This is a genomic window from Streptomyces sp. DvalAA-43, from assembly GCF_900091725.1.
In the GTDB taxonomy this organism is placed as follows: Bacteria; Actinomycetota; Actinomycetes; order Streptomycetales; family Streptomycetaceae; genus Streptomyces; species Streptomyces pulveraceus.
In genome coordinates, this window is sequence record NZ_FMBW01000039.1 from 110,689 (window position 1) to 168,066 (window position 57,378).

General features: G+C 71.3%; 44 protein-coding genes, 4 pseudogenes and 1 riboswitch (1 of these 49 only partly in view). Of the genes and pseudogenes, 25 read left to right on the forward strand and 23 right to left on the reverse strand.

Features of this window, described 5'->3' with window-relative positions; genetic code table 11:
• From GA0115234_RS12005 to GA0115234_RS12050, 10 genes are all read left to right on the forward strand, one after another.
• On the forward strand, window positions 1–11 hold the 3' portion of the coding sequence (locus tag GA0115234_RS12005) for a DUF6807 domain-containing protein (protein WP_093540888.1). Its footprint begins 997 nt before the window's first position; only the last 11 of its 1,008 coding nucleotides appear in the window; its start codon lies beyond the left edge, outside the window; its stop codon occupies window positions 9–11.
• The gene (locus GA0115234_RS12010) at window positions 5–970 is read left to right on the forward strand and encodes a D-2-hydroxyacid dehydrogenase (protein WP_161275588.1); all 966 of its coding nucleotides are present in this window, start codon (window positions 5–7) and stop codon (window positions 968–970) included. Before GA0115234_RS12005 ends, GA0115234_RS12010 begins: the two co-directional genes overlap by 7 nt.
• Window positions 971–982: 12 nt before the next feature.
• On the forward strand, window positions 983–2,224 hold the full coding sequence (locus tag GA0115234_RS12015; protein WP_093540890.1) for a mandelate racemase/muconate lactonizing enzyme family protein: 1,242 nt from the start codon (window positions 983–985) through the stop codon (window positions 2,222–2,224).
• 87 nt (window positions 2,225–2,311) lie between these two features.
• On the forward strand, window positions 2,312–3,382 hold the full coding sequence (locus GA0115234_RS12020; RefSeq protein ID WP_093540891.1) for a LacI family DNA-binding transcriptional regulator: 1,071 nt from the start codon (window positions 2,312–2,314) through the stop codon (window positions 3,380–3,382).
• Window positions 3,383–3,575: 193 nt separating this feature from the next.
• Window positions 3,576–4,748 carry a GntR family transcriptional regulator gene (locus tag GA0115234_RS12025; RefSeq protein WP_093540892.1) on the forward strand — a complete coding sequence of 391 codons (1,173 nt, stop codon included), beginning with the start codon at window positions 3,576–3,578 and terminating at the stop codon, window positions 4,746–4,748.
• Window positions 4,749–4,762: 14 nt separating this feature from the next.
• On the forward strand, window positions 4,763–6,397 hold the full coding sequence (locus GA0115234_RS12030; RefSeq protein ID WP_093540893.1) for an FAD-dependent oxidoreductase: 1,635 nt from the start codon (window positions 4,763–4,765) through the stop codon (window positions 6,395–6,397).
• Window positions 6,398–6,503: 106 nt separating this feature from the next.
• Entirely contained in the window at window positions 6,504–7,607 is a 1,104-nt protein-coding gene (locus GA0115234_RS12035) for a Gfo/Idh/MocA family protein (protein ID WP_305123096.1), read from the forward strand.
• Entirely contained in the window at window positions 7,604–8,329 is a 726-nt protein-coding gene (locus tag GA0115234_RS12040; RefSeq protein WP_093540894.1) for a polysaccharide deacetylase family protein, read from the forward strand. Before GA0115234_RS12035 ends, GA0115234_RS12040 begins: the two co-directional genes overlap by 4 nt.
• A 46-nt stretch (window positions 8,330–8,375) precedes the next feature.
• Complete coding sequence (locus GA0115234_RS12045) at window positions 8,376–11,384, forward strand: alpha-mannosidase (protein WP_093540895.1); 3,009 nt, start codon at window positions 8,376–8,378, stop codon at window positions 11,382–11,384.
• Between the two features lie 52 nt (window positions 11,385–11,436).
• Window positions 11,437–13,167 carry a serine/threonine-protein kinase gene (locus tag GA0115234_RS12050; RefSeq protein ID WP_093540896.1) on the forward strand — a complete coding sequence of 577 codons (1,731 nt, stop codon included), beginning with the start codon at window positions 11,437–11,439 and terminating at the stop codon, window positions 13,165–13,167.
• Window positions 13,168–13,179: 12 nt separating this feature from the next.
• Here the strand turns inward: GA0115234_RS12050 and GA0115234_RS12055 are convergent, their stop codons facing one another.
• From GA0115234_RS12055 to GA0115234_RS12085, 7 genes are all read right to left on the reverse strand, one after another.
• Window positions 13,180–13,809 carry a hypothetical protein gene (locus GA0115234_RS12055; protein ID WP_093540897.1) on the reverse strand — a complete coding sequence of 210 codons (630 nt, stop codon included), beginning with the start codon at window positions 13,807–13,809 and terminating at the stop codon, window positions 13,180–13,182.
• A complete protein-coding gene (locus GA0115234_RS12060) occupies window positions 13,806–14,516 on the reverse strand; it encodes a hypothetical protein (RefSeq protein WP_093540898.1) in 711 nt (236 codons plus the stop codon). Before GA0115234_RS12060 ends, GA0115234_RS12055 begins: the two co-directional genes overlap by 4 nt.
• A gap of 114 nt (window positions 14,517–14,630) precedes the next feature.
• Window positions 14,631–15,605 carry an acetylxylan esterase gene (locus GA0115234_RS12065; protein ID WP_093540899.1) on the reverse strand — a complete coding sequence of 325 codons (975 nt, stop codon included), beginning with the start codon at window positions 15,603–15,605 and terminating at the stop codon, window positions 14,631–14,633.
• A gap of 113 nt (window positions 15,606–15,718) precedes the next feature.
• On the reverse strand, window positions 15,719–18,463 hold the full coding sequence (locus GA0115234_RS12070) for a hypothetical protein (protein WP_093540900.1): 2,745 nt from the start codon (window positions 18,461–18,463) through the stop codon (window positions 15,719–15,721).
• Window positions 18,464–18,683: 220 nt separating this feature from the next.
• Complete coding sequence (locus GA0115234_RS12075; protein WP_093540901.1) at window positions 18,684–19,610, reverse strand: carbohydrate ABC transporter permease; 927 nt, start codon at window positions 19,608–19,610, stop codon at window positions 18,684–18,686.
• The gene (locus GA0115234_RS12080) at window positions 19,610–20,641 is read right to left on the reverse strand and encodes a carbohydrate ABC transporter permease (RefSeq protein ID WP_093540902.1); all 1,032 of its coding nucleotides are present in this window, start codon (window positions 20,639–20,641) and stop codon (window positions 19,610–19,612) included. Before GA0115234_RS12080 ends, GA0115234_RS12075 begins: the two co-directional genes overlap by 1 nt.
• Window positions 20,642–20,718: 77 nt before the next feature.
• Window positions 20,719–22,101: an extracellular solute-binding protein gene (locus GA0115234_RS12085; RefSeq protein ID WP_161275589.1), complete on the reverse strand. Its 1,383-nt coding sequence runs from the start codon at window positions 22,099–22,101 to the stop codon at window positions 20,719–20,721.
• Window positions 22,102–22,331: 230 nt separating this feature from the next.
• On the opposite strand from GA0115234_RS12085, the gene GA0115234_RS12090 reads away from it, so the two are divergent.
• On the forward strand, window positions 22,332–24,143 hold the full coding sequence (locus GA0115234_RS12090; protein WP_093540904.1) for a hypothetical protein: 1,812 nt from the start codon (window positions 22,332–22,334) through the stop codon (window positions 24,141–24,143).
• Between the two features lie 156 nt (window positions 24,144–24,299).
• Here GA0115234_RS12090 and GA0115234_RS12095 read toward each other — a convergent pair whose 3' ends face one another.
• The gene (locus GA0115234_RS12095; RefSeq protein WP_093540905.1) at window positions 24,300–25,481 is read right to left on the reverse strand and encodes a glycoside hydrolase family 16 protein; all 1,182 of its coding nucleotides are present in this window, start codon (window positions 25,479–25,481) and stop codon (window positions 24,300–24,302) included.
• A gap of 325 nt (window positions 25,482–25,806) precedes the next feature.
• Between GA0115234_RS12095 and GA0115234_RS12100 the strand changes: the two genes are divergently transcribed.
• Entirely contained in the window at window positions 25,807–26,994 is a 1,188-nt protein-coding gene (locus GA0115234_RS12100; protein WP_093540906.1) for a PP2C family protein-serine/threonine phosphatase, read from the forward strand.
• Here GA0115234_RS12100 and GA0115234_RS12105 read toward each other — a convergent pair.
• The 5 genes and pseudogenes from GA0115234_RS12105 to GA0115234_RS12125 form a co-directional block, all read right to left on the reverse strand.
• Entirely contained in the window at window positions 26,965–28,170 is a 1,206-nt protein-coding gene (locus GA0115234_RS12105; protein WP_093540907.1) for an FUSC family protein, read from the reverse strand. The genes GA0115234_RS12100 and GA0115234_RS12105 overlap by 30 nt on opposite strands.
• 111 nt (window positions 28,171–28,281) lie before the next feature.
• Window positions 28,282–29,427 (reverse strand): glycosyltransferase, encoded by a 1,146-nt coding sequence (locus GA0115234_RS12110; protein ID WP_093540997.1) that lies wholly within the window; start codon window positions 29,425–29,427, stop codon window positions 28,282–28,284.
• Window positions 29,428–29,615: 188 nt separating this feature from the next.
• The gene (locus GA0115234_RS12115) at window positions 29,616–31,082 is read right to left on the reverse strand and encodes an MFS transporter (RefSeq protein ID WP_370804324.1); all 1,467 of its coding nucleotides are present in this window, start codon (window positions 31,080–31,082) and stop codon (window positions 29,616–29,618) included.
• Between the two features lie 61 nt (window positions 31,083–31,143).
• Window positions 31,144–32,247, reverse strand: a pseudogene (gene arsB / locus GA0115234_RS12120) (ACR3 family arsenite efflux transporter); the annotation flags it as partial.
• Window positions 32,244–32,552, reverse strand: coding sequence for an ArsR/SmtB family transcription factor (locus GA0115234_RS12125; protein ID WP_093540908.1), 309 nt, complete (start codon window positions 32,550–32,552; stop codon window positions 32,244–32,246). The gene GA0115234_RS12125 and the pseudogene arsB, both read right to left, overlap by 4 nt.
• A 90-nt stretch (window positions 32,553–32,642) precedes the next feature.
• On the opposite strand from GA0115234_RS12125, the gene GA0115234_RS12130 reads away from it, so the two are divergent.
• Entirely contained in the window at window positions 32,643–33,077 is a 435-nt protein-coding gene (locus tag GA0115234_RS12130; RefSeq protein WP_093540909.1) for an arsenate reductase ArsC, read from the forward strand.
• Window positions 33,078–33,363: 286 nt separating this feature from the next.
• Here the strand turns inward: GA0115234_RS12130 and htpG are convergent, their stop codons facing one another.
• The gene (gene htpG / locus GA0115234_RS12135) at window positions 33,364–35,313 is read right to left on the reverse strand and encodes a molecular chaperone HtpG (protein WP_093540910.1); all 1,950 of its coding nucleotides are present in this window, start codon (window positions 35,311–35,313) and stop codon (window positions 33,364–33,366) included.
• 99 nt (window positions 35,314–35,412) lie between these two features.
• Between htpG and GA0115234_RS12140 the strand changes: the two genes are divergently transcribed.
• On the forward strand, window positions 35,413–35,907 hold the full coding sequence (locus tag GA0115234_RS12140; RefSeq protein ID WP_093540911.1) for a hypothetical protein: 495 nt from the start codon (window positions 35,413–35,415) through the stop codon (window positions 35,905–35,907).
• A 33-nt stretch (window positions 35,908–35,940) separates the two neighbouring features.
• Here GA0115234_RS12140 and GA0115234_RS12145 read toward each other — a convergent pair whose 3' ends face one another.
• From GA0115234_RS12145 to GA0115234_RS12160, 4 genes are read right to left on the reverse strand one after another with little or no spacing between them, the layout of a single operon-like run.
• Window positions 35,941–36,744 (reverse strand): SDR family NAD(P)-dependent oxidoreductase, encoded by an 804-nt coding sequence (locus GA0115234_RS12145; RefSeq protein WP_093540912.1) that lies wholly within the window; start codon window positions 36,742–36,744, stop codon window positions 35,941–35,943.
• A 57-nt stretch (window positions 36,745–36,801) separates the two neighbouring features.
• Window positions 36,802–37,584: an SDR family NAD(P)-dependent oxidoreductase gene (locus GA0115234_RS12150; protein WP_093540913.1), complete on the reverse strand. Its 783-nt coding sequence runs from the start codon at window positions 37,582–37,584 to the stop codon at window positions 36,802–36,804.
• Window positions 37,541–38,284, reverse strand: coding sequence for a GntR family transcriptional regulator (locus GA0115234_RS12155; protein WP_093540914.1), 744 nt, complete (start codon window positions 38,282–38,284; stop codon window positions 37,541–37,543). Before GA0115234_RS12155 ends, GA0115234_RS12150 begins: the two co-directional genes overlap by 44 nt.
• 33 nt (window positions 38,285–38,317) lie before the next feature.
• Window positions 38,318–38,872 carry a VOC family protein gene (locus tag GA0115234_RS12160; protein ID WP_093540915.1) on the reverse strand — a complete coding sequence of 185 codons (555 nt, stop codon included), beginning with the start codon at window positions 38,870–38,872 and terminating at the stop codon, window positions 38,318–38,320.
• A 138-nt stretch (window positions 38,873–39,010) separates the two neighbouring features.
• Here GA0115234_RS12160 and GA0115234_RS12165 point away from each other — a divergent pair, with 138 nt between their 5' ends.
• From GA0115234_RS12165 to metE, 5 genes and pseudogenes are all read left to right on the forward strand, one after another.
• A complete protein-coding gene (locus tag GA0115234_RS12165; RefSeq protein ID WP_093540916.1) occupies window positions 39,011–41,221 on the forward strand; it encodes an alpha-ketoacid dehydrogenase subunit alpha/beta in 2,211 nt (736 codons plus the stop codon).
• 37 nt (window positions 41,222–41,258) lie between these two features.
• Window positions 41,259–42,542 (forward strand): 2-oxo acid dehydrogenase subunit E2, encoded by a 1,284-nt coding sequence (locus GA0115234_RS12170; protein ID WP_093540917.1) that lies wholly within the window; start codon window positions 41,259–41,261, stop codon window positions 42,540–42,542.
• Between the two features lie 117 nt (window positions 42,543–42,659).
• A complete protein-coding gene (locus GA0115234_RS12175; RefSeq protein ID WP_093540918.1) occupies window positions 42,660–43,997 on the forward strand; it encodes an MFS transporter in 1,338 nt (445 codons plus the stop codon).
• A 146-nt stretch (window positions 43,998–44,143) separates the two neighbouring features.
• A pseudogene (locus GA0115234_RS43385) lies at window positions 44,144–45,082 on the forward strand (phosphotransferase).
• A 134-nt stretch (window positions 45,083–45,216) separates the two neighbouring features.
• Window positions 45,217–45,434, forward strand: a riboswitch (cobalamin riboswitch).
• 162 nt (window positions 45,435–45,596) lie between these two features.
• Window positions 45,597–47,915: a 5-methyltetrahydropteroyltriglutamate--homocysteine S-methyltransferase gene (metE, locus tag GA0115234_RS12185; protein WP_093540919.1), complete on the forward strand. Its 2,319-nt coding sequence runs from the start codon at window positions 45,597–45,599 to the stop codon at window positions 47,913–47,915.
• A 118-nt stretch (window positions 47,916–48,033) separates the two neighbouring features.
• Here the strand turns inward: metE and GA0115234_RS12190 are convergent, their stop codons facing one another.
• Window positions 48,034–48,813: an HAD hydrolase family protein gene (locus GA0115234_RS12190; RefSeq protein ID WP_093540920.1), complete on the reverse strand. Its 780-nt coding sequence runs from the start codon at window positions 48,811–48,813 to the stop codon at window positions 48,034–48,036.
• A 141-nt stretch (window positions 48,814–48,954) separates the two neighbouring features.
• On the opposite strand from GA0115234_RS12190, the gene GA0115234_RS12195 reads away from it, so the two are divergent.
• Together GA0115234_RS12195 and GA0115234_RS12200 are read left to right on the forward strand one after the other, a co-directional pair.
• Complete coding sequence (locus GA0115234_RS12195) at window positions 48,955–49,350, forward strand: TOBE domain-containing protein (RefSeq protein WP_093540921.1); 396 nt, start codon at window positions 48,955–48,957, stop codon at window positions 49,348–49,350.
• 34 nt (window positions 49,351–49,384) lie between these two features.
• Window positions 49,385–50,299 (forward strand): annotated as a pseudogene (locus GA0115234_RS12200) (xanthine dehydrogenase family protein molybdopterin-binding subunit); the annotation flags it as partial.
• On the opposite strand, the gene GA0115234_RS12205 reads toward GA0115234_RS12200, so the two are convergent.
• Together GA0115234_RS12205 and GA0115234_RS12210 are read right to left on the reverse strand one after the other, a co-directional pair.
• Complete coding sequence (locus tag GA0115234_RS12205; RefSeq protein WP_093540999.1) at window positions 50,275–50,964, reverse strand: M24 family metallopeptidase; 690 nt, start codon at window positions 50,962–50,964, stop codon at window positions 50,275–50,277. The pseudogene GA0115234_RS12200 and the gene GA0115234_RS12205 overlap by 25 nt on opposite strands.
• A 123-nt stretch (window positions 50,965–51,087) precedes the next feature.
• Window positions 51,088–51,558 carry a molybdopterin-dependent oxidoreductase gene (locus tag GA0115234_RS12210; RefSeq protein ID WP_093540922.1) on the reverse strand — a complete coding sequence of 157 codons (471 nt, stop codon included), beginning with the start codon at window positions 51,556–51,558 and terminating at the stop codon, window positions 51,088–51,090.
• Between the two features lie 138 nt (window positions 51,559–51,696).
• Here GA0115234_RS12210 and GA0115234_RS12215 point away from each other — a divergent pair, with 138 nt between their 5' ends.
• The 4 genes from GA0115234_RS12215 to GA0115234_RS12230 all read left to right on the forward strand — a co-directional run bounded on the left by GA0115234_RS12215 (window position 51,697) and on the right by GA0115234_RS12230 (window position 54,870).
• Window positions 51,697–52,086 carry a TOBE domain-containing protein gene (locus GA0115234_RS12215; protein WP_176729142.1) on the forward strand — a complete coding sequence of 130 codons (390 nt, stop codon included), beginning with the start codon at window positions 51,697–51,699 and terminating at the stop codon, window positions 52,084–52,086.
• Between the two features lie 65 nt (window positions 52,087–52,151).
• Complete coding sequence (modA, locus tag GA0115234_RS12220; RefSeq protein ID WP_093540923.1) at window positions 52,152–52,940, forward strand: molybdate ABC transporter substrate-binding protein; 789 nt, start codon at window positions 52,152–52,154, stop codon at window positions 52,938–52,940.
• Window positions 52,937–53,797 (forward strand): molybdate ABC transporter permease subunit, encoded by an 861-nt coding sequence (modB, locus tag GA0115234_RS12225; protein WP_093540924.1) that lies wholly within the window; start codon window positions 52,937–52,939, stop codon window positions 53,795–53,797. The genes modA and modB overlap by 4 nt, the downstream gene beginning before the upstream one ends.
• Window positions 53,794–54,870, forward strand: coding sequence for an ABC transporter ATP-binding protein (locus tag GA0115234_RS12230; RefSeq protein WP_093540925.1), 1,077 nt, complete (start codon window positions 53,794–53,796; stop codon window positions 54,868–54,870). Before modB ends, GA0115234_RS12230 begins: the two co-directional genes overlap by 4 nt.
• Here GA0115234_RS12230 and GA0115234_RS44330 read toward each other — a convergent pair.
• Together GA0115234_RS44330 and GA0115234_RS44335 are read right to left on the reverse strand one after the other, a co-directional pair.
• On the reverse strand, window positions 54,776–55,657 hold the full coding sequence (locus tag GA0115234_RS44330; RefSeq protein WP_343335942.1) for an ATP-binding protein: 882 nt from the start codon (window positions 55,655–55,657) through the stop codon (window positions 54,776–54,778). The two genes, GA0115234_RS12230 and GA0115234_RS44330, sit on opposite strands and share 95 nt — an antisense overlap.
• Window positions 55,658–56,500: pseudogene (locus tag GA0115234_RS44335) on the reverse strand (polyphosphate polymerase domain-containing protein); the annotation flags it as partial. It lies immediately after the preceding gene.
• Window positions 56,501–57,378 lie beyond the last annotated feature (878 nt).

Below are 57,378 nucleotides of genomic sequence, written 5' to 3' on the forward strand. Positions count from 1 at the left end.
ACCCGTGGTGAACCGGGACACGGGCGGCGCCGGTCTGTACGTGGAACTGCCGCTCGCCGAGGCCGATCGCGCCCGCCTGCGTGAACTCGGTCCCGGGCCCGTGTGGTTCGCCGAGCCGGGGACCGCATCGGAGGCGGACGCCCGTGCCTTCGCCGATGCGGGCACGGCGCTCGGCAATCCCAGGGCGGCCTGGGTGGCGAACGCACCCCGGCTGAGGTGGCTGCAGCTCGCCTCGGTCGGGATCGACGGCTACCTCGGTCTCGACTGGCCCGCCCTCGGCCGCCGCCTTGCCGTCACCAACCTGGGTGATGTCTTCGCCGATCCCGTCGCGCAGTCGTGCCTGGCGGGCATCCTCGCGCTCCATCGCGGTATCGACCGGCTCTCCGGGCTGCGCGCCGACGGCAGGTGGGCGAAGTCCGCCGTGCGGCCCCGGCTGCGACTCCTGACCGGGGCCCGGGTCCTCGTGCTGGGCCGGGGGTCCATCGCCCGGCGGTTCGCCGAGCTGCTCGGCCCGTTCGACTGCCCCGTTTCGCACTTCGCCCGCGGCTCCGGCGATATCCGCACCCTGGCCGAGCTCGATGATCAACTGCCGTGCTTCGACGTGGTGGTGGGGCTGTTGCCCGGGACGCCCGAAACGACCGGACTGCTCGATGCGCGGCGACTGGCCCTGATGCGGCCGGGGGCCGTTCTGGTGAACGCCGGCCGGGGATCCCTGGTGGACGAGGAGGCCCTGGTGTCCGAGCTGTCCTCCGGGCGACTCGGCGGAGCGGTGCTGGATGTCACCGCGGAGGAGCCGCTGCCCGCCGGTCACCCCCTGTGGAGCTGCCCCGGGGTCGTCCTCACCCAGCACACCGCGGGTGGATCGACGGACGAGAGCACCCGGGTCGTCGACCTGTTCACCGATAACTGGCACCGTTTCCATACCGGTTCACCGCTGCGCAACCCTGTGCAGTGGTCCAGAGGATTCTGAGGACGCGACATCATGTCCGAACCCGCTCCCGCGCACATCGGCGCACAGACCGGCGACGGGGCACGCATCGCGGCGATCCGGCCGGTGCTGCTCAGCGCTCCCTACGCGGATCCGGAGAATCTGGAGGTGCGCCTTGCGCTGCCGACGGGGTGGCGCACGACCGGTCTGGTGGAGGTCACCCTGGACGACGGCACGACCGGGCTCGGCGAGGGCTATCTCGCCGTCTTCGCGCCGCGGGTCTTCGTCTCGACGGTCGAACTGATCGCTCCCTACCTGGTCGGCCGCCCGGCCGGGGACCTGGCGGGACGATACCGGGACATGGTGCTCGTGACGGGCTACTGGAGTCTCCAGGGGGCGGCCCGCCATGTCGTCTCCGCCGTGGAGGCGGCCCTGGTCGACGCCCTCGGAAAGCGGGCGGGCGTACCCGCGTACGAGTTGCTGGGCGGCCGTCGCACGGACAGGATCCGGCTCTACGCCAGCGGGGGCGACTCGGCCTCCCCCTCGGCGATGAGCGCCGAGATCACCGCCGTGGCGGCCCTCGGCATCGACACCTTCAAGATCAGGGCGCGGGGCCACGAAGCGGACAAGGCGGTGTGGACGCTGGAGCACGCGGCCTCGCACGGCATCGGCGTCGCCATCGACATGGCGCAGAATCTTGAGGACCCCGGCCAGTCGGTGACGGACACGCTGGCGTTCCTCGACGCGGTCAGGACCGGCACCCGGTGGCCGGTGCGCTTTCTGGAGGAGCCGCTCGGGCCTGCCCGGACCGCCGCGTACCCCGCCCTGCGGCGGACGGCCGGCTGCCCGGTGGCGGGCGGCGAGACCGTCACCACCGCACAGGAACTGCTGGCACGCATGGCCTCGGGGTACTACGACCTGGTGCAGCCGGACGCCACGGTCGTCGGCGGACTGCACCAGACGCTGGCCGTCTTCGCGGGCGCGGCGGAGCACGGCGTGGAAGCGGTCGTGCACTGCTGGGGCAGCGCCGTGTGCCAGGCGGCCAATTACCACGCCGCCTTCGCCGGTGGCGGGCGGCTGGCCGAATGGCCGATGCCCCGGTATCCGCTGCGGTCGGAACTGCTGGTCGAGCCGTTCCGTCTGGAGGACGGATGCCTGCTCGCTCCGCAGGCCCCGGGGCTCGGAGTCCGGCTCACACCGGAGACGGAACGGCGGTACGCCTTCCGGGACGATGCCGTCTACCGTTGTGCGACCGCGACGCCGTCGGCCGAACCGGGCCGGTGGCACACGGGCTGACCCTGCGGGCGGGAGGACGGTCCCGGTGGCGGGTTTCCTGTGGCGTGCACAATGGGAAAACGCTTTCAGTGCGGCTATCGTAGCCCTATGCAGAGCCAGGTCAATCGACGTTCCGCCCGTCCCCGCCCGTCGTCCGCCGTGACGCTCCAGCAGGTCGCGCAGGACGCCGGGGTCTCTCTCGCCACGGCTTCGCGCGTCCTCAGCGACAGCGACCGCAACGTCACCCAGGAGCTCCAGGAGCGCGTCCTGGAGGCGGCCGCCCGACTCCGCTACGTGTCCAACGCACCGGCCCGCGCACTCGTGCAGTCCACGACCTCCATCGTCGGCCTGCTCGTGCACGATGTGAACGACGCCTACTACTCCGCCATCGCGGCCGGTGTCATGGAGGTCGCCCGCGATCACAAGCTTCTGGTGATGCTGGCCGGGACCTTCCACGAGCCGGCGCTCCAGGCGGAGTACGTGGCCCGGCTGCGGGCGCAGCGGGCCCGTGCCGTGATCCTGGCCGGATCGGGCTTCACCGACGGGAGCCCCGCGCTCGCCCAGGAGCTGGAGGCCTTCGCGGCACAGGGCGGCCGGGTGACCGCGGTCGCGCACCAGAATCTTCCGGTGGACACCATCGTGCCGGGCAACCGCGAGGGCGGCCGGGCCGTCGCCGAGCACCTCGCCGGGCTGGGGCACACCGAGATCGGCGTCATCTGCGGTCCGCTGGCGCTGGTCTCCGTACAGGACCGGCTGCACGGCTTCCTGGAGCGGGCCGCCGAGCTGGGCGTCGTCGTACAGGAACACCACCGCGTCGAGGCCGACTTCACCCGGGACGGCGGGCGGGCCGCGGCGGTGCGGCTGTTCCGCAGGTCACCGGGGATCACCGCGCTGTTCGCACTCAACGACGCCATGGCGCTGGGCGCGCTCGCGGCGCTCCGTGACGACCTCGGCAGGAGCGTGCCCGCCGATGTCTCCGTCGTCGGCTTCGACGACCTGCCGGTGGCCTGTGATGTCACGCCCGCGCTGACCACCGTGCGACTGCCGCTGGAGGAGATCGGCCGCCGGGCGCTGCTGCTGGCCCTCGGCGACGCGACGCCCTCGCCGCGCACCCTCGCCGTGCCCTCGCGTCTGGTGGTGCGGGCCAGCACGGCACCGCCGCCCCGCACGACCGGCTGAGCGCCGGCGCCCCCGCGACCGGTTCCGGGGCGACCCGGAGCGCCGGAATGACGCATTAAGACGACACAACCTCGGTCTTGACGCGCTAAGTTACCGATCCTTTCGCTGCAACCCCCTTGAAATAATGCGTTAACCACCACCACACTGAGGTCAACGTCGATTGACGCGTCAAAGTCGAGAGGGTGGTGGCTGGATGGGTACGTCCGGGCCCAAGTACCAGCGCATCAAGGATGAGCTGCGGGCCGAGGTGGCGCGTGACGAGTACGAGGCCGGTGCCCCGTTCATCACTCAGAACCAGCTGCGCGAGCGCTTCGGCGTCAGCTCGACGACCGCCGTCCGGGCCCTCAACGACCTTGTCACGGAGGGGCTGTTGGTGCGCAGGCGCGGTCGGGGCACCTTCGTCGCCGACCCCGACGACCGGGCCGCGGAGGCCGCCCCTGCACACAGGTCCGGTGTGATCGCCTGCATCATCAGCGGCCAGGGGCCCTATCAGTCGGAGGTGCTGCGCGGCATCGAGTCCGGCTGCTCGGAACGCGGGATGCGACTGTTCTTCTCGGACTCCGCGGTCCATACGACCGAGACCGGGCACGCCGACCACGGCGCCTCGCTGGCCCGCCAGGACCAGGCGCTGCGCCAGGCGGTCGAGGACCGGGTCGACGGCATCATCCTGTACCCCGTCGAGGACGCGCCCGGTGCCGGCATCCTCGACGAGATCAGGCGGCTGCGCATCCCGATGGTCCTGGTCGACCGCTATTTCCCGGGCCACGCCATCGACGCGGTCACCGCCGACAACTACGACGTCGGCTACCGGCTCACCGAGCATCTGCTGGCCGACGGCCACGAGCGGATCGCGACCCTCTGGGGCGAGACGCAGTGCACCAGCGTCCACGACCGGATGACCGGGCACAAGCAGGCGCTGCGCGCCCATGACCAGCCGCTGCTCCCCCAGTTGACCGCGCTGCGCTCGTACACGGCGCTGCCGGAGGACGAGCGCAAGCAGCTGCTGACCGGCCTGCTCGGCTCGCCCGAGCCGCCGACCGCCCTGCTGTGCGCCCATGGTTTCGCGGTCGCCACCGCCGCCGCCGATCTGGCCGCGCTCGGCGTCGCCGTACCCGACGAGATCGTGCTGGCCGGAATGGACGACGCCGGCCCCTACGACCTGCTGCCGCTGACCAGCTTCGCCGCCCGGCTGCCCGCCAGGGAGATCGGCAGCCGGGCGGTCGAGCAGCTGGTCACCCGGATCGCGGAGCGCGCGGCGGGCGAGGACCCGTACCGCGGTGCCGAGCAGATCGTGCTTCCCGTCCGGATCAGGACGAGCGAGTCCGTGCCGGTCCGGCTCCGTACCGTCGCCGCCCGCCGGCCCTGAGGGAGGAGACTCCTGTGTTCGCCGCCCCCACCCCCCGTACCCGCGAACTCGGGACCGATGTCCTGGTGGTCGGTGCCGGTCTCGGCGGTCTCGCCGCCGCGCTGACCGCCGCCCGGTTCGGACACCGCGTCGTGCTCACCGAGGCGACCGACTGGCCCGGTGGCCTGTTCACCGCGCAGGCCGTGCCACTCGCCGACGGCCACCGCATCGAACTGGACCCCGTCTCCCCCGGCTACCGCGATCTGCGCGAGCGGATACGCGACTTCTACCGGCGCAACTACCCTCTGTGCCCGGAGCCGTTCGCCGATCCACTGCTCGACCCCGGCCTCAGTACCACCGGCCATCTCAGCCACGAGCCGCGCGCCGCGCTCGCGGTCGTCCAGGAGCTCCTCGCCCCGCACCTCGCCTCCGGCAGGCTCACCCTGCTGCTCGGCCACCGCCCGGTCGCGGCCCAGTCGGACGGGGACCGGGTGGCCGCGGTCACCCTCGCGGCGCCGGACGGCGAACCGCTGACGGTCAGCGCCCCCTACGTCGTCGACGCGACGGACCTCGGCGAGCTGCTCGCCCTCGCGGGCGTCGAGCACGTCACCGGCGCCGAGTCCCGCGAGGAGACCGGCGAACCGCACGCGCCCGCCGTGGCCGACCCGCTGGACCAGCTGCCGGTCTCCTGGGTCTTCGCCCTGGACCACCGCCCCGGTGAGGACCACACCGTCGACCGGCCGGCCGGCTACGACCGGTGGTCCGGCGCCTTCTCCTGGGACACCGCGGAACCCGGCGGCGGCCCGGCCCGCTCCGTCCCGCTGTTCCTGCACGAGCCGGACGACGTCCCGCACTGGGCCGCGCCGCCCAACGACCGCTGGCACCAGCTGCGGGCGCTCGCCCGGAGCCGCTATCTGCCCGGTACGTTCGACAGCGACATCACCCTGGTCGACTGGGAGCAGACCGCCTACACGGGGCTCCCGCTCGCCGGAGCCGGGGACGAGGTACGGGCGCGGGCCGAGCGGGAGGCGCGCGAGCAGGCCCTGTCGTTCCTGTACTGGATGCAGACGAGCGCGCCCCGGCACGACGGCGGTCAGGGCTATCCCGAGCTGCGTCCGAGGCCCGATGCCACGGGCACGGACGACGGTTTCGCCAAGACCCCGCACATACGCGAATCCCGGCGCATCCGGGCCGAGTTCACCCTGCTGGAACACCAGCTGACCGCCGCGGCACGGGCCGGGGCGCCGGGCGCCGAGACCTTCACGGACAGCGTGGGAACCCTGCGCTCGCGGATCACCCTGCGCCCCGGGACCGGTGGCGGTACGGGACTGGATCTGGAGTGTCTGCCGTTCCAGCTGCCGCTGGGGGCGCTGCTGCCGGTCCGGGTGGAGAATCTGCTTCCGGCCGGGCGGAACATCGGCGCCACCCATCTCAGCGCACCCGCGCTCGGCGGGCACGCGGGCCAGTGGAGCATCGGTGAGGCCGTCGGCGCACTGGTCTCGTACTGCCTGGAACACCGGCTGCCGCCCCGTGCGGTCCGCGGGAGCGAGCAGCGGCTCGCCTCCTTCCAGAACCGGTTGAGCACCTCCCTCGGTCTCGCCCTCGACTGGCCGGACCGGCTCCGCACCGGCCCGGTGACCAGTGCCGGGGCGCTCTACGCCACCCTCTGATCCGACCCGCTGCCCTTCCCCCCGGGAAGGGCACCTTCCCGACCTGTTGGAAAACGCTTACCAATCCCGGCGGCTCACGCCCTCAGCCTGGACGGCCCCTGTGACTGTGACTCCCTATCGTGTACTGCTCGTCGGCGCGGGCAACATCGCCCGTGCCGTCCATATGCCGGCGTTTCTCGAACTCCCCTCGGACTTCGCGGTGGTGGGTGCCGTCGACGCCGACCCCGCGGCCGCCCGTTCCTTCGCCGCCGACTTCGCGCTCCCCCACCACTCCACCGATCTCGCCGCCTCGCTGGGCGAGCTCCGCCCCGACCTCGTCGTCATCGCCTCGCCGCCCGTCGCCCACCGGGAACAGGTCGTCGCGGCCCTGACGGCCGGAGCCTGGGTCTGGTGCGAGAAGCCGCCCGCGCTCAGCCTCGCGGAGTACGACGCCATGACCGCCGCCGAGGGGGAGCACGGCCCGTACGCCCCGATCGTCTTCCAGCACCGGTTCGGCTCGGGGGCCGAGCACGCCAGGGCGCTCATCGCCTCCGGGGAGCTGGGGGCACCGCTCGTCGCCCACTGCCAGACCACCTGGTACCGCGACGACGCCTACTACGCCGTTCCCTGGCGCGGGAAGTGGGCGACCGAGGGCGCGGGCCCCGCGATGGGGCTCGGCATCCACCAGATCGACCTGCTGCTCGAACTGCTCGGTGACTGGGCGGAGATCCGGGCCATGGCGGGCCGGCTGGCCCGTGATGTCGAGACCGACGACGTCACCACCGCCACCGTGCGCTTCGCCTCGGGCGCGCTGGCCACCGTGGTCAACAGCGCCCTCTCGCCGCGCCAGCTGAGCCATCTGCGGATCGATCTGCGGGACGCCACGATCGAGCTGAACCATCTCTATGGTTACGGGAACGGCGACTGGACGTACACCCCGGCGCCCGGTGTCGACCCCGGCCGGGCGGACGGCTGGAGCTCCCCGGCCGAGTCCGTCCCGAGCTCGCACGCCGCCCAGCTCCGCTCCCTCCTGGCCGACATGCGGGCCGGGCGGCGGCCCAGGGCGAGCGCCGGGGACGGCCGCCGCTCCCTGGAGCTGATCACCGCGATGTACAAGGCGGCGCTCACCGGTCTGCCGGTCCTGGCCGGCGAGATCGTCCCGGGCGACCCCTTCTACACCGCGCTGCACGGCTCCGTACCCGGCTGGGCGCCGCGGGAGTCCGGGCGATGACCGACCGCCCGGACCGCCCCGCCGACCGTGCCCTGCTGCTCACCTTCGACGACCGGCACGTACGCGCATGGACCGCCGCCGCCCCGCTGTTCGCGTCGTACGGGGCGCGTGTCACCTTCTTCGTCTGTGAGCCGGACCGGCTCGACCGGGACGAGGTGCGGCTGCTGCGCCGGCTGGCGGACGACGGCCACACCATCGGCTGCCACGGTCTGCGGCACGAGCGGGCACCCGAATTCGTCGCCGCACACGGCGCGGGCGCCTATCTCGACCGCGAGGTCGTGCCCGCCCTCGACGGGCTGCGCCGCCTCGGCTTCCCGTCCCGCACCTTCGCCTACCCGTGCAGCGCCCGCGACGAGAACACCGACCGGCTGCTCCTGACGCTCTTCGAGCGGCTGCGCGGCGGCGTACCCGTGGGCCGTCGCGCCGATCCGTCCCTCGCGGCCGAACTGCACGTCCCGGCCGGTGATCTCGCCGACCGGCGGGTCCTGCTCGGCTGTTCGGTGGACTCCGGGCGCGGAACCCTCGCGTACGGGGACGATCTGGGCGGCGTCGAGGCGGCGCTGCGCCGGACCGCCGAGCACGGCGGCGTGACCACGCTCTACGCCCACTGCGTCGCCGACGCCCACGAGGCCAACCATGTGACCCCGGCCCGGCTGGAGAAGCTCCTGGCCGCGGCCGACGGGATGTCACTGCCCTGCGTGGGCTTCGACGAGCTCCCGTGAACCACTACCGCGTCGCACACATTTCATTCAGAGGGGCCCTTCACTCATGCATGACGACCGCACACTGACCGAGGAACGGCTCGACCGCGCCCTGCGCGAGCGCATCCGCCCCGCCGTCCATCCCCGGACGGCACCGCTGGAGTTCGAGGTCTGGCACGCCCCCGGCGAACCGGTGCCCTTCGCCGAGGCGATGGCCGCCCCCTTCGAGGCCGGCGCCGTCGGCGACGACTGGGGGCCGGCCTGGGGCACCAGCTGGTTCCGGGTGACCGGCCGCGTCCCGGCGGACTGGGCGGGCGAGACCGTCGAAGCGGTGATCGACCTGGGCTTCGCCAAGGACCGTCCCGGATTCTCCGCGGAGGCGCTGGCCCACCGGCCGGACGGCAGCGTGGTCAAGGCGCTCAACCCGCGCAACACCTGGCTGCGGGTCGGCGAACCGGTGGCGGGCGGCGAGGAGTTCACGTACGTCCTGGAAGCCGCCGCCAATCCGGAGATCCTGGAGGGCGTCAGTGCGCTGGGGGACCGGGAGACCGCGGGCAGCGAGCCGCTGTACCGGGTCGAGCGGATGGACCTCGCGGTCTTCGACCGGCAGGTGTGGGAGCTGGTCCAGGACCTGGAGGTGCTCGACCAGCTGATGCGGCAGCTGCCACTCGGCTCGGCGCGCCGCTGGGAGATCCTGCGCGCGGTGGAACGCTGCCTGGACGCGCTCGACCTGGATGCCGTGGGCGCGAGCGCGCCCGCCGCCCGGGAACGGCTGCGCGCCGTGCTCTCCTCCCCCGCCCATGCCTCCGCCCACCGGCTGTCGGCGGTGGGTCACGCGCACATCGACTCGGCGTGGCTGTGGCCGCTGCGGGAGACGGTGCGCAAGGTCGCCCGCACCACCTCCAATGTGCTGGCGCTGATGGACGACCGGCCGGAGTTCGTCTTCGCGATGTCGCAGGCGCAGCAGCTGGACTGGCTGCGGGAGCACCAGCCCGCGCTGTACGCCCGGGTGAAGGAGAAGGCGGCCGCCGGTCAGTTCGTGCCGGTGGGCGGGATGTGGGTGGAGTCGGACACCAATATGCCGGGGTCGGAGGCGCTGGCCCGGCAGTTCGTGTACGGCAAGCGGTTCTTCCTGGAGGAGTTCGGGATCGAGACCGAGGAGGTGTGGCTGCCCGACTCGTTCGGCTACTCGGCGGCGCTCCCGCAGCTGGTGAAGCTCTCGGGTTCGCGCTGGTTCCTCACCCAGAAGATCTCGTGGAACACGACGAACCCGTTCCCGCACCACTCCTTCCTCTGGGAGGGGCTGGACGGCACCCGGGTGTTCACACACTTCCCGCCGGTGGACACCTATGTGGCCGAGCTGTCCGGCGAGGAGCTCGCGCACGCCGAGGAGAACTTCCGGGACAAGGGGCACGCCACGCGCTCGCTCGTGCCGTTCGGCTGGGGCGACGGCGGTGGCGGCCCCACCCGCGAGATGCTGGCGCGTGCCGAGCGGCTCGCGGATCTGGAGGGTTCGCCCCGGGTGACGATCGAGCGGCCCGCGGACTTCTTCGCCGCCGCCGAGGCGGAGTACGAGCGGCCGCCGGTGTGGCTGGGCGAGCTGTATCTGGAGCTGCACCGGGGCACGTACACCTCGCAGGCGCGGACCAAGCAGGGCAACCGGCGCAGCGAACATCTGCTGCGGGAGGCCGAGCTGTGGGCGGCCACCGCCGCCGTCCGGACCGGATTCCCTTATCCGTACGAGGAGTTGGACCGGATCTGGAAGAGCGTGCTGCTGCACCAGTTCCACGACATCCTGCCGGGTTCGTCGATCGCCTGGGTGCACCGGGAGGCCGAGGCGACCTACGCCCGGATCGCCGGTGAGCTCGAAGCGGTGATCGGCGCGGCGCAGCGGTCCCTGGCCGGTGCCCCGGAGGAGGGCTCGGCGGTGGTGTTCAACTCCGCCCCGCACGGCCGGGCCGGCATCGCGGCGGGCGGTGCGGCGCTCGCACCCCGGGACCCGGAGCCGGCGGTGGAGGTCGAGGAGCTCGGCTCCGGCTTCCGGCTGGACAACGGGCTGCTCCGGGTGACCGTGGACGCGCGGGGGCTGGTGGTCTCGGTCGTCGACCTGGTGGCGGGGCGCGAGACGGTCGCCCCGGGCTGCGCGGCGAATCTGCTCCAGGTCCACCCGGATCTGCCCAACCACTGGGACGCGTGGGACGTCGATGCCTTCTACCGCAACACGGTGACCGATCTGACGGAGGCGGACGTGGTGCGCCGCAGCGGTGACGGTGTCGAGGTGGTGCGTACCTTCGGCTCGTCCCGCGTCACCCAGCTGCTCTCCCTGCGGCCCGGTGCCCGGCGCCTCGACATCGACACCGAGGTCGACTGGCACGAGCGGGAGAAGTTCCTCAAGGCGTCCTTCCCTATCGATGTGCGGGCCGACCACTCCACGGCGGAGACCCAGTTCGGGCACGTCCAGCGGCCGACGCACACCAACACCAGCTGGGAGGCGGCCAAGTTCGAGATCTGTGCCCATCGTTTCCTGCACGTCGGCGAGCCGGGCTGGGGCGCGGCGCTGATCAACGACTCGACGTACGGGCACGATGTGACCCGTACGGTCCGCGAGGACGGCTCGACCACGACCACGGTGCGGCTGTCGCTGCTGCGGGCGCCCCGCTATCCCGACCCGGCGACCGACCAGGGGGTGCACCGGCTGCGGTACGCGTTGCTGCCGGGGGCGACGATCGGTGACGCGGTCCGCGAGGGCTGGCGCCTCGGCCTTCCCGAGCGCCGGGTGGCGGGCAGTGCCGGGGTCGCCCCGCTGGTCTCGGTGGACGAGGACGCGGTGGTCGTGACGGCCGTGAAGCTCGCCGACGACGGGAGCGGTGATGTGGTGGTCCGGCTCCACGAGGCGCACGGTGGGCGGGTCTCGGCCCGTCTGACGGCGGGTTTCGCGCTGGCCGGGGCGAGCGTGACGGACCTGCTGGAGCGCCCGCTCGCCGACGAGACCGCCGCGGTGGACGGCGACGCGGTGCGGCTGGTGCTGCGGCCCTTCCAGATCGTGACGCTCAGGCTCACGCCCGACGGGCGCTGAGCCGTCCGGGGCGGGTGCGCACCGCTGCGGGCCCGCCCCGTACTCTTCTGCCATGAACGCTGGGGGTCCTGTGCGCCGTGTGATCGACAACCGTTTCGAGCTGGTGAACAGGCTCGGCAGCGGCGGCATGGGCATGGTGTGGCGGGCCCATGACCTGGCTCTGCACCGCGATGTGGCACTCAAGGAAGTACGGCCCCCGGACCCGGCGCTCGCCGAGAACGACCCGGAGTCGGCCAGGCTGCTGCGCGAACGGGTGCTGCGTGAGGCCCGTGCGCTGGCCCGGCTCGATCACCCGGGTGTGGTCACGGTCCACCACATCGTGGACGGCGGCGACGGAACGTACCCGTGGATCGTGATGGAGCTGGTGCCGGGAGCCTCCCTGGCGGAGCGGCTGGCCGAGGGCACGCTGACCCCGGCCGAGGCCGCCGGGCTGGGCCGCGGGGTGCTGTCCGCGCTGCGCGCCGCCCATGCGGCCGGAATCCTGCACCGTGACGTCAAGCCCGCCAACGTACTGCTGCGGGCCGACGGGAGCCCGGTGCTCACCGACTTCGGCATCGCGGCGATCCGCGAGTCCACCAGTCTGACGGCGACCGGCTCCATCATCGGCTCCCCCGACTACATGGCGCCCGAGCGCATCCGGGGCGACGAGGGCGATCCCTCGTCGGACCTGTGGTCGCTCGGCATGATGCTGTACGTCGCCGTGGAGGGCCGCCATCCGCTGCGCAAGGCCACCACCCTGGCGACGCTGGCGGCCGTGCTGGACGAGGAGATCCCGCCTGCCCGGCAGGCCGGTCCGCTGGCTCCGGTGCTGGACGCGCTGCTGACCCGGGACACGGCCGCGCGGCCCGGTCCCGAGGAGCTCGACCGGATGCTGGCCGCGGTGGGCGAGCCGGCCGGGGTCCCGGGGGCGGCGGCCCCGCAGGATTCCGTACCGCCGCGGCAGGACCCGCCCACCCGGCAGGACGCGGTGCCGCCCGGCTTCGGCCGGCCCGGCCCGACCACCGTCCTGCCCACCGCCCCCGTCCGGCCCTCCTCCGGTACACAGGGGCCCGGTAGTCGGCCCGTCACCACTCCCCCGCGTCCGGCGCCCGCGACGCTGGGGGCCCAGGAGATACGCCGCCGGGTCCGGCGGGGCCGTGCCGTCGCGATCACCACCGCGCTCGCCGGTACCGCGCTGACCGGCGTCCTGGTCTGGTCGCTGGTGCCCGACCCGGACGCGAAGGCGTCGGACCAGGACACGAAGGTGTCCGGCAGCGCCCCGTCCACCCCCGGCGGTGCCGCCACTGGCGAAACCGGGGAGAAGACAAGCGCGCCGAAGGGCCCGGCCCCGACCAGGAACCTGCTGACGCCCTCCGCCGTGCGGTCCGTCGTCGCGGCGCTCAAGCCGGTGATGGGCGGCACCGAGGTCACGTCGTTCACGCTGTTCGACGTGCACGCGAGCGTCGAGGCCCCGGTCGCGAAGAACAAGGGCCTGTACGACGTCTACACCTACCGGGACGGCAAGGCCGCCCGCGAACGCGCGGGCGGCACCCTCGCGCCGGACGCCAAGTCCGTGGACCTGGAGAAGGTCGACTGGGACGCCCTGCCGGGGCTGATACGCCGGGCGGACAAGGAGCTCGGTGTCTCCGAGCCCACCAGCCACTACCTGGACATCGATCCGGCCTCCCCGTTCGACGACTACCAGCCGACGCTCAGCGTCTATGTCTCGGACGAGTACGGCGGCGCCTATCTGCGGGCCGACATCAACGGCAAGGTGCTCAAGGAGTATCCGCGCAACGGCTGAGCCCTGTGCGGGTCAGCCGAACAGCCGCATCAGCACCAGCAGCACGGCCGCGCAGGCCACGCCCGTCACCAGGGTCCAGAATCCGGCCGGGAGCCCGGTGGTCCGGTCCTTGACCTCGGTCGGAGGGGAGGCGCTGTTCGCTCGGGCCAGCCATACGCTCGGCGGATCGTTGGGGACGACGACCCGCCAGGGCTGCTCCGGGTCGTACTCGACGACGGCCCTGGAGCGGTGCGTCAGCCCCTGCACATCGAGCGGGTGACAGACCTGGATCCGGTATGCGGGGAGCTCGTCGGGCATCACGGTCAGGTCGAAGGCGAACACGGAGTTCACCGACCGTCCGTCGAGGACCGGCCGGCCGGTCTTCTTGTCGACGGTCCGCACCCCGTTGACCACGGCGGGCGCGAAGGCCCGCGGCCCGCCGGAGCGCAGCCCCGTCATCACCATGCTCGTCCGCATCGGCTCGGCCGCATCGCCGAGGACCGTCAGGACCAGGGCCGTTGCGGGGATGCCGGTGATCAGCAGCCAGCGGGGGCCGTCGACGGCGCCCTGGACCAGCGCGGCGAAGGCGAGTCCGATGAGGAGGGCGGCCACCAGTCTGAACGCGTTGAAGAGCCTGCGCAGGGACGATGTCGTTGCGTTCATGAGATGCGCAGCAGCTTTCGGTGGGGAACCGCGACCCGGGTGAGAGCGGGATCGTCGGGGCGGTCGGGGTCGTACACGGCGAGGACGTCCCGCTTGAGGGCGACGCGTTCCACGACGGTCGGGACCTCGTGGCGCACCCCGGCCTCGTCGTCGAACACCACGGTGACCTCACCGTACTTACGGCCGGCCGACCGCCAGCCCTCCAGCACCGCGTGGGCCGTGGTGTAGCGGCGCGACAGCCTGCGCAGTCCCGCGGTACGCCGCAGGCTCACCGCCGCGCCCCACCAGGCGGCGAGGCAGCCCACGCCCGCGGCGGACCACAGGAAGGTGAGCCACTGGGAGACGGCGAAATCGCCCAGCGGAAGGAAGATGTGGAAGCTGGTGACGGTGGACCGCTCGACCTGTCCCTCCGCCAGCGCGTCGTACCAGCCGGCCGCGGCCGCGACGGCGGAGAGTGCGATCATCGCGCCGGGCGCGGCCCGGTGCAGGTACCGGGCGCTGAGCACACCGAGGGCGGCCGCGAAGGCCACGCCGAGCATCGGGGACATGGACGCGAGCTGGTCGCTGGCACAGCCCCCGGCCATGTCGCAGGACCACTGCACACCGGCCGCCTCGTGGCTGGAGATGTACCACATCATCCAGACCTGCCACACCATCAGTGCGCAGGCGATGACTCGCATCGCCTGCGCATAGGCCTTCTGCCGCACTGTCCGCCCTCGTCCTCGCCACATCACGGGCATTGACGTGCCCCGGTGGACGATATACGTGCTGTCCACACCCTGTCCGTGATCCACACCACGCCGGCCGGAGTGCGGCAGCGCTCAGACCGCCCTGTTCAGGGCCTTCGGCACCCAGCGGAGCTGGGCGGCCTCCTGGAACATGGCACCGCCCTCGTGCCCGTTGAACGGGTAGACCTCGATCTCCTTCTCGCCCGGGTACGCGTTGTGGGCGGCGAAGACCGTGGACGGCGGGCAGACCTGGTCCATCAGGGCGACGGAGAAGAGCGCGGGGGCGCTGCCCCGGGCGGCGAAGGACACCCCGTCGAAGTACGACAGGGTGCGCAGCACGGTCTCCTCCTTGCCGCGGTGCATCTTGAGGTAGCGGGCTATCTCCGCGTACGGGTTGGAGTCGGTGAGGGTGACGGCCCGTCCGAAGTGGCACAGGAACGGGACGTCGGCGGCTATGGCGGCCAGGTCGGGGACGAGTGCGCCGACCGCGAGGGCGATGCCGCCGCCCTGGCTGCCGCCGAGTGCGACGGTGCGGGCGGGGTCGGCGAGCGGATGGGAGCGGGCCGCTTCCACGGCGCGTACCGCATCGGCGTGGACCCGGCGGTAGAAGTAGCTCTCCGGGTCCTCGATGCCCCGGGTCATGAAGCCCGCGAGGGAGGGGCCCGAGCCGACCGGGTCGGGGGTGTCGCCGACGTTGCCGCCGCTGCCCTGGCCGCGTACGTCCATGATGAAGTGGGCGAAGCCGGCCAGCGGCCACATGCCCCAGCAGTGCGGCAGGCTGCGGCCTCCGTTGTAGCCGTGGAACTGGACGACGAGCGGGAGCGGGCCCTCGGCGTCCGCGGGGGCGCTGAACCAGCCCTTGATCGGGTGGCCGCCGAAACCGGCGAATGTGACGTCCCAGGTGCGCATGCCGGTCAGTCCGGTCTCGACGGGTTCGAAGGAGACCGCGGGGTCGTGGGCACGGGTCTCGGCGAGGGTCTTCGCCCAGAACGCGTCGAAGTCGTCCGGCTCGTCGATCTGCGGCCGGTAGGCGCGGAGTTCGGGCAGCGGCATGTCGAACAGAGCCATGGGCTGGTCTCCTCACGGTGGGATTGCGAACAGTGTGCCGTGCGGTGGCACGGCATGGAGCGGCGGGGCCGGGTGCTGTCAGGTGCACCCGGCCCCGCCCGTCATGGGGTGGTTCAGTCGGTCAGCTGGACGGCCCGCAGACCGGCGGCGCTCTTGGAGTTGTTGGCGATGGAGGCGCCCCACTCCGACCAGCCGCGCGCCCGGCCGTCGTTGTCGCTGTCGTTGACGACGAAGCCGAGTCCGATGGATTCGGTGGGCTTGCCGGTCAGACCGAGCGAGGCCCACGGCACCGTCACCGTGTAGTGGGTGGTGGTGCCGTCACGGGTGATCCGGGCGGTGGCGCCCGGGGTCGGGCCGGCGTACTGGCCGGACGGTGCCCGCCAGGTGTAGACCTGCGGCTTGCCGCCCACGAGCGAGGCACCGAACTCGACGTACTGCTTGCTGCGGCCCGGCACCTGGGGGGTGACGGCGAACTGGATGCTGTCGCCCTGCCACATGTTCTCGGCGGTGGTGGCGGGCTGCGCCAGCACGTTGTCGGTGATCGCGCCCTTGAGCACGAGTCCGGCGTCGCTGTACTGGGGGCGGACGGTGCCGGAGAGGTCGGCCGCGCCGTTGTAGCCGCCCGTGTACTTCACCGAACCGTCGCCGATGACGTCGATGGGGGTGGTGGTGTCGGTGTCGGCCGGCTGGACGGCGCCCCAGCCGTTCCAGACGCCCACGGCGGTCCTGGCCCCGTCGGGGGTGTTGACGTAGGCGGCCGTCCAGTAGCGCTTCCACTGCTTGATGTTGCGGGCGTCCACGGTGTACGAGGCACTGGCTCCGGGGCCGACCTTGATCGGGCCGTCGATGGTGCCCCGGTCCAGGTAGGTGGTGCCCTCGTTCACCTGCCAGTCCAGCTTGGTGAGTTCGAGCGGGCCGCGGACGCGATTGTTGGTGACGGTGACCTTCAGCGCGGCGGCGAACGGGGCCGCCTTCCTCACCACCGGGTCGAAGGTGACCTGGGTCGGCGGCAGCACCTCGGTGTCGGAGGTGAGGCGGGCGAGGTTCAGCGGCCCGAGTCCGACCGTGCCGCTGACCGTGCGCGGGCCGGTGAGGGCCGAGGTGGGCAGTTGGACGGTCTGCCGGACGACCTTGCCGGGCCGGGCGGTCACCCGGTACTTCTCCCCGGCGATCTTGAAGTCGTAGCGCAGCGGCAGCGGCGTCCGGTCCTTGGTGCCGTCCACCTGGAGCACCGCGTCGACGGTCTCCTCGGTGTTGGAGTGCTGCGGCAGCCGGAGGGAGAACACGGGGCCGCTGACGGTCTTGACCGCGTTCACCGCGCCCTTGACGTACAGCACCTTGCCGTCGATGCCGAGCTGTACCTTGCCGCCGACCGGGAGGTACGTCTTCTCGTGGCCCAGCTGGTCGGTGACGGTGACCGGGCCGCCGGCCGACAGCTCGGCCGTGCCCGGAGTCGCGGCGGTGGTGTAGAGCGCCCGGACGGTGTTGCTCCCGGTGCCGAAACGGTACGAGCGGACGTCGGCGGAACCGGCGTCGTCACGGCCCGCGTAGGCGCGGCCCGCGAGCTGCCGGATCAGTACGCCCTCGGTGACCACGGACGGCTTGGGCTGCCAGGCCTTGACCTCCGCGGTGGGGCGCTTGAAGGCGCCGAAGTTGTGTTCCTTGTTGGTGGCGTCGGTGCCGTCGTTGGTGAGGTCGTACCAGTAGTAGCGGCTGACACCCGAGGCGAACGAGAAGATCTGCGCACGCGGCACGTACGTGGCCTGCTCGGCGGGGGTGACGCCGTCGCTGTGGGTCGGGTAGCCGTTCTCGGTGATCCAGAGCGGGATGTCCTTGCCGCCCGCCGCGTCCAGGTCGGCACGTACCTGCGGCAGCGTCGACAGCGCGGTCTCGGGCGGGTTCGGGTAGCCGTACTGGTGCACGCTGAGCGCGTCCAGGTACTTCAGGCCGCCGATCGCGTACAGCCGCTTCAGCCAGTCGGTCTGGAGGCCGGCCAGGCCGCCGCCGACGACGGTGGCGTCCGGGACCTTGGCGTGCACCTTGCCGTAGCTGGCCTGGAGCAGCTTGAGGTAGCAGTCGGCGGTGATGCCGCAGGTGCCGTTGTTGAAGCCGGTCGAGTTGTACTCGTTGTAGATCTCGATTTCCTTGGAGGACTGCTGGTACTTCTCCACGGCGGCGGCCGTGAACTTTCCGTAGGCCTCCAGCGCCGCGTCGGAGGCCGGTGTCCGGTGGCCGTCGTAGTTGGGGTTCCGGTAGCCGGAGATGGGCAGTGCGGTCAGCCCCTGCGACTTGGCGTACGGGATGTGCTGGTCGGTGGAGTAGCTGCTCCAGGAGTACGCGCCGGGGGTCTTCTCGATGGCGCCCCAGTTGATGTCGGAGCGGACCCCGTGCATGCCCATCAGCTTGACCGAGCGCAGCAGCTTCTGGTCGTCGCCGTCGTTCCACCCGTAGTGGATGCCGGTGCCGAAGCGGGTGTCCTGCTGTTCCTTGCCGGTCAGCGCGGTCAGCACACCGAAGTTGGCGGTGCGGGTGGTGGCACCGGCGGTGGCCGTGAGCGTGTAGTAGCCGCTGCCGAGCGCGGTGACGTCGACGGTGGCCGTGCCGCCCGAGACCGGTGCGGTGCCCGACGCGACGGTCAGGCCCTGGTCGTCGACGGCCTTCCAGGCCACCGATGCCTCGTCGGAGGCGAGGGTGATCTTCGCCTGTCCCTTGACGAAGATCAGGTCGGGCGAGGTGACGGTGAGTGCTCCGGCGGCGTGGGCGGCCGGGGCCGTGCCGGGCAGCGGTGCCACCACCAGCAGGCAGCCGAGCAGGGCGGCCGCACCGCCCCATGCGGCGGACCGTCTCGGGCGATCCATTACTCTGGCTGGAACCAGAGGACCTGGCCGGATCATGCCGTTCTGTTCCATCGAGGCTTCCTCTCGATCGGATCGGCGCGGTGCGTATGGGTGGTTCCCGGGTGGAGGTGTGCTCCGTCGGCTGTACCCCGGCGGAGCACACCGGTCCGTGTGCCGTCGGCGCGCACCGCTGCCGCCGTCGGCCGACGCGGACGGGTCCGCGCCGGTGCCCGGGTGGTCCTCATCCCTTGAGGCCGGTGAAGCCTCCCCCGCCGCGTACGATCTGCCGCTGGAAGATCAGGAACAGCACGACCGGGGGCAGGATGGCGAGCAGCATCCCGGCGATGAGCAGCGACTGTTCCGCCGTTTCCGCGAGGCGCGGCAGTGCGGCGGAGATGGGCTGCTTCTCGGTGTCCGGAATGACGATCAGCGGCCAGAGGAAGTCCTTCCAGGAGTTCATGACCGTCAGCAGGGTCACCACCGCGAGGATCGGCCGCGACATGGGCAGCACGATCCGGCGGAAGATGATGAACGGCCCCGCGCCGTCGACCTTGGCGGCCTCGAAGAGTTCACGCGGGATGCCGTCGAAGAACTTCATCACGATCAGTACGGTGAAGGCGCTGGCGGCGTGCGGCAGCCAGACGCCCCACGGGCTGTTGGCGAGCGAGATGCCGAGGCCGGGCAGGTCGAGCACGGTGAGGTAGAGCGCCACCAGCGAGATGGAGCCGGGGATGAAGAGGGTGGCGAGCACCATCCACCGCACGGGCGTGGCCCACTTGGGGCGCAGCACGGACAGGACGTAGCCGCCGGTGGTGGCGACGACGAGGTGGGCGACGACCGAGCCGGTGACCAGGACCACGGTGTTCCAGAGGTACTGGCCGACCTGGAGTTCGCTCCAGGCGCGGGAGAGGTTGTCCCATTGGGCGTGGTCGGGCCAGAGCGCCAGCGGATCGCGCAGCAGCTCCTGGGTCGGTGAGACGGCGCCCTTGAACGTCCAGTAGAGGGGCGCCGCCCCGAAGGCGAGCAGCAGCAGGAGCGAGAGGGTCTGTACGGAGCGGAGCGAGTACCGTACGGAGGTCCGCCGCCGGTCGGCACCGGAGATGAGCCCGCGTCCGCTCTCCTCGCGGCGGTTCCTGCGGCGGGTGCGAAGGGGGATCTGTACGGCCATCAGTTGCTCCAGCTCCTCGTCGCCCGCAGATAGATCGCCGAGAGCACGCCGAGCACGAGGGCCAGCATGACGCTGAGCGCGGTCGCGGCTCCGAAGTCGCCGTTCTGGAAGGCGTAGTTGTAGATCAGCATCAGGACGGTGAGCGTGGAGTCCTCCGGGCCTCCGTCCGTCATCACGAAGGGTTCGGTGAAGATCTGCAGGGTGCCGATGATCTGGAGCAGCAGCATGATCAGGATGACCCCGCGCAGCGACGGCAGGGTGATGTGCCAGACCCGGCGCCAGATGCCCGCGGCGTCGATCTCGGCGGCCTCGTACAGCTCGGTCGGTACGGAGCCGAGCGCCGCCAGGTAGATGATCACCGTGGAGCCGAACCCGGCCCAGGTGGCCTCCAGGACGATCGACAGCATCGCGGTGTCGGTCGACTGCAACCAGGGGTAGGGGCCGAGGCCCACATGGGCCAGCAGCTGGTTGAACAGACCGGCGTCCGGGTCGTAGAACACCTTCCACAACAGGACGGAGACGACCGGCGGGATCGCCACCGGAAGGTAGGCGAGAATGCGGAACAGTGTGCCGCCGCGCCGCAGTTCGGAGATGAGCACCGCGAGGAAGAGCGGCACCGGGAAGCCGATCACCAGGGCGAGCACGGCGAACAGCCCGGTGTTCTTCACGGCCTTCCACAGCAGCGGGTCGTCGAGCACATGGCGGAAGTTGTCCAGCCCCACCCAGCTGGCGGGGTCGACCAGATTGGTCTGCTGGAAGCTGAGCTGCACGCTCTGGACGATCGGCCACCACGAGAAGTAGGCGAAGCACAGCACCATCGGCAGACCGAACAGGATGGTGGTGACACCTCCTTGCCTGGCCCAGCGGACGAAGCGTTCCACCGGGCCGCCGCGATGCGGGGAGGCGGTGCGCGGCGGCCCGTCGGGGGTCCGCGGCCGGGCGGCGGACGGGTCGGCGGAACGCTGTTTCCTCGTCCGGTCCTTCTGGGTGCGGTTCCCGGCGGGCGCCGCAGGCGCTTGTGACCTGCTCATTGACGTCTCCTCGCCTCTCCTCGTGCTGTGCTCACTGCCTGATGTGCCGGACACGCTCCGGCTGCCGGGAGGTGGTTCTAGTTCTGCGCCCGCTCCACCTGGGACTTGACCTGCGCCGCGGCCTTCCTCAGCTGCTCCGCCGGGTCGGCGTCCTGGCGCGTCAGCACGGCCTGCACGGCGCTGTCGAGGGCCTTGTAGACGTTCTGCGCCTCGACGGGCGGCTCGATGCGCAGCTCGTAGTCGCCGAGCGACTCGGTGTACGGGGCGAAGTGCCCGACCGGCACATTGGCCTGCTTGTTGACGGCGGTGTCGACCGGGTCGGCGATGACCGGCTTGTAGAACGGCACGGACGGCACGCCGACGACGGAGCCGTCCTTCTTCCTGGCCACCGCGTCCTTCTCGGCGAGCGCGACGTCGTACTTGACGGAGAGGTAGTAGAAGTCGATGAACTTCGCCGCGGCCTCGCGCTGCCGGGCGGTGGCCCTGGGGCTGATCACCGCGATGGTGCCGCCGGCCAGGGTCCGCTTGTCTCCGCCGTCGACGGGCATGGCGCCGAGGCCGATGGTCTTGGGGTCACCCTTGTACTGCTGGATGTAGTGGCCGACCATGCTCGGTCCGGCGATCGTCATGCCGATCTTCCCGGCGGAGAAGTCCTTCTCCATGTCGGTGATGTTGCGCAGCTGGTTCTTGCCCATCGAGTCGTCCGTCCAGCGCATGTCCTTCAGCGCCTTCAGCGACTTCTCCGCACCGCTGCCGGCCTGGTCGAAGGTGTTGGCCCACTTGCCGCCGGACTCCTCCTGCATGCTGTCGCCGAAGGAGTACGCCATCGCGGTGAGCATCCAGCCGCCGGCGTTCTCCTTGGTCATCTGGGCGTATCCGGTGGCATCGGTCTTCTCGGAGATCGCCCTGGCCGCCGAACGGACCTCGGGCCAGGTGGTCGGTGGCTTGTCCGGGTCGAGTCCGGCCTTCTCGAACAGATCGCGGTTGTAGACGAGGCCGAGGGCGTACTCCTCGGTGGGGATGCCGTAGAGCTTGCCGTCCGTGCCCTTCGCGGCCCCGAGCGCGACGTCGTTGAAGTCCTCGTGGTGCTTCAGCGCCTTGAAGTCCTGGGTGAGGTCGGCGATCTGGCGGCGCTTGATCAGGCCCGACATCTCGGTGAGCGGCACCCGTACGATCGTCTCCAGGCTGCCGCCGCCCACCTTGGTCTGGAAGCTCTGCTGGTCGTACTGGTACTCGTTCGTCCTGATCTTGATCTTGGGGTTCGCCTTCTCGAACTCCGCCACCCGCGCCTCGAACGTCTTGAGCGCTGCCGCGTTGGTGGCGGGCGGGCGCCCGGAGACGGTGATCGTCACCGTGCCGTCGGCGGCCGTGTCGCTGCCGGAACCGGAACACGAGGCAAGCACGCTGACGAGCGCACCCGCGGTGACGCCGGTCAGGGCGATGCGCAGGGAGGGTCTCATCGGGGACTCCATTCAAGGACGGACCGGAAACCGGCTGGAAAGCGTTTTCCAGCCGGGGTCACCTTGCACCGCCCGATATCTCCGCGTCAATGGGTTGGCGCCGGGCTTCTGACCGGGAGTCCACCACATGCCCCTTGCCGCAGCGTTGACGTCGGCTTAGCCTCTGGAAAACGTTTCCCAAGCATTGCCGGAGATCGTCGGACCGACGATCACGAGCTGGAGGACATCCCGTGGACCCTGCCTGGTCGGCCGCCGCGTACGACCGCACCCTGCTGCGAGCGGCTCTCGACGAGGGCGACCGCCGCTGGGACGCCGAGGCGAACCTGCTGCGGGTCGAAGCCCCGTACAACCCCATCCACACGCACATCAAGGGGGGCCTCGCGCACCCCACCCGCAACTCCCTGCACTACGCCCTCCTTCTGCTGGAGCGGGGCGGCGAGGGCGACGCCGAGCGTGCCCATGCCGTGATCCTGCGGATCGCCGCGCTCCAGGACCGCTCGCCGGAGAACCCCACGTACGGCATCTGGGGCTACTACGCCGAGGAACCGGCCGCGGAGATGGACCCGGCCGACTGGAACTGGGCGGACTTCCTCGGCATCGCCCTGCTGCTGGTGCACGCCCGCCACGGCGACGGTCTGCCGGCCGAGGTGCGGCACGAGCTCAGGGAGTCGCTACGGCACGCGGCCGCGTCGATCGTCCGCAGGAACGTGCATATGACGTACACGAACGTCGCCGTCATGGGTACGTTCGTGACGCTCGCCGCCGGGAGACTCCTCGACGACGAGGAGTTGTTCGCGTACGGCAAGGACCGCATGGTGCGGCTCTCGCGGGCCATCGACGGCACCGGCAGCTTCACCGAGTTCAACAGCCCGTCCTACTGGGGCGTCGTGCTCCAGACCCTGACCCTGATCAGGGAACATGTCGACGACGCGGAGGTGCTGGAGCTCAACGACCGGCTGCACGACCGTCTCTGGCAGCACTTCCTGGCCCGCTGGCACCCGCCGACCCGTCAGCTCTCCGGCCCGATGGCCCGCTGCTACAGCAACGACCTGGGTGTGCCGCCGTTCCTGGCGAAGGCGGTGCGCGGGGAGCTCGGCGCGCCGGTGCCCAGCCCGGTCCGGGGCGAGATGTCGGCCGGGCTGGACGCCTGCGTGGACTACCGGATGCCCGAGTGGGTCCTGCCACGGCTGCGGGAGCTAGCGGGCGGGCACGAGCACCGGGAACTGTTCACCGGGAGCCCGGCCCCGGAGACGGGCACCACCTGGCTGGATCCGGTCACCACCCTGGGCAGTGTGAACCACCAGGACACCTGGCTCCAGCGGCGGCCGCTGTTCGGCCACTGGGTACGTCCGGACGGATCCGCCGGTCATCTGCACGTCCATCTGGTGAAGGACGACGGGGCGGAGGACTTCGACTTCGCCTCGGGTGTGCTCTCCACCGTGCAGAGCGGTCCGCATGTCGCCTGGCTGACGGGGTTCGCCTGCCCGGCGGGAGACCGGCACCACCACCTCGACATGATCACACCGGGCGACCGCTTCCGGGCCCGGTCGCTGCGTCTGGTGGTGGACCTGATCGGTGCGCCGCCCGTGGCGGAGGCGTCCACGATCGACGGTGGCGTCGCACTCGACCTGGGGACGGCCCGGTTGGACTTCAGGCTGGCCGGAGGCTCCTTCGGCGGCCGCACGCCGACGGCCCGGCTGGTCCCGCGCGCCGACGGGGTGCGGATCGAGGTGGTGCTCTTCGAGAGCGCGGCCCCGGCCGAGCTGGACTGGGCAAAGCTCGGCGACACCTTCGCGGCGGGGACCCTGTCCCTGGTGCCGTCCGGTACGGGGCGCGGTGCGCCGCCCGCGCCGGATCCGGAGGTGGAGGTCTCGGGTGACCGCGCCGAACTGCGGTGGACGACCCCGCGGGGGAACCGGCTGACGGTGTCCGGCGGCCGGTCGGTCGTCTCCCGCGAGGAGCACGCCGCGCTGCACTCCGCGACACTGGACGGCGCCGCGCCGCCGTCGCCCCGTCTGTCGGATTCCCTGCTGGTCCCGTAGGCATCCCGGGCCTTCGTTCCGGCCCGGTCGCAGCCCGGCGCACGAGCGGGCAGCGGCCGGCTGCGACCGCTCGGGACACCTGATCCCGCGTGCGGCCGGCCGAGGGTGCCGCACTGTTCCCCGGCCGGCCGGTCAGCTCCCCGGCCGGCCGGTCGGTCAGCGACGCACGAACTTCACCGCGTCGGCGTGCACGCACCCGGTGCCGCTCGCGGTGAGGGACACGGCGGCGCCGGTGCCCTCGGCGTACGACCGGGTGCCGAGGGAGACCCAGCCGGACCCTCCGGTGCGTTCGTCGAGGGTGCTCCTCGTCACCGAGCCGTTGTTGTCGAGCGCGAGCCGGGCCGCGGGGTCACCGCCGGGCGTGGCCGTCTTCCGGACGAAGACCTCGTACGTTCCGGCGGCGCGGAGGCGGGGCCGCCAGGTCGCCGTGGCACCGGCGTCGCAGGCATAGGTCATCGGCGACTCCTTCGTCCACCCGGAGAGCGAACTGGCCGACCAGGCACCGGAGGTGGAGTACCCGTAGGCGGCGGGGCCGTCGTTGTCGACGTAGTAGTCGCGCTGCCAGTAGCGGACGTAGTCGAACTGCATCGCGGACGGCAGCCCGGTCGTGTCCGGCACGGACCCGTAGGCGATGGAGGTGAGCCAGATGGCGGTGTAGTCGTGGGTCCACTGGTCGGGGGTGTAGGGCGCGGTGTACTTCAGGGCGCCGTCCAGAGAGAACTTCACACCGCTCTCGGACCAGTCGATCCCGTAGGTGTGCCACTGCCGCAGATCGAGGCCGCTGTCATAGGTGCCGGAGCCGTAGTGCACCGGGCCGGTGGCACCCGATCCCTTCCAGCTGTGCACATTGTGGGCGAGCTTCGTGGGGTTGGCCGAGTCGACCTCGAATCCGTCGACCTCGGTGCGCTGGTCCGCGGGGAACGTGGTGCTGCCGTCGCCGCCCATCAGCCAGAACGAGGAGTGCCAGCCGCTGCCGTCGTTGATCCTGGCGCGGGTCTCGTAGTAGCCGTAACGCAGCCGCTGCTTGCTGACGACTCCGCCGCCGGTGAAGTCCTTGCCGGCGTAGGTCTCCTTCTTGAGGTTGATGCCGAGGCTGCCGCCGGACTCGGTGACGTTCTCCTTGCGCTGTGCGCTGTAGGCCTTCACGTCGGTGCGGAAGCCCCACTTGGCGGTGTCGACGGTGGTGCCGTCGAACTCGTCGCCGAAGGCGAGCGTCCAGCCGTCGCCGGGTGGGGACGGCTCGGCGGCCGTGGCCTGCGGGGCGATCGCACCGGCCAGTGCCACCAGCCCGGCAGCCATGGCGGCGAGCGTGCGTGGGATGCGGGTTCGGTTTTTCATGCCGCCCTCACTCCTTCATCGGTCGACGAGCCACTTGGCGCACCACGCTGTCAATCTGTGCAACTCGTATGTGCAATGCAGGAAGAGTGTCCGCATGTCGAGGACGCGTCAAGCCCTAGGGTCGATCGGTCTCCGTATTCGTCCCACTCGAAGGGGTGATGACTCCGCGCTGCCTGGATGCTGATCCCGCATGGTGCATGCCGGATCCGCCGGGGCATTCCATCATCGGGACGACGGGCGCGGCCGAGCGGCCTCTCCATGTCCCTGCCGGCCCCTGGCCGGGGTACGAGGGGCGGAGACGGACCGGGTGAGGTAAGCCGGAAGCATGACCTCCCGGCGGTTCCTGCAGTCGATCCGCGAGTCCCGGCGGCGCAGGAACGTGCTCGTGGCGGTGCCGTTCGCACTGATCGCCGTCGTCACGGCGGTCGATGTCTCCGCACCGCCGGATGTCCATCTCGGCCCGTTCCTGGTGGCTGCGCCCGCAGTGGCCGCCTCGTTCACCGGGCCGCGCATGACCGCCTTCGTCGGTGCGGTCGCCGTGCTGGCGCAGTCCCTGGTGGCCGTCGCCCGCTCCAGTCTCAACGACCTCAACCACACCTACCAGATCATCGCGCTCGTTCTCATCTCCGTCTTCGTCACCTTCTTCGCCCACCTGAGGGTCCGCAACGAGCGGGCCGTCGCCCAGCTGCGCTCGGTGGCCGAGGCGGCACAGCACGTGGTGCTGCGGCCACTGCCCGCACGGAGCGGCCCCCTGCGCATCGCCTCGGTCTATCTGGCCGCGGAGGCGGAGGCGCAGATCGGCGGCGACCTGTACGCCGCCGCCCGGACCATGGGGGGCACCCGCCTGATCATCGGTGACGTACGCGGCAAGGGGCTCGCCGCGATCGGTGAGGCGGCCAGCGTCCTGGGGGCCTTCCACGCCCTGTCCCGCCAGCAGTGGCAACTGCCCGAACTGGTGGCCCACCTGGAGACGAGCATCGCCCCGGACCCGGACGACCCGGCACCCGAGGGCGGGGACGAGCCCGGGGAGCACGATCCTGACCTCGCGGAGTCCTTCGTCACCGCGGCGGTGCTCGACATCCCCGACGACGCCGCCGAGATCCGCCTGGTCAGCTGCGGTCATCCGCCGCCGCTTCTGCTGCGCGCGGGTGAGGTGATCCCGCTCGGTGTGCGGGTGCCGGCCCCGCCGCTCGGACTGACACACCTGGTGATCACGGAGCACACGGCGGAGACCTTCGGCTTCGAGGCCGGTGACACCCTGCTGCTGTACACCGACGGCGTCATCGAGTCCCGGGACCGGTCGGGGAACTTCTACCCGCTGCGGGAACGGGCCGCTTCGCGGGGCGGCGCGGGTCCCGACGCCCTGCTGGAATTCCTGTGCGCCGATCTGTTGCGCCACGCGGGCGGCCGCCTGGGGGACGATGCCGCACTGGTCGCCGTCGAGCGCCTGCCGGCCCCGGGCGACGCCGCGCCGACACCACCCTCAGGTCTGCCCGGTGCCCAGCCGGCGTGACACTGCGCGCAGCCAGGGGTGGCGTTCGTGGAGTTGCGCGGAGCGCCGGTCGAGCTCCTTGCCCAGGCGTTCCGTGCGCTTGTCGATGTCGAGCTCGTCCAGGATCCGGTCGACCTCGGCGAGCAGCGCGCCGTGCAGCTGCCACTGCCGGGGATGTTCCTGGACGTCTTCGAGGAGCAGGTAGGCCACCCTGTCCCTGGTCGCGCGGCTGAGGGCGAGGGCGTCCGCCAGCCTGGCCTCCGCGTCCTCCGCGTTCTGCGCGAGCGGGGTGGTGATCAGCTCCGAGAAGCTCTCGACGGCACCGGCCATCTGCCCGAACAGCTCCGTCAGGGACTCGGCCACATCGGCGGGGAACAGCGTCTCGTCGGTACGGGCCTTGGCCAGGTCGGTCAGGGTGCGCGACAGCACCCGCAGCACCACGGCGCAGATCTCCAGGGTGTCCAGACCGGTGCGCAGCACGACCCGGTACAGCAGTCCCTGCCGGACGCGCGGATTGAGCGTGAGGCTGTCCTCCGCCTGCCGCAGCGAGGCGTCGACCTCCACGATGTCGTGGTCGAGGCGGCGGGCCGCGTGGAGCCGGTCGGCCGCCCGCTCGACGGAGACGTGACCGGCCACGTCCTCCCCCATCGCACGGAACATCCGCCCCATCTCCCGGGCCAGTCCGTCGATGGAGGCGCCTGCGGGCTGCACCCACACCGGAGGCGCCAGGAGCAGGTTGAAGAGCAGTCCCACACCGGCTCCGATCAGGGTCTCCAGCACCCGGTCCCAGGCGGTCGACGCGACCTGCGAGACGCCCAGCACGAGCATCGCGCTGATCGCCACCTCGGGCACGAACTCGCCGACGCGCACCAGCCGCCCGATGATCAGCGAGGCGAAGATCGTCAGCCCGAGGCTCCACCAGTTCAGGCCCACCAGCGCGCTGAGCGCAGTGGCGATGAGCACCCCGACCACCACCGAGTTCACCCGGCGGATGCCCGTGGTGAGGGTCGAGTAGAGGGTGACCTGTACGACGAGGAGGGCGGTGAGCGGCGCCGTGAGCGGCGCGGGATGGGGCAGGGTCCACACCGCCACGACGTAGGCGATGACGGCAGCGGCCGTGGAACGCACGGTCTGCGCTCCGACGGGCTCCGTCGTACGCCGGACGAGCTCGATCACGGGTGCGGATACTCGGGCCATTCCCTTCCCATGCCCGCCCGCGCGCCGTGGCAGTGCGCCGGTGCGGCGACACCCACCGTACGGACGTGCGGGCCGGCGGCCCCGCCGTGGTCAGGGATCAGGGACCGGGGGTCAGGTCCGGAGGATGTCGAGCAGTTCCTCGACCGGGACGGCGGCCCCCATCTCGTCGGCCAGCCGCTCCGCCCGCGTGCGGTACGACGGCTCGGCGAGGATCCGTTCGGCGGCGGCGCGGATGCTCCGCACGTCGTCGGGGCCCAGGACCGCCGGCTCGTCCGCCGGGCCGCCGGTCGGGGGTACGGCCATTCCCGCCCCCGCCCCGGCGACCAGATCGGCGTTCTCCGGCTGGTCGGCGAAGAGGGGGACGCAGACCAGCGGGACGCCTGCCGCGAGAGCGCCGTAGACGGTCCCCGAACCGCCGTGACAGACCACGAGGGAGGCGCCGCGCAGGACGTCCGCCTGCGGCACCCACGGCTCCACATGGACGTGGGGCGGCAGTGGTCCGAGGTCCGAGGCGTCGATGTGGTGCCCGGTCGTGAGCAGCACCCGCACCGGCAGTGCGCTCACCGCGTCCACCACCGCCCGGTACAGGCCGACCGCGGTCGGCAGGGCGCCCGCCTCGGTGCCGAGGGTGACGTTGACCAGCGGTTCCTCCGCCCCGCCCCACCAGTCCGGCAGCACGCCCGGTCGGAGGGCTTCGTGATAGCGGTGGGTCACGGCGTACGGCGAGGGGTCCATGGAGGCCGGCAGCCGGGTCAGGTACGGGGAGTCGAGGAGCCGCTGCGCGATGCCGGGGCCGTACGCGTCGAGCACGGGGGGCAGGAGCGGGTCGGTGGCCGAGGTGAACCCCGCGGCCGAGACCGCGACCCGGGCATGCGGGATGCCGTGCCGCTCGGCGGCCACCACGGAGGCGAATTCGAACGACTCGTGCAGGACGAGATCGGGCCGCCAGTCGCGGCATGCCTCGTCCAGCGCGGGGAGCATCGCGGCGGTGCAGCGCCGGCCGAACACCTCCCCGACCATCATGACGACGCCGTCGTCCGGGGACAGGGCCAGCACCTGCTCCATGATCTGTGCGAGTTCCTCCCGGGGCGGCTCCCCGCCGATGCGGTACGGCTGTTTCCGGGCCGCGAGCAAGGATTCGAGTGCCGGCGGGGCGACGACGAGGACGTCGTCGCCCCGTGCCGTGCAGGCGTCGATGAGGGGGACCAGCGGCTGGAAGTGGCCCGAGCCGCGGGTCGAGGCGAAAAGTACACGCATGCGGCCGAGCGTACGGACCTTCACCTTCCGCCCACAGGCCCGCTTTCCGCCTGTTTTCGGCGCGTTTCCCGCGTTTGCTCGGATAGCCGGGCGGAAGCCTCGCAGCGGCGATCGGTTGCCGTACCCCTGTGCCAGGCTTCCGCGCGGGTCTCGCCGTCCCGGCTGCCGGACATCGGGCCGTGTTCACCTCAGGCGCTGCGGGCCCGGGTGGCGAGCAGGGCGGCCAGGATGCCCGGCACGAGCAGCAGCCCGAAGGCGGCGGCGTAGCCGACGTGGTCGTTCGAGCCGGCGCTCAGGAAGGCGTTGAAGACGGCGGAGGCGACACCCAGGATCAGGATCTGGCCCAGGTTCTGATTGGTCTGCATCGCGCTGCTGGCGTAGCCCTGCCGGCCGGTGGGGGCGTGGGAGAGCGACAGCACGGTGAGGGACGGGGCGAGCAGCCCCATGCCGAGCGCGGCGACGACCATCGACGACGCGGCGATGACCGGCGACATCCCGCGCAGCGACCCGACGACGGCGATCGCCACCGCCCCCGCCTGAACCGACGCACCGACCACGACCAGGTGGTGACGCGGAGTCCGTTCCGGCAGGCGGCCCTGCACCCAGGAGGAGGCCGCCCAGGCCAAGGCCGCGCCCGTGAAGGCCAGCCCCGTCACGACGGGGGCCACGTCCCGCCCGGTGACGAGCATCAGCGGCACCAGTGCCTCCAGCGTGAAGAACACGCCCGAACTCAGCCCGCGCAGCAGCACCGTGGCCGGCAGGCCGTGCGCGGCACGCCAGGTGCCCGTCGGCAGCAGCTGCGAGGCGAACAGCACCAGCAGGGCGAGTCCCCCCGCGGCGAACAGCAGATGGCGCGTGTCCCAGCCCGATGCGCCGTACTGGCCCAGCGCCGCGCCCACGCTCACCGCCACCGCGACCATCAGGGCGGGTCGCGGCGTGCTCTCCTCCGAGGGCGCGGGCGCGGCCCGCCAGGAACGGCCGCGCAGCACCGCCACGACCGCCAGGGCCGGGAGCGCCGTCAGAGCCGCCAGGCCGTAGAACACCACACGCCAGGACCACCATTCGGCCACCAGTCCGGCCAGCGGAGGGCCGACCAGGGACGGAATGATCCAGCAGGCGCTCATCAAGGCCAGGGCGCGCGGCTGCAGACGGTCGGGATACGCCTGGCCGATCGCCGCGTTGATCGCCACCGCGATCATCCCGCCCGCCACTCCGTCCACGAAGCGCCCGGCGGCCAGTTGCCAGATCGAGGTGCTGGCGGCCGAGACCAGCAGGGTGACCACCGCCAGCACCATGCCGACGGCCAGCGGGCGGTGCGCCCCCGAGCGGTCCGCCCAGTGACCGCCCAGCACCCCGCCCAGCAGGCTCGCGGCCACGAAACACCCCGCCACCAGCGGGAAGAGCGACACCCCGTCCAGATCCTGTGCGGCCGTCGGCAGGGTGGGCACCACGGCCAGCGCGGCCAGGCCGGTCAGGAACATCACCGCGGCGAAGCTGGAGGTGGCCGCCAGGTACGTCCGGGAGAACAGTCCCTCTGCGGCTTCGGACCCCAGGGGCGGCAGGTCGGCCGTGGTCCGCCCTCCGTGTTGTGCCGTGGCCGGTTCTGCGGATGTCGCGGGCGGGGTGGGCGAGGTGCTCTTCGGGGCATCAGTCACGGGCCCACAAGCTAGGTGGAGTACGCGTCCGAGTGCCAATGGTTTTCGGCGGCCAAGGGGGCGGCGCCGTCGTGGCCGTGGCCGTTCTCGTGAAGCTCTTGCGCCAGGCCAGCGACACGTACACGAGACCGATCAGGACCGGGACTTCGATGAGCGGGCCGACGACGCCGGAGAGCGCCTGGCCGGAGGTGACGCCGAAGGTCGCGATGGCGACGGCGATGGCGAGTTCGAAGTTGTTGCCCGCCGCGGTGAACGCCAAGGTGGCCGTGCGGTCGTAGGCCAGGCCCAGAGCCTTGCCGAGGAGGAAGGTGCCGAAGAACATGATCGCGAAGTAGACGAGCAGCGGCAGTGCGATCCGGACCACGTCCAGGGGCTGCGAGGTGATCGTCTTCCCCTGGAGGGCGAACAGGATGACGATGGTGAAGAGCAGCCCGTACAGCGCCCAGGGGCCGATCCTCGGCAGGAGTTTCGCCTCGTATTTCTCGCGGCCCATCCTCTGCTCGCCGATGCGGCGGGTGAGGAAGCCGGCCAGCAGCGGGATGCCGAGGAAGATGATGACGTTCAGCGCGATGTGCCATACAGACACGTCCAGGCCCTGGCCGTCGCCGAGGTTCAGCCACCGGGGCAGCAGATCGAGGTAGAACCAGCCCAGCAGGCCGAACGCGATGACCTGGAACACGGAGTTCAGCGCCACGAGTACGGCGGCTGCTTCGCGGTCGCCGCAGGCCAGGTCGTTCCAGATGATGACCATGGCGATGCAGCGCGCGAGGCCGACGATGATCAGGCCGGTGCGGTACTCGGGCAGGTCCGGCAGGAAGATCCACGCCAGGGCGAACATGACGGCCGGACCGATGATCCAGTTGATGACCAGCGAGGACACCATCAGCGTGCGGTCGCCGGTGACGGTGTCGAGCTTGTCGTAGCGGACCTTGGCCAGGACCGGGTACATCATGACGAGCAGGCCGAGCGCGATCGGCAGGGAGATCCCGCCGATCTCGATCTTCGCCAGCGCGTCGTTCATCCCGGGGATCAGCCGCCCCAGGCCCAGGCCGACGGCCATGGCGAGCAGGATCCACACCGCGAGGTAGCGGTCGAGGGTGGAGAGCTTCCTGACGATCGAGTCGTCCCCGGCCGCCGTGGCGGTGGTGGGTTCGGTGGAGGTCACGGGCAGGCCCTCTTGTTCCCGGCTGCGGTACGGGCGGACTCGGCCAGCGCCGCGAACTGCTCGGACAGACCGGCCAGGACCTCGGGCTTGAGCCTGTAGTAGGTGAAGCGGCCGCACGGCTCGGTCTCCACCAGTCCGGCCTCGCGCAGCACCTTCAGGTGGTTGGACAGGTTGGTCTGCTTCGCGCCGGTCTCCTCGATCAGATGCGTCGTGCAGAGCGTCTCGCGGGCCAGCAGGGTCACGATCTTCAGGCGGAGCGGATCGCCCAGCGCCCGGATCAGATCAGGATCGACTGAAGTCAGCATGGACTGATACTTTCACATCACCACCCGCTGATACCAGCGGAGGCTGATGTCAGCGGCGACTGGCGCCGCCGTGAGACGAGAGGGTTCGCCATGCCCGAGACCGTGCCCGAGACCGCCGGAAAGCCGTCCGTCCTGTTCGTCTGCGTCCACAACGCCGGCCGCTCCCAGATGGCCGCCGCCTGGCTGACCCATCTGGCCGGGGACCGCATCGAGGTCCGTTCCGCGGGCTCCGACCCCGGCGCGGCCGTCAATCCCGCCGCCGTCGAGGCGATGGCCGAGGTCGGCATCGACATCTCCGCCGAGACCCCGAAGATCCTCACGACCGACGCCGTCCGCGCGTCCGATGTGTGCATCACCATGGGCTGCGGTGACACCTGCCCCGTATTCCCCGGCAAGCGCTACCTCGACTGGCAGCTCGACGACCCCGCCGGACAGGGCGTGGCGGCCGTCCGCCCCATCCGCGACGAGATCAGGACCCTCGTCGAGGAGCTGATCGCCGAGCTGGCACCGCGCACCGAGCGGTGAGCGGGAGACGTCCCCGATCCGGACGGGGACGCGGACAGACGGCCGGACGAGGCCGGGAAGCGGACCGGAGCGCCGGGGAAGGGTTCCGGCCCTCGGGGAGCCGGGGCGCTGCCGGGCCACCGCCCGTACCTCGATCCTCGCGCGGCGCCACACGGTTCGCATCCGGATCGGCCCGCCGCGCAGGGCGGCGGGCCGATCCAGCAGGTGAGCCGATCCGGCCGAGGTGCCGCTCAGCGCACCAGGGGCGAGGACGCGCCGGCCCGGACGGGCGGGAGCGACCGCGCGTTCACAGGGTGCGTTCGAGACGGTCTGCCATCAGCCTGACGAAGCGCGAGGGGTCGCCCAGCTCTCCGCCCTCGGCCAGCAGGGCCAGGTCGTGGAGGAGCTCGGCCGTCTCCTGGAGCCCGGTGTCGCCGTCCTCACCGCGTTCGCCGTGTGCCCGGTTGAGGCCGCTGACCAGCGCGTGCTCCGGGTTGAGTTCGAGGATGCGCTTGACCTGGGGAACGTCCTGGCCCATGGCGCGGTACATGTTCTCCAGGGCCGGCGACACATCGTGCGTGTCCGAGACGATGCAGGCGGGCGAGACGGTGAGACGCGAGGAGAGCCGTACCTCCTTGACGGTCCCGCTCAGCCGGTCCGTCATCCAGCCGAGCAGATCCGCGTACTCCTGCTGCCGGCCCTCGCGTTCGGTCGCGGCCTCCTTCTTCTCCTCCTCGGTGCCGAGGTCGACCTCGCCCTTGGCGACGGACCGCAGCTTCTTGCCGTCGAACTCGGGCTCCGCCTGGACCCACACCTCGTCGACGGGGTCGGTCAGCAGCAGCACCTCGACGCCCTTGGCGCGGAACGCCTCCATGTGCGGGGAGTTCTCGATGGCCTGCCGGGACTCGCCGGTCAGGTAGAAGATGTGCTCCTGGCCGTCCTTCATCCGCTCCACGTACTGCCGCAGCGTGGTCGGCTCGTCCTTGTCGTGGGTCGTGGCGAAGGACGAGACACCGAGGATCGTCTCACGGTTCTCGAAGTCGCTCAGCAGCCCTTCCTTGAGGACCCGGCCGAACTCCCGCCAGAACGTGGCGTACCGCTCCGGTTCGGCGGACATCATGTCCTTGACCGTCGACAGCACCTTCTTCGCCAGACGCCGGTGCATCAACTGGATCTGGCGGTCCTGCTGGAGGATCTCGCGCGACACGTTGAGCGACAGGTCCTGCGCGTCGACGACCCCCTTGACGAAGCGCAGGTACGGAGGCATCAGCGCTTCGCAGTCGTCCATGATGAAGACGCGCTTCACATAGAGCTGGATGCCGCGCTGGTACCCCTGCATGAACAGGTCCTGGGGCGCGCGCGACGGGATGAAGAGCAGCGCCTGGTACTCGAACGTGCCTTCCGCCTGGAGGCGGATGGTCTCCAGCGGGGCACTCCAGTCGTGGCTGATGTGCTTGTACAGCTCGTGGTACTCCTCGTCGGAGACCTCGTCGCGCGAGCGCGCCCACAGGGCCTTCATCGAGTTGAGCGTCTCGGGCTCGCGCGGGGCCTCGTCGGCACCCTCCCCCGACTCCGACTCCGCGGTGCCGTCGGCCGCGGCCTCCGGGGCCATCCTGACCGGCCAGGTGATGAAGTCCGAGTAACGCTTGACGATCTCCTTGATCTTCCATGGGGAGATGTAGTCGTGGAGCTGGTCCTCGGCGTCCTCCGGCTTGAGCCGGAGCGTGACCGCGGTCCCCTGGGGAGCGCTGTCGACGGTCTCGATCGTGTACGTGCCCTCGCCGCTCGACGTCCACCGGGTGCCCTGGCTCTCGCCCGCGCGCCGGGTCAGCAGGGTGACCTCGTCGGCCACCATGAAGCTGGAGTAGAACCCGACACCGAACTGGCCGATCAGCCCTTCGGCGGCGGCCTCCTCGGTCTCCTTGGCTTCCTTGAGTTCCCGCAGGAACTTCGCGGTGCCCGAGTTCGCGATGGTGCCGATGAGCTGGACGACTTCGTCGTGAGACATCCCGATGCCGTTGTCCCGCACGGTCAGTGTGCGGGCCTGCCGGTCGGTCTCGATGACGATGTGGAGATCGGACACGTCCACGTCGAGCGAGTCGTCGCGCAGTGCTTCGAGTCGCAGCTTGTCGAGCGCGTCGGAGGCATTGGAGACGAGTTCGCGCAGGAACACGTCCTTGTTCGAGTAGATCGAGTGGATCATCATCTGCAGAAGCTGTCGTGCTTCCACCTGAAACTCGAACGTCTCAGTGGGCATAATGCGTGATTCCCTCTCAGTTCCGCGGACTGGGATGTGGCCAGAGCACTTTAGATCAGCCGGTCATCATGCCGGGAGCGAGTGGTTCAGAATGAGCGGATGAAGCGAAGAGCCGAAGGCGAGGGCGCGGCGGGTCCGCGGTCCGGAGCCCCGCGGTCGATACGGGCGTACGGGGCGGCCGGCCTGGCCGAAGCGGCCGTACTGCTGCTCAGCGGGTGCGACGCCCTCAACACCGACAAGACCCCCGAGCGCGTCAGGAACGGCACCTCCGAGCTCGATCTGACCGTCACCGGGCGCCCCACCCCCGGCACCCTCACCACCGCCGAGCACGTCCTGGCCCGGCTCAGGGCCCGTGACGCCGAGGGCCTGACCGAGCTCGCCGTGGAGGGCGGCAGCACGAAGGAGGACGCGCGGCGATGGGTGACCCGTTGGGGCGGCGCAGCCCAGCGCCCGGTCACCGCGGACTTCCTGCTCGGCGAGAGAGAGGCCTCCGTCGATCTCCGTTTCACGGGCGAACGGACACCGTTGACCCTGCGGCTGAAGGACAACGACTACGACGACGAGTTCCGGGTGTTCCTCCAGGAGGACCGGTGAGAAAGCCCTCAGGGCCTCCCGGCACGGCCATCCTCAGCCCGGCGCCACCGCGTAGCCGTCGGCCGTCCAGCCGCCGTCGCTGACCATCACCTGCCCCGTGATGTTCGCGGACACCCCGGAGGAGAGGAAGAGGGCGAGATGCGCGATGTCCTGCGGGGTGCCGAGGCGGCCGCGCGGGGTGCGGCGGCGCAGCGCCCGCGTGTCGAGCCGCCCGGCGTCGGAGAGCCGGGTCAGCAGCTCGGTCTCGACGTACCCGGGTGCGAGCGCGTTGACCCGGATGCCGGACGGGGCCCACTCGACGGCCAGGACCTTGGTGAGGGCGGCGACGGCGGCCTTGGTCGCGCAGTACGCCGCGCGCTCGGGCCCTGCGGTCACCCCGTACATCGACGAGGTGGTGAGGACGACGCCTCCGTCGCCCTCGCGCATGACGCGGGCGGCGGCGCGGGCGCAGACGAAGACGCCGGTGAGGTTGACGTCCAACGCGGTGTTCCAGCGGTCCAGTTCGAGGTCGAGGGAGGGCGCGTTGGCGGACACACCGGCGTTGGCGACCATGACGGACAGCTCCCCGGTCCGGGCGGTGAACGCGGTGAGCGCAGCCGTCACGGCGTCCTGGTCGCTCACCGGGGCCGTGGCCGTCGCGATCACCTGCCCGGGGCGACCCTCGGCCAGTGCGGGCCGCACCCGGTCCAGTTCGTCGCCGTCGATGTCGAGCAGCAGCACATGGCACCCGGCGCGTACGTACGCCTCGGCCATCGCCAGGCCCAGGCCGCGCGCGGCGCCGGTGACGCATACGGACCTGCCGTCCAGGTCGGGGTAGACCGCCGCTTCCGTCGTCATGTTCCGTTCCGTTCCCGCTCGCTGTGCCGGTTTCGCCCTCGGTGCTTCCGGTCCTGCTCAGACCATGTGCATTCCGCCGTTGACATGGATGACCTCGCCCTGCACGAAACTCGCCGCGGGTGAGCACAGGAAGGTGACGACGGAGGCCACTTCCTCCGGCCGGCCCAGGCGGCCGAGGGGCGTGGTGGCCAGAGCGGTGTCGCCGCGCTCGGCGACGTAGTCGCGGGTCATGGAGGTCTCGATGATTCCGGGCGAGACCATGTTGATCCGTGCCCTGGAGCCGAGTTCCCAGGCGAGGCTGCGGGAGAAGGCGAGCAGCGCGCCCTTGGTCGCCGCGTAGTGCGCGTGCCGGACGCTGCCGCGGTGGCCGGCCATGGAGGTCAGATTGACGATGCTGCCGCCTTCGTTGAGGTGGGGCAGGACCGCGCGGGTGAGGTAGAAGACGCCGTTGAGATTGACCGAGATGACGGCGTTCCACTGCTCGTCGGTCATGTCGGCGACGGCCTGCTCCGGATAGATCCCGGCGGCGGGCACCAGGAAGTCGACCGAGCCGAACGCCTCGACGGCGGCGGCGACGAACGCGTTGTTGCTCTCCGGCGAGGCCGCGTCCAGGGTCCGGGTGAGCACGGTCGCGCCGGTGGGGTCGAGCGTCGCGGCGAACTCCTCCAGCGCCCCGGCGTTCAGGTCGCCGAGCACCAGGCCGGCGCCGGCCGCGTGGAACTGGCGGGCCACCTCGCGGGCGATGCCGCCGCCCGCGCCGGACAGGAGGAGGGTCCGGCCCTCGAAGGGGCGGGCGTCAGTCCGCGGAGCCTGCTGCGTCTGCTGTGTGGTCGTTGTCATGGTCGTCCTCTGTGAACAGTTCGGGATGTCGGGCCAGCTCCAGCCGCGTACGGCGGATGTGGCCGGTGAGAAAACGTTCGGCGTCGACGGTGTCGGCCCGCTTGATCGCATCGATGATCAGGCGGTGCTCGGCGTGGATCAGTTCCCAGCCGCTGTCGCCCGCGAGCCGGGCGAAGGCGCGGCGGTAGTGCTGTGTGGTGTTCCAGAAGCGGTCGACCATGGCGGTGATCTGGGTGACCCGGCATCCGGCGTAGGTGAGCAGGTGCAACCGGCCGTCGAGGGCCAGGAAGCGGTCCACATCGGTGGTCAGCTCGATCTGCCGGGCGATCGTCTCCAGTTCGGCGACCTGCTCGGCGGAGAGGTGCGGAATGCTCTCGCCGAGGGCGAGCGGTTCCAGGCGTTCGCGGATCTTGTAGACGCCCTCGCACTCCGCCATGTCCATTCTGGAGACCCAGGCGCCGCTGTTGGACTTCACGACGGTCAGGCCCTCGGCCGCCAGTATCCGCAGGGCCTCGCGCACCGGCAGCCGGCTGGCGCCGAGCTGTGCGGCGACCTGCTCCTGCATGATCCGTGCGCCGGGGCGCAGTTCACCGCTCAGGATGGCGGCGCGCAGATGGTCCGCGACGCGCTGGCTGGCGACGGCGGCCCCGGCGGAATCGGATCCGGAGGAGTCGGATCCGGTGGTCGGCTTACGAGACATGGTTCTCCCTGGTGCGGTGGCGCGGCGGCGCGTTCAGACGGAAGGCTGCCACAGCCGTACCGGTGAGTCGGCCTCGTACCGCTTGCCGTCCGGGTAGGAGACCAGTTCCAGCTGCATCCCCCAGGGGGCGAGGAAGTAGACCCAGCGCTGCCCCTCGCTCGGGCCCGAACTGGCCGTGGGTTCGCCCAGGATCCGTACGCCGTGCTGCCGCAGATGTGCCACGGCGGCGTCGAGGTCGGTGACGTAGAAGGCGAGATGGTGGCCGCCGATGTCGCTGTTGCACGGCGGTCGCGTCTCCTGCCCGGGTGCCTCGTACTCGAAGATCTCGAAGTTCGGGCCACCGGCGCAGCGGAAGAAGCGCAGCTCGCGCATCACGGCGCGCGGATGCACGCCCAGGTGGTCGCTCATCCAGGTGCCGTCGGAGTGGAAGGGGCCGAGCGAGTAGACGTGCTCGCAGCCGATCACCTCGACGAAGAACCGGGTCGCCTCTTCGAGGTCGGGAACGGTGAAGCCGATGTGCTCGACGCCGGCGAGACCGGGAAGCCCTCGCCACCGATCACCCGTTGAATGGATCCATCTATCCGCCATGCATCTCACATTGCGCCGCCATAGGTGCGGTAGTCAATGGGCACTCCCGAAATCTGAACGTAACGTTCCGGTCACGAGGTATTGGCTATGGATCCATTCACTGCGACAGTGCTCACCGAATCACACAGGAGAGTGCTCATGCCCACACACCGGAAACTGGCCCCCGCCTCACCCTGGACCGAGGTGACGGCGACCAAGAAGGACTGGCAGGGCGCGGACCCGCGGCTGCTGACCTCGATGTTCACCCAGACCCTGCTGATCAGGACCTTCGAGGAGTACGTACTCGACCTCGCGGGCCAGGGACTGGTCCATGGACCGGCGCACTCCAGCATCGGGCAGGAGGGCGGCGCCGTCGGCTCCGTGCTCCCGCTGACCGGAGCCGACTTCGTCGGCGGCTCGCACCGGGGACACCACCAGTTCCTGGCGAAGGCACTGGGGTACGTCGCGCCCGACGGCATCGACCTGCGCCGTCCCGTCGACGCCGGGGTGCGCACCGTCCTGCAGCGCAGCCTGGCCGAGATCTGCGGCCTGGCCAGGGGCTTCTGCCGGGGACGCGGCGGATCCATGCATCTGCAGTGGCGCGAGGCCGGGGCCATGGGCACCAATGCGATCGTCGGCGGCGGCGTGCCGCAGGCGGCCGGGTTCGCCTGGTCGGCGCGGCAGGCCGGCACCGATGCCGTCTCGGTGACCTACTTCGGGGACGGCGCGGTCAACATCGGCTCCGTGCTGGAGACGATGAACCTCGCGGCCGCCTGGAAGCTGCCGGTCTGCTTCTTCATCGAGAACAACAAGTACGCCGTCTCCACCCACGTGGACGAGGCGACGGCCGAGCCCCGGCTCTCGGCGCGCGGCCTGGGCTTCAACATCCCCAGCTGGCGCGTGGACGGCATGGATCCGCTCGCCGTGCACCTCGCCATGAGCGAGGCCGTGGACCACATGCGGGCCGGTCACGGGCCGACGATCGTCGAGGCCGAGGTCTACCGCTTCTTCCACCAGAACGGCCCGTTCCCCGGCAGCGCGTTCGGCTACCGCACCAAGGACGAGGAGAAGGAGTGGCGGGCCCGCGACCCGCTGGCCCTCGTCTCGCGGCAGCTCGTCGAGAACGGCGTCCTGAGCGCCGACGAGATCGAGGAGTGCACCGCGCGGGCCAAGGCGGTCATGGCCGCCATCGGCGACGAACTGCTGGAACCCGACCCCGACGGCAAGCCCGGCACCCGCCGCATCCGGCCCGCCGAATGGCCCGACCCGTCCTTCCGTGACGTCGGGGTGCGCGGCGACCTCAGCGAGTTCGACGGCGTACGCCTCGCCGACACCCGCACCGACTCCGACACCGGGCCGGATGCCTTCCAAGGGCGCCTGGAACAGCGGAAGTTCATCGACGTCGTGGCCGAGGTGATGAGCCGGCGCATGGCCGAGGACGATTCGGTCGTCGTCATGGGCGAGGACGTGCACCGGCTCAAGGGCGGCACCAACGGTGCGACCAAGGGCCTGGCCGAGGCTCACCCGGACCGGGTCCTGGGCACGCCGATCAGCGAGAACGCCTTCGCCGGGCTCGCGGGCGGCATCGCGCTCGACGGCCGGTACAAGCCGGTGGTGGAGTTCATGTACGCCGACTTCATGTGGGTCGCGGCCGACCAGATCTTCAACCAGATCGGCAAGGCCCGGCACATGTTCGGCGGCGACGGGCAGGGGTCCGGCGTCCCGCTCGTCCTGCGCAGCAAGGTCGCCATGGGCACCGGCTACGGCTCCCAGCACTCCATGGACCCGGCGGGAATCCTCGCCACGGCCCCCGGCTGGCGGATCGTCGCCCCGTCCACGCCCTTCGACTACGTCGGCCTGATGAACTCCGCGCTGACCTGCAAGGACCCGGTCGTCGTACTGGAACACACCGATCTGTACAACTCGGTCGGTCCGGGCCCGGTGGACGACCTCGACTACTGCCTGCCCGTGGGGAAGGCGGCCGTGCGCCGCACCGGATCGCGGATCACGATCGTGACGTACCTGGCGATGACCAACTACGTCCTGGAGGCCGTCGAGCAACTGGGCCTGGACGCCGAGGTCATCGACCTGCGCTGGCTGGACCGCGCCAGTCTCGACTGGGACACCCTCGGCGCGAGCATCCGGAAGACCAACAACGTGCTCATCGCCGAACAGGGCCCCGTGGGCACCTCGTACGGCGGCTGGCTGTCAGACGAGATCCAGCGCCGCTGGTTCGACTGGCTCGACCAGCCGGTGGAGCGCGTCCAGGCCGGCGAGTCCTCGCCCAGCATCAGCAAGGTGCTGGAGCGGGCGGCCATCGCACGGACCGAAGAGGTCGTGGCCGCGCTCCAGCGGGTCACCGGGAACTGACCCTCCCCGCACGAGAGAACACCCAGGAGGGTTGATCATGGCAGAACTGTTCCGAATGCCCGCCGTGGCCGCCGACGCGGCAACGGCCGTACTGTCCGCCTGGCAGGTGGCGGAGGGAGCGTCGTTCACGAAGGACGACGCGCTGGTCTCCATCGAGACCGACAAGGCCGAGGTGGACGTCGCCGCCGAGCAGGACGGCGTACTGCTCAAGACCCTGTACGAGGCCGGGGTCGAGATCGAGGTCGGCGATCCGATCGCCGTGCTCGGCGCCGTCGGCGAGCAGGCCGGTGACCTGGACGCGCTGCTGGCCGGACTCGGCGTCGTCGCGCCCGGCGAGGCCCCGAAGGCGGTGCGCCGGGACGTACCGGACGAGCCGGTGGCACGGCCCGCGGCCGCCCCGGCGTCCGGTGCGCCGGAACGCGCCGGGCGCGTCTTCAGCAGCCCGCTGGCCCGCAGGCTGGCCCGGGAGGCGGGCCTCGACATCGAGGCCCTCACCGGCACCGGTCCCGGCGGCCGCATCGTCAGGCGTGACGTCGATGCCGCGGTCGCGGCCCGCCGCACACCGGAGCCGCAACCGGCCCCGACCCCGGCTGCTCCCCCGGCGGCCGCCGTACCGCGGACCGCCGCGCCCGCCGACACCGGCGCGCACGAGGACATCCCGCACAGCCGCATGCGCCGGGCGATCGCCAGGCGCCTGACGGAGAGCAAGCAGCACACCCCGCACTTCTATCTGCGGGCCACCTGCGCCGTGGACGAGCTGCTCGCCCTGCGGCAGCGGATCAACGCCGTCAGCCCGGTCAAGGTCTCGGTCAACGACCTGCTGATCAAGGCCGTCGCCACGGCGCACACGCAGGTGCCGGAGATGAACGCGGTGTGGCAGCCGGACGCCGTCCGCCGGTTCAGCGCCGTCGACGTCTCGGTCGCCATCGCCACCGGGACGGGCCTGGTGACCCCGGTGCTGCGCGGGATCGAGAACCTGTCGGTGTCGGCGATCGCCGCGCGCACGCGCGCGTACGCGGAGCAGGCACGGGCCGGGGCACTGCACCCCGCCGACCTCGAAGGCGGATCGATCACCGTCTCGAACCTCGGCATGTACGGGGTCGAGGAGTTCGCCGCCATCATCAACCCGCCGCAGGCCGCGATCCTGGCCGTCGGTGCCGCACGCGACGAGGCGGTGGTCCGCGACGGTGCGGTCACCGTGGCGAAGGTGCTCGGCGTGGTCCTGTCCGTGGACCACCGTCCGGTGGACGGCGCCGTGGCGGCGCGCTGGCTCGCGGCCTTCACCGAGGCCGTGGAGAACCCGGTCCGGCTCGTCGTCTGACCCCACCCCGGCGGGGCCGGGCGGACCGCGGCGTCACCGTCGCGGTCCGCCCGCCACCGCCACCCCTGGGCCGCAGTCCGCGTCAGGCGGCTGCCAGAGCACTCCAAGAGGACACCGATGTCTTTGATCCGCGCTTCCCGCACGCCCGGTGCGGCCACACCGAACGAAACCCCGCCCGATGCGCTCGGCGCGCTGGACCAGCGCAATCTGCGGCGGCTGATGCCGCTGCTGCTGGCCGCCTACATCATGTCGTTCCTGGACCGGACCAATATCGGCCTGGCCAAGGAACGCCTGGAGGTCGACCTCGGCATCTCCGCCGCGGCCTACGGGCTGGGCGCGGGGCTGTTCTTCCTCACCTACGCGATCTCCGAGGTGCCCAGCAACCTGATCATGTACCGGGTGGGCGCCCGCTGGTGGATCACCCGGATCATGCTCACCTGGGGCGTCGTCTCCGCCTGCATGGCCTTCGTGCAGGGTGAGAAGTCCTTCTACGCGATGCGGCTGCTGCTCGGTGCCGCCGAGGCCGGGCTGCTGCCGGGCATCCTGCTCTACTTCACGTACTGGTTCCGCTCCGAGATCCGTGGCAGGGCCATCGGCCTGCTCCTGCTCGGCGCCTCGATCGCCAGCGTCGTCGGAAACCCGCTCGGCGGACTGCTCATGGAGATGGACGGGCTCGGCGGCTGGCACGGCTGGCAGTGGATGTTCGTCATCGAGGGCGTCCCGTGCCTCTTCCTGGCCTTCGCCATCTTCAAGTACCTGCCCGACGGCCCGGCCAAGGCCCCCTGGCTGACGGCGGAGGAGGCCCGGCTGGTCCAGGAGGCGGTCACCCGCGAACAGACCGAGGGCGCCGAGGCGGCCGGCAACGGCTCCGGGTCCGGCTCGCTGCTGACCGTGCTGCGGGACAAGCAGATGCTGCTGGCCATCTTCGCCAACTGGACCCACCAGGTCGCCCTGTACTCGGTCGTCTACTTCCTGCCCGGCATCATCGGCGGCTGGGGCGATCTCTCGCCGTTCACCATCGGCCTGCTGACCGGACTGCCCTGGCTCACCGCGGCCGTCGGTGCCGTGCTGGTGCCGCCGCGCGCGACCACACCCCGGCGGTCCCGCAACTTCGTGGTGGTCGGTCTGCTGATGATGTTCACCGGCCTCATCGTCGCCGCCGTCGCCGGTCCCGTGATCGCGCTGCTCGGCTTCTGCTTCACCGGCCTGGCGTTCTTCGTGGTCCAGCCCCTGCTGTTCAACTTCCCCGCCACCCGGCTCTCGGGCAAGACCCTCGCCGGCGGCCTGGCACTGCTCAACACCATCGGCATCACCGGCGGCTTCGTCGGCCCCTACATCATGGGATACGCCGAGGACGCCACCGGCAACCATCTGTCCGGCCTGTGGGTGTCGATCGTCCTGCTGGCCCTCGGCGCACTGGCGGCCACCCGGCTGCGCTTCTCCCCCAAGGCCTGACGCACCCGATTCCCGAGGCACACCGGGGCGCGGGTCATCCCGGGACACCCCCACCGACAGAGGTGATCCTGCGGGTGCCCGCACCCCGGACCGGTTCCCGCTCGAACCGGAACAGCCGCGGACCCCGTCGGCCAGCGTGGATCCGCATGCCCCACACCGAGATCGAGATCACCGCGGAACTGGTCCAGGATCTGCTGCGCGACCAGCACCCCGACCTGGCCGATCGCCCCGTGCGGCTCGGCGCGCGCGGCTGGGGCAACCAGCTGTGGCGGGTCGGCGACGACCTCTCCGTCCGGCTGCCCTGGGCGACACTGTCCGCGGACGCGCTGCTGCGCAAGGAGCACGACCGGCTTCCCGCTCTCGCCCCGGGGCTTCCGCTGCCGGTCCCCGTCCCGCAGCGCCTCGGCGAGCCCTCCGAGCGGTTCCCACGGCCCTGGATCGTCACCACCTGGGTGCCGGGAACGCCCGCCGACCACGCCCCGCCACGCGCGCCGCGGAGGCGGCCGACTCCCTGGCAGCGTTTCTGACCGCTCTGCACCGGCCCGCACGACGGGGCGCCGACCGGCCGTGACCGCGGAGGGCCGCTGACCGACCATGCCGAGGGGTTCGCCCGGTCCTTGGCCTCGGCCACCGAATCGGGGCTGATATCCGACCCGGACGCCGTCCGCGCCGTCTGGAAGGGCGCCGTCGCCGCGCCCGCCTGGACGGGGCCGGCCATATGGCTGCACGGCGATCTGCACCCGGCCAACGTCCTCACCTCGGACGGCGCCTTCTGCGGCGTGATCGACTTCGGCGACCTCTGCGCGGGCGATCCGGCCTGCGATCTCGCCGCCGCCTGGCTCCTGCTGCCGGACGGCGCCGTCGACCGCTTCCACGACGCCTATCAGCCGGCCCCGGACCCGGCGACGCTGCGCCGCGCCCGCGGCTGGGCGGTGCTGAAGGCCCTCGTCCGCATCTTCATCGGCGATGCGGGCGACCACGGCCGTCCGGGGGGCAAGCCCACCTGGGGCCCGCCCGGCCACGCCTCGCTGCGACGCCTCACCGCGACGCTCGACCACTCCGGCTCCCCCGCCCCGAAGAAGTGACCTGAGCCACGCGGACGTCGTACGGCACCGGAGGCATCCCGGTGGAGCAGACGACCTGGGCCGGACCGGTCCCCCATGTCTCATGTCACGTTCCGGAATGTGAGCAGTGCTGCCCGGAGAGCGATCGGGCCTCTAGTCTGGCCGGTGCAGCTGGTTCGCCCTGTCCGCCAGGCAGGTGCGTCGTAAGAGGGAACCCGGTGGGAATCCGGGACTGCCCCGCAGCGGTGAGTGGGAACGACCGCCGTCATACGCACTGGATCCGGCCGGATCCGGGAAGCGACGGCCAGTAGGTGTCTGCCTTCGGCAGACGTGCCCGCGAGTCCGAAGACCTGCCCGTTGCCCGCACCCGAACCCTCGTGTGCGGACATCCCGGTGACCTCGTGGGCGGGTCGGCGTACATACCTGACGGAAGACCGCGCCCCTGGCGTGCTCGGGCCCCGTCCGGTTCGTCATCCCTTCGCGCCTGTGTCCCGTCCCCGGGATCTCAAGGAGTCATCTCGCGAAGGAGATTTCCGTGACAGCACAGCCCGCAACCGCGGCAGCACGCGCCACCGTGTACGGCTACCCCCGCCAGGGCCCGAACCGGGAACTGAAGAAAGCCATCGAGGGTTACTGGAAGGGTCAGGTCACCGCCGACGCCCTCCGGGAGACCGCGGCCGAGCTGCGCCGGTCCAACTGGCGGCAACTGGCGGACGCCGGTGTCCACGAGGTGCCCACCGGCGACTTCTCCTACTACGACCACGTCCTGGACACCAGTGTCATGGTCGGCGCCGTCCCCCCGCGGCACCGTGAGGCCGTCACGGCCGACGCGCTCGACGGCTACTTCGCGATGGCCCGCGGCACCCAGGACGTGGCGCCGCTGGAGATGACCAAGTGGTTCGACACCAACTACCACTACCTCGTCCCCGAACTCGGCCCGGACACCGTCTTCGCCACCGACTCCGCCAAGCAGGTCACCGAGCTGAAGGAGGCCCTCGCGCTCGGGCACACCGCCCGGCCGGTGCTGGTCGGCCCCGTCACCTATCTCCTGCTCGCCAAGCCCGCCCCCGGGGTGGCGGCCGACTTCGAACCGCTGACGCTGCTGGACCGGCTGCTGCCCGTCTACGCCGAGGTGCTCGCCGACCTCCGCGCCGCCGGCGCGGAGTGGGTCCAGCTCGACGAGCCCGCACTGGTCCAGGACCGCACCCCGGCCGAGCTGAACGCCGCCGCCCGCGCCTACCGTGAGCTCGGCGGCCTGACCGACCGGCCCAAGCTGCTCGTCGCCTCGTACTTCGACCGGCTCGGCCAGGCGCTCCCCGTACTGGCGAAGGCCCCCATCGACGGTCTGGCACTGGACTTCACCGATGCCGCCGCCGCCAACCTCACGGACCTGGCCGCCGCCGGCGGGCTGCCCGGCAAGCGACTCGTCGCGGGCGTGGTCAACGGGCGCAACATCTGGATCAACGACTACGAGAAGTCGCTGGCCATCCTCGCCACGCTCCTCGGCCTCGCCGACCGGGTCGACGTGTCCGCCTCCTGCTCCCTGCTCCACGTCCCGCTCGACACGGCGTCGGAACGGGACATCGAGCCCCGGATCCTCCGCTGGCTGGCCTTCGCCCGGCAGAAGACCGCCGAGATCGTCACCCTCGCCGAGGGCCTGGCCCAGGGCACCGACGCGATCGCCGCGGAGATCGCCGCCAACCGGGCCGACCTCGCCGCACGCGCGCACTCCCCCCTCACCCACGACCCCGCCGTACGCGCCAGGACCGCCGCCGTCACCGATGCCGACGCCCGTCGCTCCCAGCCGTACACCGAGCGCGCCGTCGCCCAACGGGCCCATCTGAAGCTGCCGTTGCTGCCCACGACCACCATCGGCTCGTTCCCGCAGACCGGTGAGGTGCGTGCGGCCCGCGCCGACCTGCGCGCGGGCCGGATCGACACGGTGGGCTACGAGGAGCGCATCAGGGCCGAGATCGGGGAGGTCATCTCCTTCCAGGAGAAGACCGGTATCGACGTCCTGGTGCACGGCGAACCCGAACGCAACGACATGGTCCAGTACTTCGCCGAGCAGCTCACCGGCTACCTCGCCACCCAGCACGGCTGGGTCCAGTCCTACGGCACCCGCTATGTCCGCCCGCCGATCCTGGCCGGTGACATCTCCCGCCCCGAGCCGATGACGGTGCGCTGGACCTCGTACGCCCAGTCGCTCACCGACCGCCCGGTCAAGGGCATGCTGACCGGGCCCGTCACCATGCTGGCCTGGTCCTTCGTCCGTGACGACCAGCCGCTCGGCGACACCGCCCGGCAGGTCGCCCTCGCGCTGCGCGACGAGGTCGGTGACCTGGAGGCCCAAGGCACCTCGGTCATCCAGGTCGACGAACCCGCCCTGCGCGAGACCCTGCCCCTGCGCGCGGTGGACCGCGCCGCGTATCTGGAGTGGGCCACCGAGTCGTTCCGCCTCACCACCAGCGGTGTGCGTCCGGACACCCAGGTCCACACCCATATGTGCTACGCGGAGTTCGGCGACATCGTCCAGGCCATCGACGACCTCGACGCCGATGTCATCAGCCTGGAGGCCGCGCGCTCCCACATGCAGGTCGCCCGCGAACTCGCCGCACACGGCTACCCGCGCGAGGCGGGACCCGGTGTGTACGACATCCACTCCCCGCGCGTGCCCGACGCGGCCGAGGCTGCCGCCCTGCTCCGCAAGGGGCTGAAGGCCATTCCCGCCGAACGGCTGTGGGTCAACCCCGACTGCGGTCTGAAGACCCGTGGCTGGCCCGAGACCAGGGCGTCGCTGGAGAACCTGGTCACCGCGGCCCGCACGGTCCGCGGGGAGCTGCCCGCGTCCTGACGGCGGGCGCCCGACGGGCCGGGGTGCCGAGGGGCACTCCGGCCCCGGCGCGACCGTCCGGTGCACGGCAGAGAACCTTCTCGGCCGTGCACCGGGCGGTGCGAGTGGTCGGCCCCGGTCAGGCCGGCACTTCGGATTCGGTTGCCTCGGCCAGCAGGGAGATCTCGGCTGCGACCGCCTCCGGGTCGGCCGCGACCGTGACGTGTGCGACCTCGTCCAGGCCCGGGTGCGAACCGACGCGGACGGCCCTCTCCGCGTTCCGCAGGAGATCGAGGTCGTTGATGTCGTTGCCGAATGCGGCGTACTCCGTGATCCCCAACTCCCCGAGGGCTTCCCACTTCGTGGTCGAACCCGGCGCGAAGTCGATGATCGCCTCGTCGAGATGGTGATTGACCGTCATCCCCAGCCCCCGGCCCGCCTCCGCGAGTGCCGCCATGTCCGACGCGCCGACGACGAGGAACTTCACGACCTCGGGAAGCTCGGCCATGTCCACCATGCTCGCGAGGCCGTCCTGATCGACACGGCCCCGGATCGGGTGGTCCGCGGGTCCGGTGTAGGCGTAGTCCCACAGCCCGTCGGCGAGGTAGGTCGCCTCGTACCGCCCGACCGCGTCCATCAGTGCGCCGAGCGTGGTGGGGTCGAATGCGGCGCGGGCCCGGACCCGGCTGTCGACCGAGACGAGGCTCCCGTTCCCGCCGATCAGCATGGCGGCCGGAAAGGCTCCGCCGAGGACCGGCAGGAGGTCCCGGACCGGCCGGGCGGAGGCGAACACCACCCGGTGGCCGACACGCTCGCACGCGCCGATCGCCGCGAGAATCCGCTCGTCGATCGTTCGCCCGTCGAAGCAGAGCGTGCCGTCGATGTCGAAGACCAAGGTGCGGGCGCGAAGTTCGATCATGGCTGGATTCTATCCGGGCCGCCGACGGCGCCGAGGTGCCGCCCATGGCCTCGCCGGATGCCTCCGCCCGGCCCGGCACGGACATCCTGCCGGTGCGGTGCGGTGGGCGGGAGATCCGTGGATGGGCCTATCTTGGCGCCTATGCAGTTCTACACGATCGGCCAGGCCGCCCGACTCCTGGGCGTGAGCCCCGACACCGCACGACGCTGGGCCGACGCCGGCCGGGTGGCGACCCGGCGCGACGAGGGCGGGCGGCGGCTCATCGAGGGCAAGGACCTTGCCGAGTTCTCCGTGGAGCTGGCCAAGGGCGGTGGCGGTGAGGAGGACGCTTCGTACACCTCGGTCCGCAATGCCTTTCCCGGGATCGTCACCGCGGTGAAGCTGGGTGATGTCGCCGCCCAGGTGGAGATCCAGGCCGGCCCGCACCGGCTGGTGTCGCTGCTGACGCGGGAGGCCGTGGAGGAGTTGGGGCTGGAGGTCGGGATGGAGGCCACGGCCCGGGTGAAGTCGACGAACGTGCACATCGACCGCGTCTGACCGGGCGGCGGCCGGGAACCCGGTCTCCCGGGCGGTCGCCACCGGTCCGCCCGGCGGCCACATCGCCGACGCGCGGGCCGCCCTCCTGCCCGACGGAAGCTTCGAACTGGGCGTCGGCACCGCCGAGTTCGGGAACGGAACCACCACCGTGCACCGTCAGATCGCGGCGGGTGAACTCGCCACCACCGTCGACCGCATCACCGTGCGCCAGTCCGACACGGACGTCGTACGGCACGACACGGGCGCCTTCGCCTCGACGGGCGTCGTGGTCGCGGGCAAGGCCACCCTCCGCGCCACGCGCGCCCTGGCCGACCTGCTCCTCGACTTCGCCGCCGTCCACCTCGGTGTCCCGCGCGCCGACTGCCGGCTCACCGAGGAGGCGGTGCTCCACCCCGACGGGCGCCTGCCCCTCAAGGAGCTGTACGCGGCGGCGCAGGCGGTCGGTGTCGGCTTCGCCGCCGAGGGGCACTTCGGCGGTACCCCGCGATCGGTCGCCTTCAACGCGCAGTGGTTCCGGATCGCCGTGGACCCGGGCACCGGGGAGATCCGCATCCTGCGCAGCGTGCACGCGGCCGACGCGGGCCAGGTCATGAACCCGATGCAGTGCCGCGGCCAGGTCGAGGGCGGTGTCGCCCAGGCGCTGGGCGCCACCCTCTTCGAGAACGTCCGCATCGACGAGGGGGGCGAGGTCGAGACGGCCGCCTTCCGCCGCTACCGGCTCCCCCAGTACGCCGACATCCCGCGCGCCGAAGTCCACTTCATGGAGACCGCCGACGCCATCGGGCCACTGGGCGCCAAGTCGATGAGCAAGAGCCCCTTCAACCCGGTCGCGCCCGCCTTCGCCAACGCGCTCCGGGACGCGACGGGCATCCGGTTCACCCGGCTCCCCCTCACCCGCGACCGGGTGTGGCAGGCGCTTTCGGATCAGAGAGTGAGCAGCTCCTCGTAGAATCCGCCGAACTCCCGCTCCCGGTCGACGAGATGGATCTCCAGGATCCAGTGGCAGCGGCGCCCGGCGGTGTCGGTGCGCCGCATCGGGGTGTCGTTGGCGGGCGTGATGTACGACTCCATGTCCGCGCCCTCGATCGACTCGTGCGGGAACTCCCCGACCAGATGCCCGGCGTGCCAGCAGCCCAGCTCCCAGCCGGCCTCCGCCGCCAGCCGCTCGATCTCGGCGTACAGCCGCGCGCCGGTGATCTCCGGGTCGGCCTCGAAGAAGCGCCGCCCCGCCGCGAAGACGTTCGGCAGGTCGTCGCGCAGCCGGTGCTTGACGGGGTCGCCGCCGAGGACGAAGGTCCGCCCGAAGTCGGCCTCGTACTCCTCGAAGATCGGCCCGAAGTCGGCGAACACGATGTCGTCCGTGCCGATCACCCGGTCCGGTGGATTCTCCCGGTACGGCATCAGGGTGTTGGGCCCGGAACGCACGATGCGCTTGTGCCAGTGCCGGGTCGTGCCGAACAGCTCGTTCGCCAGGTCCCGGATCCGGTCGCTGACCGCCCGTTCCCCCTCGCCCGGCGCGACCAGTCCGCGTTCCTCGATCTCCGTGAAGAGCCCCGCGGCCTTCGCCTGGGCGTCCAGCAGCCGCGCCGAGCGCGTGGGTTCGTCATCCGCCATGCGGCCGACCGTAGCCATCCGGATCGACTCCGGCAACGGGATTCCTCTCCGGCCGGGGTGTCCTGGCGGGCGGGCGTCGACCGTGTCCGCCGCGCCGCCGTCACCGTACGGAGCAGGCCGTTGTCACGCCCACGAGGTGTAGCCGCCGTCCACGCGGATCGACGTGATGCCGCTGATGTGCCGGGCGCCGCAGCGGTCCTGGGGCAGGACGAGCTGGGCGCCGGCCCGGTCGAGCGGAGCGCCGTCGATCGTGGCGGCGAGCAGCACCGGGGCGCGGCCGAAGTCGGGGTCGATCTCCGCCCAGGACAGCAGGGCGTGGTGGCCGTCCGCGCCGGACACCGCGATCAGGAACCGCAGGCGGTCCTTGCGGCGCGCGGGATCGAAGACGGGACCGGCCGCCGACAGGACGTCGTGCAGCAACGGCCCGGTGAAGCGGTGGTGCTGGATACCGCTGGTGGCGCACTCGAAGCTGACCTCGGCCTCGTGCTGCGGCCAGGCGAGCAGATCGGGCACCGTCAGGCGGGCCGGACGGGTCAGATCGCCGGCGAGGGCGAGTTCCGCCGTCGTGTCCGCCGCGTAGAGGGACTGGCTCACGGGCTACCACCTCCCGGATGTCCTTACCCGCACCGCCGCCCTGTACAAACGCACATGCCATCCCACAAGATCAGGTACCCGGCTCATGCGAAGGCACAGGAGACTTTCCCCTCGCATCTGCGGCAGTATCATCAGCGCATGCACACCTACCGGATGGGGGACGCGGCCGCCTTGCTCGGCGTCAGCGCCGACACCGTGAGGCGTCTGGTCGACGGCGGGAAACTCACCGCCGAACGCGACGGGACGACCGGACACCGGATCATCCCCGGGCCGGCCCTCGCCGCCTACGCCCGGCAGGTGCACCGTACGAAGCCGAATGCCACCGGAACCTCGGCCCGCAACCGCCTCTCCGGCATCGTCACCGATGTGATCCTCGGAGACGTGTCCGCGCAGGTGGAGATCCAGGCCGGGCCGTTCCGGGTGGTGGCGACGGTCAGCCGCGAGTCGGCTGAGGAACTGGCGCTGGAGCCCGGTGTTCCGGCGGTTGCCGTGATCAAGTCGACCAATGTGGTCGTCGACCGACCGTAGATGTGTCCGTCAGGACCAGAGGGAGTGGACCCGTGACAACCCGTAATGCGCGCCGGACCCTGCAGATGGCAGGTGTGGGCACCGCCGCACTGCTGGCCCTGAGCGCCTGCTCCTCGTCCGACGACTCCTCGTCGGTGAAGTCGGACTCCTCCGCCCCGGCCTCCTCGTCGGACAAGCCGTCCGGCACGGTGACCGTGTTCGCCGCGGCCTCGCTGAAGGAGAGCTTCACCACCCTGGGCAAGGAGTTCGAGGCACAACACCCGGGTACGAAGGTGACCTTCAGCTTCGGCGGCAGCGACTCGCTCGCCGCGAGCATCACAGGAGGCGCCCCGGCCGATGTGTTCGCCGCGGCCAGCCCCAAGACGATGAAGATCGTCACCGACGCGGGGGACGCCTCCGGCACGCCCGCCACCTTCGTCCGCAACCAGCTGGAGATCGCCACCCTGCCGGGCAACCCCGACAAGGTCTCCTCCCTGAAGGACCTCACCAGATCGGGCCTGAAGGTCGTGCTCTGCGACAAGGAGGTGCCGTGCGGCGCCGCCGCCCAGAAGGCCCTCGACGCCAGCGGTCTCAAGCTCACTCCGGTCTCGTACGAGCAGGACGTCAAGAGCGCCCTGACCAAGGTCGAGTTGAAGGAGGCCGACGCGGCGGTCGTGTACAAGACCGATGTGAAGGCGGCCGGTGACAAGGTGGAGGGCGTGGAGTTCCCCGAGTCCGCCAAGGCCGTCAACGACTACCCGATCACACTGCTCAAGGACGCCCCCAACGCCGCTGCCTCCAAGGCGTTCATCGCGCTGGTGCAGTCCGCCGAGGGCCAGAAGGTCCTGACCGGGGCCGGGTTCCTGAAGCCGTGACCTCGACCACGAAGTCCGACGCCGCGACCGGCGCCCTCCGGGGCGGGCCGCGGCGTCGGCGTGTCCGGCCGGGTGGTGGCCGCGGCGCGCCGCTGCCCCTGCTCGTACCCGCGCTGATCGGGATGGCGTTCCTGGTCGTGCCGCTGGTCGCCCTGCTGGTACGGGCCCCGTGGCGCAGCATGCCCGAGCAGCTGACCAGCTCCGAGGTGTGGCAGGCGCTCCAGCTGTCGCTGATCTGTGCCACCGCCGCCACCGCCGTGAGCCTGGTCATCGGGGTGCCGTTGGCCTGGCTGCTGGCCCGGGTGGAGTTCCCCGGCCGCGGCCTGGTCCGCGCTCTCGTGACGCTCCCGCTCGTCCTGCCGCCGGTCGTGGGCGGCGTGGCGCTGCTGACGGCGCTCGGCCGGAACGGCATCGTCGGTAAGTGGCTGGACTCCTGGTTCGGCGTCACCCTGCCGTTCACCACGGCGGGGGTCGTGGTCGCGGAGGCGTTCGTGGCGATGCCGTTCCTCGTCATCAGCGTCGAGGGCACCCTGCGCGCCGCCGACCCGCGCTACGAGGAGGCGGCGACCACCCTGGGCGCGTCCCGCTTCACCGCGTTCCGCCGGGTCACGCTGCCGCTGATCGCACCGGGCATCGCGGCGGGCGCGGTCCTGGCCTGGGCCCGCGCGCTCGGCGAGTTCGGCGCGACCATCACCTTCGCCGGCAACTTCCCCGGCCGTACCCAGACCATGCCCCTCGCCGTCTACCTCGCGCTGCAGAGCGACCCGGAGGCGGCGATCGCCCTCAGCCTGGTGCTGCTGGCCGTGTCCATCGCGGTGCTGGCCGGGCTGCGCGACCGTTGGATGACCGCCGGATGACCAGGACCCACGACGACCGCACCGGCACCGCTCCGGACGGGCTCGACGCCCGCCTCGTGGTGGACCGCGGCTCCTTCCGCCTCGATGTGGCGCTGACCGTCGCGCCCGGCGAGGTGGTCGCGCTGCTCGGTCCGAACGGCGCCGGAAAGACCACGGCGCTGCGCGCACTCGCCGGTCTGACCCCGCTCACCGGCGGGCATCTGCGACTGGACGGCGCGCCGCTGGAGCGTACGCCGCCGGAGTCCCGACCGGTCGGCGTCGTCTTCCAGGACTATCTGCTCTTCCCCCACCTGACCGCGCTGGACAATGTGGCGTTCGGGCCGCGCTGCCAGGGGGCGGCCAAGTCCGAGGCCCGTGCGCAGGCCGCCGAGTGGCTCGGCCGGCTGGGGCTGGCGGAGCACACCGGCGCCAAGCCCCGCCGGCTCTCCGGCGGCCAGGCGCAGCGCGTCGCCCTCGCCCGCGCCCTCGCCACCCGCCCTCGGCTGCTCCTTCTGGACGAGCCCCTCGCCGCCCTCGACGCCCGTACCCGCCTGGAGGTCCGCACCCAGCTCCGGCGCCACCTCGCGGAGTTCGAGGCGGTCGCCGTACTGGTCACCCACGACCCGCTCGACGCCATGGTCCTCGCCGACCGCCTGGTCGTCGTCGAGCACGGCGAGGTCGTCCAGGAGGGCAGCCCGTCCGACATCGCCCGCCATCCCCGTACGGACTACATCGCGCAGCTCGTCGGCCTCAACCTCCACCGGGGGCGCGCGGACGGCCATACGGTCCGCCTGGACACCGGCCCCGCCGTCACCACCGCGGAGGCGCTGTCCGGACCCGTCTTCGTGGCGTTCCCCCCGAGTGCCGTCACCCTCCACGGCAGCCGCCCCACCGATTCCAGCGCCCGTAACCTCTGGCGCTGCGAGGTCACCGGTCTGGAGACCCATGGCGACCAGATCCGCGCCGCCCTCACCGGCGATCTCCCCCTCGCCGCCGATCTCACCACGGTCGCCGCCGCCGAACTCGATCTGCACCCGGGCGCGGTGGTCTGGGCGTCGGTGAAGGCGACCCAGACCCACGCGTATCCCGTCTGAGCAGACGCTCGTTCCGTACGCCGGACCCATGGCCCTCTCCGGTGTCGTCCCTCGGCGCGAGGGCCGGGTCGGGCAGGAGCGGACGGAAGGTGCAGCCTTCACCGGGGCGGTTGTCCGGTTCGAGCCGTCCGCCGTGGGCTGTCGCGATGGCCGTGGCGATGGCGAGTCCGAGGCCGGAGCCGGGGTCGGGGTCGGGACCCGGCCCGGCTCCGGGTCCGCGGCGTCCGCGCGGTGTCGCGCGGTAGAAGCGTTCGAAGACATGGGGTGCGTCGTGGGGCTCGATGCCGGAGCCGTTGTCGGCGACCTCGATGACGCAGGCCGGTGCGCCGGACGTCAGCGGCGGGCCGCTGTCCGGGCTCCGCGTGACGGGGATGCGGGTCGTGCCGACCGGGGTGTGGGTGCAGGCGTTGACGACCGCGCAGATCACCACGGCGACCGCGGCCAGTGTGTAGAACCGGGCGCCGCAGGCCATGCCGATCGCCATGGCGAGGAAGATGAAGCCGACGTCCCTCGTCTCCTTGACCGCGTTGCGGAAGCGGACCAGGGACAACGCGCCGACGAGCGAGAACGCGCGGGCGAGGCTGGACCCGACGACCAGCATGATCAGCGCGACGATCATGCCGACGATGACCAGGGTCTGGACGTAGGACTGGCTGTAGGAGACGTCGCGGTGGGTGTACCGGTACACGTAACCGATCACCGTGGACAGGATGAGCGACAGCGCCATCGCCGCCACGACATCGGCCACGCTGAATGTGCCGCTGAGTTCCCGCAGATCGAAATTCACTGCTCCTGCCTTCATCGACGCATCGTGCTGCGTCGGCCGCAGCTCGTGCGGCTGCTCTTCGGTGGGGGTGGGTGGCGGGTGGTCCGCCTCGTTGATGTGGAAGACCGAACGCGGGGCGAGGCCGAACGCCTCGATGGACTGCACGTACTTCGAGATCCGGACGAGGTCGAGGTTGCGCCGCGCGGCCAGGTCGGTGATCCAGTGCGGGGTGCGCTCGTTCACCTTGATCTCCATCACGGAGAGGTGCGGCGGGATCGTGAACCGGTTCTCCGGTGTCTCGATCCCGAAGTGGAAGTCCCGGTCACGGCCTCGGATACGGCGGTCGAAGGTGACCCGCAGCCCGGTGTCCGCGGCCCGCCCGACAAGCGCCTCGCGCTGATAGCCGGTGATGGCCGTGGGTCGCAGACCGAGCCGGACGACCAGTTCGAGGACCTCCTGGATGAAGGCACTCTCCCCTGCCGAGTGGTCCACCAACTCCCGTTCGTCGCACAGCTGCCGTGCCACGCCGTAGGGAAGGGGGATGCGGCGCTTCTGCGTGACCCGGTTGACGCGCTGTTTGATCTCCACGCAGACCGTGGAGTCCTCGGTGACTCCGTCGAGGTTGCCGTAGTGCCGGATACGCAGCTTGCGGCGGAACTTCAGTCCCTCGGTCTTCTCCCAGTAGAACCGGAGTTGAGGGGAGTCGTAGTAAAGGCTCCACACTCCGTACCCTCCGGCCGGGCTGTGCAGGTCGCGGTCCATGCGCTCCGCCAGCTCGTCGCGGATGTCGGCCGCCTGGCCGACCGGGACCAGGTACTTCAGCTCGAACCGGTTGAACGCGTGCAACCAACTGGCCACATGCAACGGCTCCTCGCTCCCCCGGTCCTCGCTCTCGGCCTCCCGGGCTTCGCCTGCCCGGCCCTCGTGCGCCGCGGCTGCCTTCGGCAGGAACACCATGCGCCTCCTTGCTCATACGTTGCGGACCGACCGGCCTCGCACACGCAACCAACGGCGCATGAGGAGCCGATGAGGATCAGGTGTTGATTCCAGGAGTCTTCGAGGGAACGGAAAGGTGAACGACAGGCGACCGAAGAGGCACACGGAGGTCCGCCCGCGGTGCGTGTGGCGACACGGAACCGTCCCCGCCCACCGTCCGGAAGCGGTCCCCGTGGCCGCCCCGGCAAGCTCCCCGCCAGCGCCTTCGAACCTCAGGCACATCGTCGCCGCGAGTCTCGTCGGCACCACCGTCGAGTGATACGACAACTCATCCGACCAGAGCTGCGACCTGCTGCTTTCCCATCACTGACCCGCCGAAGTCAGCACCGAACCAGCACCGGGGATTCTTGTGCGGGGTGAGGGATCGAGAAAAGTACGCTCAAGCCGGTTCGCGACTCGGCCACAGACCCCGAAGAACGTCGCTCACCGCAGGAAGCTCACCCAGTCGGACGCCGAACCGTGCTCGGCCCTCTGCGGCTTCCCGGACGCGGTGGTCGTCGCATGAGGCGGCCCCGCGCCTCATCCCATCCGGTGAGTCCGCGGTGGCACATGAGTTCAAGGGCCGGACGGTCACGGATCTGTCCCAGCGGTCGGCGGCCGTGGAGGTTCACGGTGAGGATCGCGGAAACCGGCGGTCCAGGAGCCGCAGCGCGGCATCGACGCAACAACCCCGCATGACGCTCAGGGCCCATTTCCCGGGCCGGACGGCAGCGCGGGGCCGGGCTGCGCAGTCGGAGTCGGGCGGT

What these genes read in the sequence shown, in the direction of transcription:
- GA0115234_RS12020 (WP_093540891.1), top strand. Translation starts at nt 2,312, where the DNA reads ATGCAGAGCCAGGTCAATCGACGTTCCGCCCGTCCCCGCCCGTCGTCC.
- htpG (WP_093540910.1), bottom strand. Translation starts at nt 35,313, where the DNA reads ATGCCCACTGAGACGTTCGAGTTTCAGGTGGAAGCACGACAGCTTCTG.
- GA0115234_RS12160 (WP_093540915.1), bottom strand. Translation starts at nt 38,872, where the DNA reads ATGGCGGATAGATGGATCCATTCAACGGGTGATCGGTGGCGAGGGCTT.
- GA0115234_RS12125 (WP_093540908.1), bottom strand. Translation starts at nt 32,552, where the DNA reads ATGCTGACTTCAGTCGATCCTGATCTGATCCGGGCGCTGGGCGATCCG.
- GA0115234_RS12155 (WP_093540914.1), bottom strand. Translation starts at nt 38,284, where the DNA reads ATGTCTCGTAAGCCGACCACCGGATCCGACTCCTCCGGATCCGATTCC.
- GA0115234_RS12175 (WP_093540918.1), top strand. Translation starts at nt 42,660, where the DNA reads ATGTCTTTGATCCGCGCTTCCCGCACGCCCGGTGCGGCCACACCGAAC.
- GA0115234_RS12085 (WP_161275589.1), bottom strand. Translation starts at nt 22,101, where the DNA reads ATGAGACCCTCCCTGCGCATCGCCCTGACCGGCGTCACCGCGGGTGCG.
- GA0115234_RS12230 (WP_093540925.1), top strand. Translation starts at nt 53,794, where the DNA reads ATGACCAGGACCCACGACGACCGCACCGGCACCGCTCCGGACGGGCTC.
- GA0115234_RS12105 (WP_093540907.1), bottom strand. Translation starts at nt 28,170, where the DNA reads ATGGCCCGAGTATCCGCACCCGTGATCGAGCTCGTCCGGCGTACGACG.
- GA0115234_RS12195 (WP_093540921.1), top strand. Translation starts at nt 48,955, where the DNA reads ATGCAGTTCTACACGATCGGCCAGGCCGCCCGACTCCTGGGCGTGAGC.
- GA0115234_RS12065 (WP_093540899.1), bottom strand. Translation starts at nt 15,605, where the DNA reads ATGGCTCTGTTCGACATGCCGCTGCCCGAACTCCGCGCCTACCGGCCG.
- GA0115234_RS12165 (WP_093540916.1), top strand. Translation starts at nt 39,011, where the DNA reads ATGCCCACACACCGGAAACTGGCCCCCGCCTCACCCTGGACCGAGGTG.
- GA0115234_RS12100 (WP_093540906.1), top strand. Translation starts at nt 25,807, where the DNA reads ATGACCTCCCGGCGGTTCCTGCAGTCGATCCGCGAGTCCCGGCGGCGC.
- GA0115234_RS12095 (WP_093540905.1), bottom strand. Translation starts at nt 25,481, where the DNA reads ATGAAAAACCGAACCCGCATCCCACGCACGCTCGCCGCCATGGCTGCC.
- GA0115234_RS12150 (WP_093540913.1), bottom strand. Translation starts at nt 37,584, where the DNA reads ATGACAACGACCACACAGCAGACGCAGCAGGCTCCGCGGACTGACGCC.
- GA0115234_RS12050 (WP_093540896.1), top strand. Translation starts at nt 11,437, where the DNA reads ATGAACGCTGGGGGTCCTGTGCGCCGTGTGATCGACAACCGTTTCGAG.
- GA0115234_RS12070 (WP_093540900.1), bottom strand. Translation starts at nt 18,463, where the DNA reads ATGGATCGCCCGAGACGGTCCGCCGCATGGGGCGGTGCGGCCGCCCTG.
- GA0115234_RS12075 (WP_093540901.1), bottom strand. Translation starts at nt 19,610, where the DNA reads ATGGCCGTACAGATCCCCCTTCGCACCCGCCGCAGGAACCGCCGCGAG.
- GA0115234_RS12130 (WP_093540909.1), top strand. Translation starts at nt 32,643, where the DNA reads ATGCCCGAGACCGTGCCCGAGACCGCCGGAAAGCCGTCCGTCCTGTTC.
- GA0115234_RS12170 (WP_093540917.1), top strand. Translation starts at nt 41,259, where the DNA reads ATGGCAGAACTGTTCCGAATGCCCGCCGTGGCCGCCGACGCGGCAACG.
- GA0115234_RS12055 (WP_093540897.1), bottom strand. Translation starts at nt 13,809, where the DNA reads ATGAACGCAACGACATCGTCCCTGCGCAGGCTCTTCAACGCGTTCAGA.
- GA0115234_RS12205 (WP_093540999.1), bottom strand. Translation starts at nt 50,964, where the DNA reads ATGGCGGATGACGAACCCACGCGCTCGGCGCGGCTGCTGGACGCCCAG.
- GA0115234_RS12110 (WP_093540997.1), bottom strand. Translation starts at nt 29,427, where the DNA reads ATGCGTGTACTTTTCGCCTCGACCCGCGGCTCGGGCCACTTCCAGCCG.
- GA0115234_RS12145 (WP_093540912.1), bottom strand. Translation starts at nt 36,744, where the DNA reads ATGACGACGGAAGCGGCGGTCTACCCCGACCTGGACGGCAGGTCCGTA.
- GA0115234_RS12190 (WP_093540920.1), bottom strand. Translation starts at nt 48,813, where the DNA reads ATGATCGAACTTCGCGCCCGCACCTTGGTCTTCGACATCGACGGCACG.
- GA0115234_RS12045 (WP_093540895.1), top strand. Translation starts at nt 8,376, where the DNA reads ATGCATGACGACCGCACACTGACCGAGGAACGGCTCGACCGCGCCCTG.
- GA0115234_RS12215 (WP_176729142.1), top strand. Translation starts at nt 51,697, where the DNA reads ATGCACACCTACCGGATGGGGGACGCGGCCGCCTTGCTCGGCGTCAGC.
- GA0115234_RS12080 (WP_093540902.1), bottom strand. Translation starts at nt 20,641, where the DNA reads ATGAGCAGGTCACAAGCGCCTGCGGCGCCCGCCGGGAACCGCACCCAG.
- GA0115234_RS12025 (WP_093540892.1), top strand. Translation starts at nt 3,576, where the DNA reads ATGGGTACGTCCGGGCCCAAGTACCAGCGCATCAAGGATGAGCTGCGG.
- GA0115234_RS12040 (WP_093540894.1), top strand. Translation starts at nt 7,604, where the DNA reads ATGACCGACCGCCCGGACCGCCCCGCCGACCGTGCCCTGCTGCTCACC.
- GA0115234_RS12140 (WP_093540911.1), top strand. Translation starts at nt 35,413, where the DNA reads ATGAAGCGAAGAGCCGAAGGCGAGGGCGCGGCGGGTCCGCGGTCCGGA.
- modA (WP_093540923.1), top strand. Translation starts at nt 52,152, where the DNA reads ATGGCAGGTGTGGGCACCGCCGCACTGCTGGCCCTGAGCGCCTGCTCC.
- GA0115234_RS12015 (WP_093540890.1), top strand. Translation starts at nt 983, where the DNA reads ATGTCCGAACCCGCTCCCGCGCACATCGGCGCACAGACCGGCGACGGG.